Annotated in this window: 17 protein-coding genes and 1 tRNA gene; 11 read left to right on the forward strand and 7 right to left on the reverse strand. The window is 70.2% G+C overall.

Going from position 1 to position 48,113, the window contains the following annotated elements:
- Window positions 1-441: 441 nt before the first annotated feature.
- Both ACFYTS_RS35115 and ACFYTS_RS35120 read right to left on the reverse strand, forming a co-directional pair.
- The gene (locus ACFYTS_RS35115) at window positions 442-1,110 is read right to left on the reverse strand and encodes a YdcF family protein (protein WP_387309556.1); all 669 of its coding nucleotides are present in this window, start codon (window positions 1,108-1,110) and stop codon (window positions 442-444) included.
- Between the two features lie 11 nt (window positions 1,111-1,121).
- Window positions 1,122-1,886 carry a GntR family transcriptional regulator gene (locus ACFYTS_RS35120; RefSeq protein ID WP_387309567.1) on the reverse strand — a complete coding sequence of 255 codons (765 nt, stop codon included), beginning with the start codon at window positions 1,884-1,886 and terminating at the stop codon, window positions 1,122-1,124.
- A gap of 1,006 nt (window positions 1,887-2,892) precedes the next feature.
- Between ACFYTS_RS35120 and ACFYTS_RS35125 the strand changes: the two genes are divergently transcribed.
- From ACFYTS_RS35125 to ACFYTS_RS35135, 3 genes are all read left to right on the forward strand, one after another.
- Window positions 2,893-4,497, forward strand: a complete 1,605-nt coding sequence (locus ACFYTS_RS35125; protein ID WP_387309568.1) for a replication initiator — start codon at window positions 2,893-2,895, stop codon at window positions 4,495-4,497.
- Complete coding sequence (locus ACFYTS_RS35130) at window positions 4,494-4,697, forward strand: helix-turn-helix transcriptional regulator (protein WP_379259805.1); 204 nt, start codon at window positions 4,494-4,496, stop codon at window positions 4,695-4,697. Before ACFYTS_RS35125 ends, ACFYTS_RS35130 begins: the two co-directional genes overlap by 4 nt.
- Before the next feature lie 83 nt (window positions 4,698-4,780).
- Window positions 4,781-5,908, forward strand: a complete 1,128-nt coding sequence (locus ACFYTS_RS35135) for a tyrosine-type recombinase/integrase (RefSeq protein ID WP_387309557.1) — start codon at window positions 4,781-4,783, stop codon at window positions 5,906-5,908.
- A gap of 16 nt (window positions 5,909-5,924) precedes the next feature.
- On the opposite strand, the gene ACFYTS_RS35140 is transcribed toward ACFYTS_RS35135, so the two are convergent.
- Both ACFYTS_RS35140 and ACFYTS_RS35145 read right to left on the reverse strand, forming a co-directional pair.
- A tRNA-Arg gene (locus tag ACFYTS_RS35140) sits at window positions 5,925-5,997 on the reverse strand.
- Window positions 5,998-6,067: 70 nt separating this feature from the next.
- The gene (locus ACFYTS_RS35145) at window positions 6,068-7,537 is read right to left on the reverse strand and encodes a flavin-containing monooxygenase (RefSeq protein ID WP_387309558.1); all 1,470 of its coding nucleotides are present in this window, start codon (window positions 7,535-7,537) and stop codon (window positions 6,068-6,070) included.
- Between the two features lie 517 nt (window positions 7,538-8,054).
- Between ACFYTS_RS35145 and ACFYTS_RS35150 the strand changes: the two genes are divergently transcribed.
- Window positions 8,055-9,692, forward strand: a complete 1,638-nt coding sequence (locus tag ACFYTS_RS35150) for a long-chain fatty acid--CoA ligase (protein ID WP_357285011.1) — start codon at window positions 8,055-8,057, stop codon at window positions 9,690-9,692.
- 293 nt (window positions 9,693-9,985) lie between these two features.
- Here ACFYTS_RS35150 and ACFYTS_RS35155 read toward each other — a convergent pair whose 3' ends face one another.
- Window positions 9,986-10,867 carry a class I SAM-dependent methyltransferase gene (locus ACFYTS_RS35155; RefSeq protein WP_357285015.1) on the reverse strand — a complete coding sequence of 294 codons (882 nt, stop codon included), beginning with the start codon at window positions 10,865-10,867 and terminating at the stop codon, window positions 9,986-9,988.
- A gap of 125 nt (window positions 10,868-10,992) precedes the next feature.
- Between ACFYTS_RS35155 and ACFYTS_RS35160 the strand changes: the two genes are divergently transcribed.
- Window positions 10,993-12,612 (forward strand): acyl-CoA synthetase, encoded by a 1,620-nt coding sequence (locus ACFYTS_RS35160; RefSeq protein WP_387309559.1) that lies wholly within the window; start codon window positions 10,993-10,995, stop codon window positions 12,610-12,612.
- A gap of 87 nt (window positions 12,613-12,699) precedes the next feature.
- Window positions 12,700-14,484, forward strand: a complete 1,785-nt coding sequence (locus ACFYTS_RS35165; protein WP_387309560.1) for a protein kinase — start codon at window positions 12,700-12,702, stop codon at window positions 14,482-14,484.
- 51 nt (window positions 14,485-14,535) lie between these two features.
- On the opposite strand, the gene ACFYTS_RS35170 is transcribed toward ACFYTS_RS35165, so the two are convergent.
- Window positions 14,536-14,928: an SCO5389 family protein gene (locus tag ACFYTS_RS35170; RefSeq protein WP_357089215.1), complete on the reverse strand. Its 393-nt coding sequence runs from the start codon at window positions 14,926-14,928 to the stop codon at window positions 14,536-14,538.
- Window positions 14,929-14,985: 57 nt separating this feature from the next.
- Window positions 14,986-16,029, reverse strand: coding sequence for a nitronate monooxygenase (locus tag ACFYTS_RS35175; RefSeq protein ID WP_387309561.1), 1,044 nt, complete (start codon window positions 16,027-16,029; stop codon window positions 14,986-14,988).
- Window positions 16,030-16,227: 198 nt separating this feature from the next.
- On the opposite strand from ACFYTS_RS35175, the gene ACFYTS_RS35180 reads away from it, so the two are divergent.
- The 5 genes from ACFYTS_RS35180 to ACFYTS_RS35200 all read left to right on the forward strand — a co-directional run bounded on the left by ACFYTS_RS35180 (window position 16,228) and on the right by ACFYTS_RS35200 (window position 47,798).
- Window positions 16,228-17,067, forward strand: coding sequence for a M23 family metallopeptidase (locus ACFYTS_RS35180; protein ID WP_357285028.1), 840 nt, complete (start codon window positions 16,228-16,230; stop codon window positions 17,065-17,067).
- 62 nt (window positions 17,068-17,129) lie between these two features.
- Window positions 17,130-18,110: a helix-turn-helix transcriptional regulator gene (locus ACFYTS_RS35185; protein ID WP_357285031.1), complete on the forward strand. Its 981-nt coding sequence runs from the start codon at window positions 17,130-17,132 to the stop codon at window positions 18,108-18,110.
- A 210-nt stretch (window positions 18,111-18,320) separates the two neighbouring features.
- Window positions 18,321-25,799: an amino acid adenylation domain-containing protein gene (locus ACFYTS_RS35190; protein ID WP_387309562.1), complete on the forward strand. Its 7,479-nt coding sequence runs from the start codon at window positions 18,321-18,323 to the stop codon at window positions 25,797-25,799.
- A 308-nt stretch (window positions 25,800-26,107) separates the two neighbouring features.
- Window positions 26,108-33,553: an amino acid adenylation domain-containing protein gene (locus ACFYTS_RS35195; RefSeq protein WP_387309563.1), complete on the forward strand. Its 7,446-nt coding sequence runs from the start codon at window positions 26,108-26,110 to the stop codon at window positions 33,551-33,553.
- Window positions 33,554-33,806: 253 nt separating this feature from the next.
- Window positions 33,807-47,798 (forward strand): amino acid adenylation domain-containing protein, encoded by a 13,992-nt coding sequence (locus ACFYTS_RS35200; RefSeq protein WP_387309564.1) that lies wholly within the window; start codon window positions 33,807-33,809, stop codon window positions 47,796-47,798.
- Window positions 47,799-48,113: the final 315 nt, after the last annotated feature.

The following is a 48,113-nucleotide window of genomic DNA, read 5'->3' on the forward strand; positions in this document are numbered from 1 at the left end:
GTCGACCGAAGGGTCCGCGTTCGTGCTGGCCAGCGGCTCGGCTCACTCGTCGACCGAAGGGTCCGCGTTCGTGCTGGCCAGCGGCTCGGCTCACTCGTCGACCGAAGGGTCCGCGTTCGTGCTGGCCAGCGGCTCGGCTCACTCATCGATGCCGTGTGCGCTCTGGTGAGAGTTGCGCCCCGGCGGCCAAGTGCCGCCGACGCGCCGCCGGACCGGTGACCGACGAGGTACGAGGAGGGCGCCGCCGTGCGGCGTGGCGCGGCGGCGGCGCGCAGCGCCGCCGGGGCGCTCTTGATCCTATATAGGCAAATTCGGCAAGGACTCCGCTGGAACGCGAGTGGCCGTGTAGGCCCGTAGGCACGAAAAAGGCTGGGACTCAGCCGATTCGATGGTCGAGCGAACCGGGAGAGCCTCAGCCCCGGAGTCCGGAGCGGAGCGTACTTACTCCGGTAGTAGCCGTCGATCGAATCCGGCATCTACCAAGCGCGCGAAGGCTTCCCGCACGGCGTCTGGGATGGATTGTTCGATTGCCCAGCCGTTTGCCGGGTAGATCCAGAGGCGCTGAGTGTCTCCAACCAGCATGTTGACGACGCGTTCGAGATCGCCGATTTGCTCGATGTACTCATCGAGGGGTAGTGGGCGCGATGCGCATCTCACCTCGACGTCCGGCCAACGCTTCCGGCAGATGGCATAACTCCGCCGCTGCTGATAGGGCCGGGATATCAGCATGACAGACCGCACAGGACCTAGGTCCGACTGTTCCTCGACGAGAGTCCGAGTGAAGTCGATGTTTTCGCTCGTGTTTGTAGCTCTGGGTTCGACCAGGATTGCCCTCTCCGGGACGTCGAGCTCAAGTGCTCGCTCGCGGAAGTGCACAGCCTCTCCGCGCGGGAACAAGTCGATCGTGCCCGGTGCATTGGCCCCGGTGAAGACGATCCTCGGGAATAGACCCTGGTGATACAGCTCAGCTGTGTATGCCGGCACGTCCCGGTCATGGCTGCCCAGTCCGATGCCGATGTCGGCTGGTCCGAGCTCATGGTGCATCTGGCTGTAGTCCCAGAGGGTTTCGACGTCGGGGCGGAGCTCCGGAGGGAGAGTCGTTGCTAGCACCGGAGACCTCCTTAGTCGGGAAGCTTGAATTCGTAGGTCCACGCGAACCTCGATGCCGCGTGGACACCGCGTGCAAACTCGATCAGTACATCATCTGCGGTGTAGGTACGCCGCTTCAGGATCATGACAGGTTCTCCAGCCGGAAGCTCGAGGGTTTCGACTTCGTCCGGTGTCGGCATCCGCCCAAAGATCGTCTCGGACATGTGATCAGGCTCGTAGCCCTGCAAGGTCAGAACTGCGAATCCGCCGCCGGGACCTGCAGGGCCGGGAGTCGGATCTACCAGGGGCGTTCCCTCAACGTGTTCGCGGATGTAGTAGCTGGTGAGCGTGTGCGTCGGCTGACCGGCATCACGTACCGTGCGAGCTCGTTCGTAGACAAGCGTCCCTGGTTCGAGTCCAAAGGCTTCCGCGACTTCTGTATCGGCTTCCACGAGTCCCACGGTCTGTGTCTGGTCGGTCCGATTCCACGGGCGGCCGGATGCCTCGCGATCAGCGATGAAAGCGACTGTGTCGCCGTACTTCCACTTCCGCTTGGAGTAGCGCTCGGCTCCGAGTCGGCGCATAGGCGGACGCTCACGGACGACCGTCCCTCGTCGCCTGATGGGCGTCACGAGCCCTTCGGCCTCAAGTAGGTTGACCGCCTGACGAATGGTCTTGATGTTCACGGCGTAGCGCTCGGCCAGTTCGTTCTGCTTGGGCAGAGTTGCACCGGGGAGGTATTCGCCCTGGTTGATTGCGTCGCGCAGGCTGGTCGCAACTTCTCGGTATCCGCTCATCTCGCTCAAATGCTCTCTCGTTGCCGTTACGCGGAGGTTCCCGATTAAGGGTAGCTGTAATCTATCAAATGACCTAGACAGGCTAATAGAACCATCTCTATTGCATCGTTGACCTGGCGATGCTTCAATAGAGCTACTCCTATTGAAGCCGATTGGTTGGGTTGTCCGGAGGTCATCATGCAGGTTCGTCAGGTCCCTCAGAATCCAGTTCTCACTACGGTCCGTCCGTCTCGGCTGAATCTCGCTGGCTGGTGCATCAACTGCGTCCGCCGCTGGTGTGAGGAGCCGAGATGCATTGTGTGGCACGCCTCTTCGATCTGGGGTCCGTGTGAGCGGTGCGACGGGACCGGGTACTTCGGCGCCCTGACCCAGTGCCACTGCCACAGCGGCTTGGTCGAATACGCCTCGCAGGCCGGAGCCGATGAGGCGTGGATGCGGGCGGCCACCGTGGTGGTTTCGCCGGTAGAAGCGGCGGGTCTGTGATGACCTCCGCGAGAGTGATCCCGTTCCCCGTTCCGAATCGAGCCCTGGAGCTCCGCCCGCCCAGGCTGACCTTCGCAGGCTGCTGCCTGTGGTGCGGCGCCCAGGACTGCGCGAAGCCGGATTGCATCGGCCTGCACGATATTTCGGAGTGGGTTGTGTGCGGCGACTGCAAGGGGACCGGGGAGAGCACTCCAGCGGAACCGATGGGCTGCACGTGCGCGTTCGGGCTGGCACTGGTGGCCCCCGAGATTGAGCGTCGGCGGGAGATCGTTCCGGGCTCAGGGATGCATGCGATCGACCGGGGGCATTGGCCGCAGTACAACCACAAGGTCTATGGCAGCGAGCAGCAGTGCGGGCCGTACACGGTAGTCGGTGGCAGTTCCTCGATGGAGGCACAGGCGTGACGGCGGCCGTCGATACGGATGCGGCCGTCTCGGAATCGGGGGCGGCCGTGGGGAAGCCGGAGCGGGAGACGGCGGCTGATCGTCGTGCTCAGCTGAACTTGGTGGAGTTGGCTCCGGCGGTGGCGGAACGGTTCGGGGTGTGCCGTCGTCCGCTGATCATGCAGTCGACCGATCTGGATACCGGTCACACGAAATATGTTGGCGCACCGTGCAAATCGACGATGGAGTGCGTCTGCCCCGCGTGTGCCGCCCGCGCTCGCGCCCTGCGGATTCATCAATGCCGCGAGGGCTGGCACATCGAGGAGGAACCAGTGGACGAGAAGCACGAACCCACCGAACGGCAGGTAGAGCTGTTCCTTGCCAGGGCCGCGATGGTGAGCGAGTACGACAAGGCCCAGGACACCGGCGACACCGAAGCCATGGACGAAATCCGTGAGCTCGTGGCCGACCTGGACTCGGAGCTCCGCGACACCGGTATCCGCGGTCGCCTCCCCGCGTTGGGTATGGAGTCCAAACCGGCCCGCAAGCGCTCGACCTCGCGGCGCCAGGAAGCCCCGGACTTGCCGCGCAAGAAGGTGGAGCGCACCACGGTCGGGCGCGTGTACGCGGGCAAGTACCGGCCCTCGATGTTCATCACGTTGACCCTGCCGTCCTACGGGAAGGTCTACAACGGTGATCACCCGGACGCGGGTGCTCCGCTCGATCCCGACTCCTACGACTACCGCCAGGCCGCCCGGGACATCATCCACTTCCCGCGGCTGTTCGATCGGTTCATCCAGAACTACCGGCGCGCGACCGGTCGCGATATCCAGTACTTCGCGACGGTCGAACCTCAGAAGCGGGGAGCTCCGCACGCTCACATGGCTGTTCGCGGTTCCGATGCCCGGGAGCTGATCAGGCAGGTGGACGCGGCGACCTATCACCAGGTGTGGTGGCCGCACTTCGACCACGAGGTCTACACATCAGGTCGCCTGCCGTATTGGAGCCACCCTGCTGGCGGATTCGTGGACGCGGAACAGGCCGACCCTGAGACCGGGGAACCGGTGCCGGTGCCGACCTGGGATGAGGTCATGGACGTGATGGACGAGTTGGACGATCTCGAACCGGCGCATGTGATCCGCTTCGGTACGCAGATCGACATCAAGGGCATCCTCGGCGGGACGGAGGAGGCGGGCCGCCATATCGGCTATCTGACCAAGTACCTCACGAAGTCGATCAGCGAGGTCATCGACACCGACTCGCAAAGGGTGGCCGATCATTACGACCGTCTGCACGAGGAGCTTCAGCGCACCCCGTGCTCCCCGTCGTGCGGGGTCTGGTTCCGCTACGGCGTGATCCCCAAGGGCGCCACCGCGAAGACGATCCCTGGTGTCTGCAAGGGCAAGGCGCACCGCCGCGAGACTCTCGGTTTGCGGGGTCGGCGGGTGCTGGTGTCGCGCAAGTGGACCGGGAAGAACCTGACCGACCACAAGGCCGACCGGGTGGAGTTCGTTCGGCAGCGGCTGGCCGAGGCGGGCATTCCGATGCAGGAGATCGACCGCACGAAGATCGTCCCGGCGGCCCCGGGTGATCCGGATGCGCCTCCCCGTGAGCATCTGATCATGGCCATGGTCACGGAGAAGCTCCGGCGACAGGGGGAGTACGACCGGGCACGGATGGTCGATCCACCTGGGGCGCAAGAGTATTCGTCAATTGAAGATCGGGATGAGGGGGAGTCGAGATGATCGAGGATGACGTTTTCCTGCGGGCGAAGGACTGCGAGGCGTTGACCGGGATTCCGGAGGCGACCTGGCGGTGGTGGGCGCATGTCGGCCGTGGTCCGGCCAGTTTCAAGCTCGGTGCGCGGCGGCGGGTGTGGCGTAAGTCGGTGGTGCTGGCCTGGATCGCGGAACAGGAAGCGGCGACGCTGCGTGAGATCGCGTGACCGGGGTTCGTCGCGGCCGTCGCTCGGGCGTGGAAGACCTGTGGACTAAGGAGGAACGGCAGCCGGACGGCACAGTGCTGCGTGTGAACTCCAAGCTGTTCGGCAAGGGAAAGCGGTGGCGGGCAAGGTATGTCGATGGCATCGGCAAGGAGCATTCGAGACGCTTCGTGCGCAAGGTCGATGCCCAGGGATGGCTGGATGGGCAGACGGCGGCGGTGGTTACCGGTGTCCATGCGGCCCCGTCTGCGGGTAGGGAAGCCGTCGGGGCGGTGGCTACGGCGTGGTTGGCTGGGAATCCCTCGTGGGAGGAGTCGACGCGGGCGCGGTACAAGTCGATCGTGGAGCGGCACATCCGCCCGCGGTGGGGGAGCGTGCGCCTCTCGGATTTGGCGCATGACGAGATTCAGGGCTGGGTCAATCGGCAGATAGCCGATGGTGCGGCGGGCGGTACCGTCCGGAAGAACCTCGGCGTGCTCTCCCAGATCTGCGACCACGCGGTGATCACGCGGCGAATCGCCGTAAATCCTTGCAGCACAGTGAATCGTCCCAAACAGCGGCTCGCCAAACGTCGGTATCTCTCCGGCCTGGAGGTGGAGCGGCTGGCCGAACAGGCGGGTGATAACTGGCTGGCCGTGATGGTGCTCGCCTACTGCGGCCTGCGGTTCGCGGAGCTCGCGGGGATGCAGGTGTCGGCGGTGTCTCTCACCCGCCGGCGCCTGCTGGTGGAGCAAACGATCACCGAGGTGGATGGGGTGCTGGTCACCAAGGCCCCGAAGGATCACCAGCGTCGGAGCGTTCCGTTTCCGGGGTTCCTCGTGGAGCCGCTGGGGAAGCATCTGGCTGGCCGTCGTCCCGACGCTGAGGTCTTCACTTCTCGGCAAGGCGCGGTGCTGCGTGTGCGGAACATGCGGCGTGACTGGTGGAATGCGGCTGCGACGGCGGCGGGGATCGAGGGCCTGACTCCGCACGAGCTCCGCCACACCGCGGCGTCGTTGGCGGTGTCGCAGGGGGCTTCGGTGCTGGCGCTACAGCGGATGCTGGGTCACGACAAGCCCAGTACGACGCTGGACTTCTACGCCGATCTGTTCGATGACGATCTCGATGATGTGGCCGCGAAACTCGATTCGGCGCGTACGGGTTTTGCCACTGCGTACTCTCTGCGTACCGATCCGGGGGCAGAGAGCACGGACTCTGGCAGGAAAACGGCCTGACCTGCGATGGAAACTGTGCCCTCGGCAGGATTCGAACCTGCGACACCCGCTTTAGGAGAGCGGTGCTCTATCCCCTGAGCTACGAGGGCTGACCGCCCGGCCGTGGCCGGGTCGTCGGCAGTCTACCTGGTTGGGGGCTCGGGGGTCGCATCCGCTGGGTCAGCGGCGGGAGGCTTCGGATTCGAGGTAGTCGGCGGGGGTGAATCTGGTTGTTTTCCAGCGGAACAGGAGGGTGGCGCCGGGCCAGTTGTTGGTGATGCGGCCCGAGGCGTTGCGGTACCAGCTGGAACAGAAGTTCCAGGGGGTGTCCTTCAGGCGGCGCTGCAGCCAGTCGTCCCAGGACTGTTCCGCCTCGGGGGTGGCGGCCAGGTAGCGGCCGGGGCGGCGGGACAGGTAGGAGATGGCCTGGCGGATGTAGCGGGACTGGGACTCCAGCATGTAGATGATGGAGCCGGAACCGACGTTGGTGTTGGGGCCGTACATGAGGAACAGGTTCGGGAAACCGGGGACCGACATGCCCAGGAAGGCGCGGGCGCCCTCGGGGGACCACTCGTCGGCCAGTTTGCGGCCCTGCAGGCCGTAGATGTGCATGGGGGCCAGGAACTCGGTGCCCTTGAAACCGGTGCCGTAGACGATCACGTCGACCGGGTGCTCGACACCGTCGGCGGTGCGAATTCCGTTGGGGGTCACCGCTTCGATGGCGGTGGTCTCCACCGTCACATTGGGCTGCGACAGGGCGGGGAAGTACTCATTGGAGAACAGGCCGCGCTTGCAGCCCGCCGCGTAGTCGGGGGTCAGCTTGGCGCGCAGCGCCTCATCGGGAACCTGCTTGGCGCGGTGCCGGTCGGCGATGGCGATCACCGGGGTCTTGATCGCCGGAATATCGGTGAGCGCCAACGCCATCACCTCGAAGAACGTCCAGATGGCGAACCGCTCGGCCAGCCGCGCGCCCGGCACGTACTCGAACAGGGCGTGATGCAGCGGCGTGTACTCGACGTCGAACTTGGGCAGCACCCACGCGGCCGAACGCTGGAACAAAGTGAGGTGGTCGACCTTCGGCTGGATCGCCGGAATGTATTGAATGGCACTGGCTCCCGTGCCGATGCAGGCCACCCGCTTACCGGTCAGATCCACCGAGTGATCCCATTCGGCCGAATGGAACGCCGCGCCCGTGAAGGAGTCGATGCCGGGCAGATTCGGCATCGCGGGTCGCGACAGCTGTCCGACCGCCGGAATCAGCACATCCGCCAGGTGGGTGACGCCGTCGGCGGTGCGGACCCGCCACATCGCGCTCGACTCGTCGAACTCGGCGTCCACCACCTCGGCCCCGAACTCGATCTTGGCCGGCAGGCCGTGCTTCTCCGCGACCGTGCGCATGTACGCGTGGATATCGGCCTGCTGCGAGAACCGCCGCGGCCAATCCGATTTCGGCTCGAACGACCACGAGTACAGCGGCGACGGCACATCGCAGGCCGCGCCCGGATAGGTGTTCTCCCGCCAGACCCCGCCGAGGTCGGCGGCCTTCTCCAGAATGGTGAAGTTGGTCAGGCCGTGGCGCTGCAATTCCAGCGCCATACCCAGTCCGGCGAATCCGGCACCGATGATCAGAATGGACGGCTCCCGCTGCATACCAGCAACGGTAGAGCGCATTACCGCTGGTCATGCAGACATCGCCGGTCAGTGAATCGGTATTTTCGGCCATGGCGGGTTGTGGGCCAGGGTTCGGATGCCGATAGTTGCCCGAATGTCGTTCTCACCGCGCACTGTCCGGGTCAGTGAGCGCGGTCTGACCTGCGACGCTGTCCCCGACTGGACAGCCCGGTGTCACACTCCCTATATTCACGGAAGTCTTTGCTCCAATTTGCTTGTCCTGGTTAGTGATTGGCTATTCTGCGCCGCCGCAGGGGGCGTCGTCAGCGCGCCGAGTCGCTGATCAGGACCGCGGGGCCGGCTGGTCGTCGTGTTGGGCGGCGGCGGGTCGGCGACGGGCTGCGGACGACGAGGGTGGGGTTCGTCGTCCGCAGCCCGAGACCTCGTCCCCCGCCCCGGGACGACTTCCTCGCAGCTCATGTCCGAATTCGGCTAGGCTCGCCGCAAGTGACTCAGTTCACGTCACTCGTAGGCACATGCAAGGAGCGGTTGGGAAATGTTGAGCACCATGCAGGACGAGCAGCTGTCGCTGGCGACACTGCTGCGCTACGCGTCCACCTTCCAGGGCGACAGTCATGTCTCCACCTGGACCGGCGACGGATTGCGCACCCAGACCTATCGTGAGGTCGGCCAGGACGCGGCCCGGCTCGCCAATGCCCTGCGTGATCTGGGCATCGGCGTCGGAGACCGGGTCGGCACCTTCATGTGGAACAACAACGAGCACATGGTCGCCTACATCGCGGTCCCCGCGATGGGCGCCGTCCTGCACGCCCTGAACATCCGACTGTTCCCCGAACAGCTGGTGTTCGTGGCCAACCACGCCGAAGACCAGGTCGTGATCGTCGACGGCTCGCTGCTGCCGATGTTCGCCCAATATCTGCCCAACCTGAAGACCGTCCGCCACGTGATCGTCGCCAATGGCGACGCGGCCGCGCTCCAGGCTCCCGAGGGCGTCACCGTGCACTCCTACCGCGAGCTGCTCGACGCCCAGTCCGACAGCTACGACTTCCCGGTCATCGACGAGCGTTCCGCGGCCGGCATGTGCTACACCTCCGGCACCACCGGCGACCCCAAGGGCGTCGTCTACTCGCACCGGTCCAACTGGCTGCACGCCATGCAGGTGATCTCGCCCAACGGCATGGGCTTCGACGCCTCCGACACCGTGCTCGCCATCGTGCCGCTGTTCCACGCCAACGCCTGGGGCATCCCGTACGCCGCCATGATGTCGGGCGCCAATGTGCTCATGCCCGACCGCTTCCTGCAGCCCGCCCCGCTGCTGGAGATGATGGCCGAGGTCAAGCCCACCTTCGCCGCCGCCGTGCCCACCATCTGGGGTGGCGTGCTGGCCGGGCTGCAGGCGCAGCCGCAGGACATCTCGCACCTGCGCACCTGTGTGGTCGGCGGCGCGGCCGTGCCGCCGTCGATGATGCAGGCCTTCCAGGAGCGGCACGGCGTCAAGCTGCTGCACGCCTGGGGCATGACCGAGACCTCCCCGCTGGGTTCGGTCGCGCACCCGCCCGCCGGCGCCGAGGGCGACGAGGCCTGGAGTTACCGCTACACCCAGGGTCGCTTCCCGGCCGGCGTGCAGGCCCGCCTGGTCGCCGACGACGGCTCGGTGCTGCCCAACGACGGAGAAGCGCTGGGCGAGTTGGAGGTTCGCGGCCCGTGGATCACCGGCTCCTACTACTCGCCGTCCGGCGGCGAGGTGGACCCGGACAAGTTCCACGACGGCTGGCTGCGCACCGGCGATGTCGGCAAGATCAGCCCCAACGGCTACCTCACCCTGGTCGACCGCTCCAAGGACGTCATCAAGTCCGGCGGTGAGTGGATCTCCTCGGTGGACCTGGAGAACGCGGTCATGGGCCACCCGGCCGTGGCCGAGGCCGCCGTCATCGGCATCCCGGATGAGAAGTGGGACGAGCGTCCGCTGGTCGCCATCGTGCTGACCGACGGCTCCGCGGCCGAACCCGAAGAGCTGCGTGATTTCATCGCGCCGAAGTTCGCCAAATGGCAGCTGCCCGAGCACTGGGCCTTCATCGTGGAGGTGCCCAAGACCAGTGTCGGCAAGTTCGACAAGAAGCGGCTGCGCGCCCAGCACGCCGAGGGCTCGCTGACCGTCGTCACACTGTCCTGACCGCTCGGTGCCTTGCTCCCGCGTCGCGCTGGAGCAAGGCGCCCGTGCAGCGTTAAAGAGGCGGCCGACATACGGCACGAGCCGCATCCCGTCGGGATGCGGCTCGAAAAGATGCGGCTAGAAAAAGGTGCCTGACCGGCTCGAATTCCCCCATATACAGATCAGTCCCCGGTAGTCTCCATCGAATTCGGAGTATCAGTCGTCGCTGATTACTCTCCATCCGACTGGCTTGCCGGGGGCCTGGCCGGATTCCTCGAACATGCCACCCATGTCTTTCGACGTCTCGTCAGACACTATGGCTCGCCCTGGTGTTCCGGTGTGAATTCAATTGTCTCGCCGTAGGGATCGCCGGTCAATAGCTTGTGGCTATTTGTCTTGACCGCGCTCAATCCGTAGAGCACCGGGACGATCGGATCCGCGGGCGGGAGGCGCCACCAACCGGTCTCGGTCGGCACCATCTGCGGCCAGCGCGGCCACGGCAGCGTGTCGGTCTCGGTCAGTCCGGTGATGCGCAGCCCCGCGTCGAGCAGCGCGGTGACCACCTCACCGAGACCGTGCCGCCATTCGTAGGCGGTGGTGTCGGAGGTGAGGTCCGGGCCGTCGGTATAGGTGTGCGCGCTGTCGCGGCGTTGCGCCCCGCGCCCGGCCAGATAGTCGTCGTGCAGGACGAGCTGACTCGGGTCGATCTCCGGCGGCGGCGTGGGTCCCAGCGCGTGCAGCAGCGGATGGAATTCCACCAGATAGAACAGCCCGCCGGGCCGCAACAGGTCGGCGACCACCCGCGCCCAGCGGGTCAGGTCCGGCAGGTAGCAGAGCGCGCCTTTGCCGGTGTAGACGATGTCGAAACTCTTCGCGCCCAGGGCCTCTCGCGCGTCGTATACGTCAGCGCACACGTATTCGACGGCGTCTCCGGCCAATTCGCGGGCGTGCCGCACCGACTCGGGCGAGAAGTCCAGGCCCACCGCGCGAGCGCCCCGGCGCGCGAATTCGATTGTCTCCGTCCCCAGATGGCATTGCAGATGGGCGATATCCAGGCCGTCCACATCCCCCAGGACATCCCATTCGAAGGGCGCGAACCAGTAGCTCGCATCGTGATCACGGTAGAAACGGCTGGCGGCGTGGATGCCGGCGCGGGCATCCCAGTTCCGCCGATTCGCCGACAACGGATCTGTCACGGTCGCCATGATAGGCAGTTCCGGTCGCGGTCCCGGGTCCGTACGGTTAGTTTGAGGGCAGATGCCCGCAATCCGCAGGGGTGGACGAGGAGGTCCGGGGTGGAATCGAAACAGGGCGGTCAGGCATGACATTCGGGCTGATCAAGTCGGTGGGGGAGCGGGCCTACCTGGAGGCCGAATCCGCGCGCCTGGCCATGGAAGCCGGGTTGGCGCGACTGGAATCCCCGGCCGTATTGCTGGCCGCCGCCACCGCCATGCTGCGCTACGGCACCCTGGCCGCCGGGCTGCGGCTGTCCGCGGCGCGCTACGGCAGCCGCACCGCCGTCATCGACGAACTGGGCGAACTTACCTTCGCCGAACTCGAGGACCGCTCCAACCGGCTCGCCAACGCCTGGCGCGAACGCGGGCTGAAACCCCGTGAGGGCGTGGCCGTGCTGGCCCGCAATCACCGCGGCCTGCTCGACGCCATCTTCGCCGCCGCCAAGTGCGGGGCCCGGATCATCCTGCTCAACACCGATTTCGCGGCCCCGCAGATCCGCGACGTCGCCACCCGCGAGGGCACCGACCTGCTCGTCTACGACGACGAGTACGCCGAACTGCTCGGCGAGGTGCATCCCAAGCGCGGCAGCTACCGGGCCTGGACCGAGGAGCCGCGCGAGGACAGCCTCGAACACCTCATCGCCACCGGCTCGCCCGACGCGCCGCCCGCGCCCGGGGCCGAACCCAAGATCATCCTGCTCACCAGCGGCACCACCGGCACCCCCAAGGGCGCGCCCCGCGCGGAACCGAAATCGCTGCTGTCCCTGGGCGGTCTGCTGTCCAAGGTCCCGTTCCGGGTGAACGAGGTGACCGAATGCTGCGCCCCCATGTTCCACACCCTCGGCTTCGCCATGGCCATGCTGAGCCTCGGCTTCGGCTCCACGCTGGTGATCCGTCGCCGCTTCGACCCGCAGACCGCCATCGACTCCATGGCCCGGCACCGGGCCACCACGCTGATCGTGGTGCCGGTCATGTTGTCGCGCATGATGGATCTGGGCGGGCAGGCACTGACCGGGCGCGACCTGTCCGCGCTGCGCATCGTGTTCGTGGCCGGATCCCAGCTCGGCGCGCAACTGTGCCGGGAGGTGACGGCGGCGTTCGGGCCCGTCGTCTACAACCTGTACGGGTCCACCGAGGTCGCCTACGCCACCATCGCCACGCCCGCCGATCTCGCGGATGAGCCAGGGTGCGTGGGCAAACCGGTGCTGGGGGCGCGGGTGGAGATCCTCGACGAGCGGGGCCGCACGGTGCCGACCGGTGCGACCGGGCGGATCTTCGTCGGCAACACCATCCAGTTCGAGGGGTACACGGGCGGCGGCCACAAGGAAGTCATCCGTGGGCTGATGTCCTCCGGCGATGTCGGCCACTTCGACAGCGCCGGACGGCTCTTCATCGATGGCCGTGACGACGACATGATCGTCTCCGGTGGCGAGAACGTCTTCCCGGCCGAGGTCGAGGAACTGCTCTACACCCATCCGGCGGTGCGGGAGGCTGCCGTCATCGGGGTCGCCGACGCGCAATTCGGCGCGCGGCTCAAGGCTTTCGTCGTCGTCCACGACGGCCAGTCGTGCACCGAACCCGAGGTCAAGGAGTTCGTGAAGGACAACCTGGCCCGGTACAAGGTGCCGCGCGAGGTGGTGTTCCTCGCCGAACTGCCCCGCAACCCCACCGGCAAGGTGCTCAAGCGCAAACTCCAGGAGGTCTGAGCCGCAGGCGCATCCGGCACCTGCCCTTCCGGCGGACCGCGCCGTATGCTGAGCATCGCAGTACGCGGTCGAGCCAGGGGAGGACAGGTGCCGGGGGCAGGTAATCTCGGCCACTATCGGCTCGTCGAGCTGCTCGGTCGCGGCGGCATGGGGCAGGTGTGGCTGGCCGAGGACACCCGGCTGGAACGGGAAGTGGCCCTCAAACTGCTCCCCGCGGAACTCGCCGCCGACGAGGACTACCAGCGGCGCTTCGAACGCGAGGCCCGGCTGGCCGCCCGACTCCGCGGGCCGCACGTGGTGCCCATCCACGCCTTCGGCGAACTCGACGGACGGCTCTACATCGATATGGAGCTGATCGACGGCTCCGATCTGGGCAAGACCCTGCGCGCGGAGGGCGCGATGACGCCCGGGCGGGCTGTCGAACTCGTCTCACAGGTCGCCGAGGCCCTCGACATCGCGCACAAGGCCGGGCTGGTGCACCGGGATGTGAAGCCCTCCAACGTGCTCACGCTGCCCAATGGCTTCGCCTACCTCATCGACTTCGGCATCGCCCGCGGCGTCGGCCAGGCCACCATCACCGGCACCGGTGTGGCCGTGGGGACCTGGGCCTACATGGCGCCCGAACGCTACTCCGGCACCGAGGACCTGCGCTCCGACGTCTACTCCCTGGCCTGCCTGCTGTACGAAACCCTCACCGCCGCGAAACCTTTCGCCCATGCCGACCCGGTCCAGCAGATGGCCGCCCACCTCACCACCGACCCGCCCCGCGCCGCCGACCGCAACCCCCGGGTCACCGCCGCCCTCGACGCCGTCATCGCGCGCGGCATGGCCAAGGATCCCGACCACCGCTTCTCCTCCGCGGGCGCGCTGGCCGCCGCCGCCCGCACCGCCCTGGAATCGACCCCGGTCCCGCGTCAGGCCCCGCACCGCCGGGCCGAACCCACCGCGAAATGGGATGGCGCGGACCGCTTCCCGAGCCACACTCCCACGCCCGCATCCCAGTACGCGCCCTACACCCCGCCTCCGGGATCGGTGAACCTCGGGTCGAGCCCAGTCCAGGGTTCGGGCTCGGCCTCAGACCCCGGCTCCGGCCCAGCCTCAGGCTCTGGCTCTGGCTCGGTATCAGGCCCTGGCCCCGGTTCGGCACCGGGCCTCGGGCCGGGCGGCCCGGCGTCCTATGGGCGCTCGGCAGCAGGTCCGGCACCGGCGCCGCAAACCAGAAACCCTTCGGGCGCAACACCTCCGCCGAGCCGGATGAACGCCGGTGCGACACCACCGCCGAGCCGGTTCAGCGCGGGTGCGACTCCACCGCCCAGCCGAATCGCCGCGGGTGGGGCACTTCCGCCGACCGGCCTGGGCGCGAATGGAGGCGTGTCGCCTGGAATGGGCTCGGTCACAACGCCACCTCCCGGTGCCATGGGTTCGGGCGGTACGCCGCTTCCCGGCGTGATGGGTGGGATGGCGACGCCACCGCCGGGAGTGATGGCTGGGGGCGCTGCGCCGCTGCCGGGCGGGATCGCGGCGGGCGTGGCGAGGCTGCCGGGCGGCATGGGTTCGGCTGGGCGGGTCGAGCAGCCGATGACCGGGGCCATGGGCTTCGCGTCGCCCTATGCCGCCGGTCATGGCGGGGCGGTGGCGAAGCCGGTGCGGCGGGAGGGGATTCGGCCGTGGCAGCCGGTGTGGTGGGCGGTGCTGGGGGTGGTAGTGCTGTTCTTCGGGATCATGAGCGTCGGCGTGCTGGCGGTGACGTTCTCCGAAGGGTTCGACGGCTGGCTGGAGACCTTGATCGCGTACCTGATCTTCGTCGCGCCGTTCGCGGGATCGATCTGGGTGACGGTGCTGGAGGTGCGCCGGTTCCGGGCGCGGCGGTAGCGCGGAAACGGCGCGACCGGGTCGCGGTCGCGCCGAATCCGGATGGGGCGCTCAGCAGTTGCGCAGTTCCGGGCTCTGGTTGAGCAGCTGGGCCCGGGTGGAGATGAAGGTGGAGTAGGTGTCGCCGCCGACCGAGGCGAGCGGGAAGGCCGCGACCCGGTGGCAGTTCTGGAAGGCGAGCTTGATTCCGAAATGGCGCTCCAGGCCGCCGCGAATGGCATCGGAGGCCATGGCCCGCAACAGCTGACCGCGGGCCGTCTCGTCCGGCGGCGCGATGGTGTTGTCGGCGTATTCCGCCGTGCCGGAACGCAGATCGTCGGCTACCCGGCTGACGACCTCGTAGGCGTAGGGCAGCGAGTTACGGACGCATTCGACGAACTCTGCGTCGCTGACTTCACCGCGTTCGGCGCGCTCGAGTAGTGCGGTGGGTACGTCGAGTGACATAACGCTCTCCTCATGGGATGGCGGAAGGTGTCAGCCGATTGTAGATGGAATCCGTTGTCAATAAGTCTGGATTCGTGACGAAAGTGCCCGCTCCAGAGCCTTTTTCGCGTCCGCGGTCAGGGTTCGGACCAGCTCGCCCGCCGGTAGCTCCGGCGTCAGCGCATGCGCCTGACCTGCCCAGAGATTCACCGCGTCGGCATTGCCCTCGGCCCGTGCCGCCGCCCGCAAAGGCCCGGTGGCGTAATGGATCTCGGGATAGGCGACCGGAGCGTCCTGATGCTCCACCAGGAATCGATTCCGCAGTCCGCGCGCCCGTCGTCCGGTGAAGGCGCGGGTCAGCATGGTCGGGGTGTCGGCGACGATCGCCGCGCGCACCACCGGCGCGGTTCCCGCCTCGGGGCAGCGCAGGAACGCGGTGCCCAGCTGCGCGGCGGCCGCTCCGGCCGACAGCGCGGCGGCCACGCCCGCGCCGGTCGCGATCCCGCCCGCCGCCACGATCGGGGCGTCCACGGCATCACGCAGCAATTGCAGCAGGGTCAGCAGACCCAGGGGGTCGGTGAGATCGTCGGCCGGATCATCGACGAACACGCCGCGGTGCCCGCCCGCTTCCGCGCCCTGCGCGATCAGCACGTCCGCGCCCGCGGCCACGGCCTGGCGCGCTTCGGCGACGGTCGTGACCGTCACCCACACCTCGGTCCCGGCCGCGTGCAGCCGCGCGATCTCCGCGGCGGACGGGCAGCCGAACGTGGTCGACACCACCGGGACCGGGTCGGCGGTGAGCAGGTCGAGTTTGGCGTCCCAGTCGTCGCTGTCGTAGCGGGGCTCGCCGACGGGGAACTCGGCGGCCAGGCCGCCGACATATGTCTCGAACCGATCGGCCGGGCTCGGTTCGGAGGGATAGAAGAGATTCACCCCGAACGCGCCGGCGGTGAGCGCTCGCGTCGCGGCGATCCGCGCGGCGAGTTCACTCGCGGGCAGATATCCGGCGGCGACGAAGCCCAGCCCGCCCGCGTCGGTCACGGCGGCGGCCAGCTCCGGGGTGGACGGCCCCCCGGCCATGGGTGCCAGGACGATCGGCGTACGCAACTCGTCGAGAACCATCTCACCATTGTGCCTTTTCGGTTACGGTTTGTGATCAAGGGTTCGAGCGCTCGAGCTGGCGTTATCGCACAGAAGGTTGCGAAATGGTCACAAGCGAGTACTGTTTCCATCACAGCGATGCCGAATCGTTACCGGACCCTCCGAACGCTAGGACTTGCAGTGCCGCATCACCGAACGACCGCGAACTCCGTATCAGTCATGGATTTGCTTGGTGATTCCGGTGCTGTCCGCACTGGCGTCACCTCGCGCAGGCGGCACCGGGCCGAGCCCGCCGCCACCGACAAGATCAAGACCGCCGCCAGTTTCGCGGTCGCGGCCGGTGCGCTCATCGGCACCGGATCGCAGCTGGTCCCCGCTCTCGCGCACGCCGCCCCGCTGCTTCCCACGCACGACGAGAAGGCAGCCACGGTCGCCGAGGACGTCGCCCCCGTCGCGGCGACCACCGACCTGAAGCAGGCCAAGGACGTGGCGGCCCCCATCGCCGAGCCCGCCCCCGAGGCCCCGGTCGCGGCCCCCGCGCCGAACCCGGCCCCCTTCGGCCTGCAGAACCTGCCGCCGGAGATCTCCGCCCCGCTGGCGCAGGCCGAACAGACTCTGAAGTCCCTCCAGCAGCAGCTCAACCCGGGCCCGGGCGTGGTGAAGCCGGTCAATGGCCAGCTCTCCTCCGGCTTCGGCATGCGCTGGGGCGCAATGCATTACGGCATCGACTTCGCCGACCCGATCGGTACCCCCATCCACTCGGTGATGGGCGGCACGGTCATCGATGCCGGCCCGGCCTCGGGCTTCGGCCTCTGGGTGCGCGTCAAGCAGGACGACGGCACCACCGCGGTCTACGGACACGTCAACGACATGTACGTGAACGTGGGTCAGCGCGTGAACACCGGCGATGTCATCGCCTCCGTGGGCAACCGCGGCAACTCCACCGGTCCCCATCTGCACCTCGAGATCTGGGACGCCGCCGACAACAAGATGGATCCGCTGCCATGGCTAGCCAGCAAGGGCGTTCTCATGCAGCAGCAGTGGGGACCGGACCAGTAGATCGTTCACCGGCCTCCGCGATGACCGGGCGTTTTCCGGACCGGCGTCTGCCGGTGGGTGCGGTGACGACACTGGACGAACTCTTCGACCCTGCCTCCGTGCACGGCCGTTCCTACGCGGTGCTGGTTCAGCACCCGCGTTCGACCGCGCTCGAGGTGGCCGAGCGGCTGACCGTGCCGCCCCGCGTGGCCGAGTCCGCGCTGGAGGCGCTGTGCCAGCTCGAGGCCGTGGTCCGGCTCACCGACGGCAACGGCGTGGTGCGCTTCGACGCGCACGCCCCGGAAGCCTTGTCGGAGGCCGAGACTCGCCGCCGTAATCAGGACATGCTGCGCATGCAGTCGGCCGCCGCGCGCCTGGGGGAGACCTTCCGCTCGGTGCGTCGCACCACCGACGCCGACGGTGCGGTGGTGGCCGTCTACGAGCGCCGCCAGCTGCTGGCCGACTTCGAGGACCTGCAGCACACCGCGCACGCCACCGTGAAGGTGGTGGAACGCGGCCCGTTCCTCTCCGATGTGGAGACCGAGGAGCGGATGTTCGAGCTCAAGACCTCGCGCATCGCGGCCGGCATCGACTACCGGACCCTGTACCAGGAGACCATCTACCAGGATCCGGAGCGGCTGCGCCACGTGCTGGCCACCAACGCCGTTGGCGCGCAGGCGCGCACGCTCGCCGACCCGCCGATGAAGCTGATCGTCGCCGACGATCGGCGCGCCGTGCTGGTGCTGCACACCGACGAGCGCCGCGGCGACCCCATGGGCGTCCGCGTCGGCCCGTCGCCCACCTTGGACCTGCTGGTCAAGACCTTCGACGCGCTGTGGCTGACCGCCACGCCGATCTCGGTGAACCCGTCCGAGGCGCTCGACGATCGGGACAAGGCCATCCTCACCCTGATGAGCATGGGCGCGACCGACGACACCATCGCGCGCCGGCTGGGCCTGTCGCGTCGAACGGTGGTGCGCCGCACCGCGAGTCTGCTCGAGCGGCTGGGCGCCAGCACCCGTTTCCAGGCCGGAGTGCAGGCGACACGCCGCGGCTGGCTCTAGGGGTCTGTGGCGCAAGTCACCTCATAGCAACACTTCTCGCTGGTCAGCGATATTCATCATGCATGGCAGCTCGAGGCAGTTCGCGAGCATCGATATGATTGTTTCCGTCCGCTGACCTTTTGACGTCCCGGGAACAGACGTCAGTTTTCGTGGGTCCGCCGAGTGTCTTCGGCTGCGGAAAAGACCAACCCGAGAGGTGAATGCACGCGTATGGATACTGCCCGCCGTACAGCTCGCGGTACTCGTCGGCGTCGGTCCGGCAGCCCACTCTTCGGGCAGTTGCTCACCGCGGCGGTCGAATCCGCCGGTGACGCCATCGCCATCCGCTTCAACCCGACCGGGGATCCGGCCGCTCAGCGCGAGATCAGTTACCGCGAGCTGGACGCGCGCTCCTCGCAGCTGGCCCGGGAACTGATCGCCCGCGGGGTCGGCCCGGGCGACATGGTCGCCATCGGCATCACCCGCTCGATCGAATCCGTGCTGGCGGTCTGGGCCATCGCCAAGACCGGCGCGGCCTATGTGCCGGTCGACCCCGCGTATCCGGCCGACCGCATCGAACACCTGCTCACCGACTCCGGCGCGGTGCTGGGCCTGACCACCCGGGAGTACCGCGCGGGCCTGGGCGACGCCGCCACCTGGATCGAACTCGACGATCCGGCGCAGACGCAGCGCATCGCCGCGCACCCGGACCACCCGATCTCCTACGCCGACCGGGTGGGCACACTCACCGAGCAGCACCCCGCGTACGTCATCTACACCTCCGGTTCCACCGGCAAGCCCAAGGGCGTGGTGGTCACCCACACCGGCCTGGCCGGACTGGTGGCCGCCGAGCGTGAGCACTACGCGGTCTCCGCGGATTCGCGGGTGCTGCACGTCTGTTCTCCCAGCTTCGACGTCTCGGTGCTGGAACTGCTGCTGACCTTCACCGCGGGTGCGACCCTCGTCATCGCGCCCGCCGGTGTCTTCGGCGGTGTGGAACTGGCCGACCTGCTGGACCGCGAGAGCGTCACCCACGTCTTCATCACGCCCGGCGCGCTGGAATCGGTGGATCCGGCCGGGCTCAGCGAGCTGACCACCGTCGTGGTGGCCGGTGACAAGTTCGGCCCGGAACTGGTGTCGCGCTGGGCGACTGATCAGCGCTCCTTCTTCAACGGCTACGGCCCCACCGAGGCGACCATTCTCGCCACCTCCAGCGCCCCGCTGCTGCCGGGCGAGCCCATCACCATCGGCGCCGCCATCGCGGGTGTCGGTGCGTACGTGCTGGATTCGCGGCTGCGGCCGGTGCCGGACGGCGTGGTCGGCGAGCTGTACCTGTCGGGACCCGCACTGGCGCAGGGATATAAGGGCCGTCCCGGCCTGACCGCCGAGCGTTTCGTGGTGAGCCCGTTCGGCGAGGCCGCCGGATCCCCGGGTTCGCGGCTGTACCGCACCGGTGACCTGGTGCGCCGCAATCCGGCCGAATCCGAGCAGCCGGGCGTCATCGAATATCTGGGCCGCTCCGACTTCCAGGTCAAGATCCGCGGTCTGCGTATCGAATTGGGCGAGATCGACAATGCCCTGAGCGCACACCCGGACGTGGATTTCGCCGCGACCCTGGGCCGGGCGCTGCCGTCGGGCGCGACCGCGCTGGTCTCGTACGTGCTGCCCCGCCCGGGCGTGACCGTGGACACCGCGGCGCTGGCCGCGCACGTCGGCGAGTCGCTGCCCGCGTACATGGTGCCCACGGCCATCGTGGTGCTGGCCGAGATTCCGCTGACCCCGGTCGGCAAGCTGGACCGGAATGCGCTGCCGGAGCCGGTGTTCGCGGCCCGCGAGTTCCGCGCCCCGGCGACCCGCGCCGAGGAAGTCATCGCGGAAGTGTTCGCCGCCTTGCTGATTCCCGACAATCCGGACGCCCGGGTCGGTGCGGACGACGACTTCTTCGAACTCGGCGGCAACTCGCTGCTCGCCGCCCAGGCCGCCGCCCGCATCGGCACCGCCCTCGGCGTGCGGGTGCCGGTGCACGTGCTGTTCGACGGCTCCACCGTGGCCGAACTCGCGCGCCGCCTCGAGGGTGAGACGGCTTCGGCCGCCACCGGGCCCGCGCTCGGCTCGCTGCCCCGCCCGAACCGGGTGCCGCTGTCCTTCGCACAGCAGCGCATGTGGTTCCTCAACCGCTTCGACCCGAACAGCGCGGTCGACAACATGCCCCTCGCGGTGCGGCTCACCGGCGCCCTCGACGTGGACGCCATGCGCGCCGCCGCCGCGGACCTGGTCGCCCGCCACGAGGTGCTGCGCACCATCTACCCCGAGGTCGACGGCGAGGGCTTCCAGCAGGTGCTGCCCGCCACCGACCCGCGGGCCCTGCCCGAACTGCCGGTCACCGAGATCGACGCCGCGGAGATCGCCGACCGGGTCGCCGAGGTGGTCGGCGCGGGCTTCGACGTCACCGCCGCGCCGCCGCTGCGCCTGCGCCTGCTGCGCCTCGCGCCCGACGAGCACGTGCTGGTCGCCGCGATCTATCACATCGCCGCCGACGGCGTCTCGATCGGCGTGCTGGCCCGGGACCTGGTCACCGCGTACGCGCAGCGCATGAACGGGGCCGCTCCGCAGTGGGCCCCGCTCCCGGTGCAGTACGCCGATTACGCGGTGTGGCAGCGGGAATCGCTGGGCAGCGAGGACGACCCGGACTCGCCGCTGGCCCGCCAGATCGCCTACTGGCGCGAGAACCTCGCCGACCTGCCCGACGAGCTGGTGCTGCCCTGGGATCGGCCGCGCCCCGTGGTCGCCTCCTACCGCGGCGGCAACCACAACTTCCGGCTCGACGACGAGATCTACGCCGCCGCACGCCGATTCGCCGAAACCCACAACACCACGCTGTTCATGGTGGTGCACACCGCGCTCGCGGTGCTGCTGGCCCGGCTCTCCGGCACCCGCGACATCGCCATCGGCACCCCGGTGGCCGGGCGCGGCGAGGCCGAACTCGACGACCTGATCGGCATGTTCGTCAACACGCTGGTGCTGCGCAGCGACATCGACCCCGCCGCCTCCTTCACCGACCTGGTGGCGGCGGTGCGCGAGAACGACGTGCGCGCCTTCGGCCACGCCGACGTGCCGTTCGAGCGCCTGGTGGAACTGCTGGACCCGGCCCGCTCGCAGGCCCGCAACCCGCTGTTCCAGGTCATGCTGACCTTCCAGAACATGGCCCCCACCCGGCTGGAACTGCCCGGCCTCACGGTGGCGGGCGCGGACCTGGAGATCCCGTTCGCCAAGTTCGACCTGCAGCTCACGCTGCAGGAATCGCACGACGAGCGGGGTGACGCCACCGGCATGGCCGCCGAGTTCTCCTACGCCATGGACCTTTTCGACGCCGCCACGGTCGCCGAACTGGCCGACCGCTTCCAGCGGGTGCTGGCCGCGCTGACCGCCGACCCGGCCGCCCCGGTCGGCGATCTGGCGCTGTTCTCCGCCGGGGAACGGCAGCGGGTGCTGACCGACTGGAACGCCACCGGCTTCGACGTGGCGGCCACATTGCCCGAAGGCGCTGCGGCGACCCTGATTTCGCGGTTCGAAGCCCAGGTGGCGGCGACCCCGGACGCCGTCGCACTGGTCTTCGCGGACGAGACGCTGACCTACCGTGAGCTCGCGGAGCGCTCCAACCGTCTGGCGCGACTGCTGATCGCCGAAGGTGTCGGGCCGGAATCGCTGGTGGCCCTGGCCCTGCGGCGGTCGACCGAGCTGGTCGTGGCCATGTACGCGGTGCTGCAGGCCGGTGCGGCCTACGTGCCGCTGGACCCGGACCAGCCCGCCGACCGCATCGGCCACATCCTCGACACCGCGCGGCCGCGTCTGCTGCTCATCGCCGAGGCGGACGAATTCGAGGCCGGGGCAAGGGATGTCGCTACCCTGTCGGTCCAACGGGCCGAGGCGTCCGCGCGGGCCCTCAGCGGCGCGCCGATCACCCAGGCCGAGCGCGTACGACCGCTGCGCCCCGAGCAAACCGCCTACGTCATCTTCACGTCCGGCTCGACCGGCCGCCCCAAGGGCGTCGCCGTCGAGCACCGCGCCATCGTCAACCGCCTGGTGTGGATGCAGCACGAATACGCGCTGACCGCCGAAGACGCTGTGTTGCAGAAGACCCCGGCCACGTTCGACGTGTCGGTGTGGGAGTTCTTCTGGCCCTTGCAGACCGGTGCGCGCCTGGTAATCGCCAAGCCCGACGGCCACCGCGACCCGGTCTACCTGGCCCAGATCATCGCCGAACAGCGCATCACCACCGCGCATTTCGTGCCGTCCATGCTGTCGATGTTCGTCTCCGCCCTCGGCGAGACCGGCGCACTGGTTCGCGGCGCAAGCGCGGGGTGGCGGAGCGCTCGTTCTGGACCGAGTGGAGCGGGGGAGCGCAGCGGAGGAGCGGAGGAAGGGAAGAGCGAGACCTTCAGCGCCGCGAACCCGCCCCGGAGCGAAGCGGAGGGGCAGATTGGGCACCGCCTGCGTCAGGTGTTCGCCTCCGGTGAAGCGCTGCCCGCGCCGACCGCGCGGCAGTTACGCGAGCTGACCGGCGCGCGTCTGCATAACCTGTACGGCCCGACCGAAGCGGCCGTCGACGTCACCTATCACGAGGCCGTCGACGCCGACACGGTGTCGGTGCCGATCGGGCGGCCGGTCTTCAATACCCGTGTCTACGTGCTGGATTCCCGCCTCAACCCGGTCCCGGCCGGGGTCGCGGGCGAACTGTATCTGGCGGGTGTGCAGCTGGCGCGCGGCTATGTCGAGCGCCCGGACCTGACCGCGGACCGCTTCGTCGCCGACCCGTTCGGTACGGGCGAACGCCTCTACCGCACCGGCGATCTCGTGAAATGGACCGCCGAGGGCGAGCTGGAGTACCTGGGCCGCACCGACTTCCAGGTGAAGCTGCGCGGTCTGCGCATCGAACTGGGCGAGATCGAGGCCGCGCTGCTGGCGCAGCCGGGCGTCGCGCAGTCGGTGGTCCTGGTGCGCGCCGACGCGCACACCGGCGACCAGCTGGTCGGCTACGCCGTCGCCGCCGACACCACCCCCGAGGAGCTGAAAGCCGGTCTGGCCCGGTCGCTTCCGGCGTACATGGTGCCCAACGCCGTCGTGGTGCTCGAGGAGTTCCCGCTCAACGCCTCCGGCAAGCTGGACCGCAAGGCGCTTCCGGCCCCGGTGTTCGAGGCCAAGAGCTTCCGGGCCCCGTCGACCCCGATCGAGGAGATCGTGGCCGGGGTGTTCGGCGAGCTGCTCGGCACCGACCGGGTCGGCGCCGACGACGACTTCTTCGAACTGGGCGGCAACTCGCTCATCGCCACCCGGGCGGTGGCGCGGATCAACGCCGCTCTCGACACCACCGTGGCCGTGCGCGAGATCTTCGAGACCGCAACGGTTTCCGGGCTCGCCGCGCGCATCGTGCCCGGCGCGGGCGCCGGGGCGCGGCCGGCGCTGGTGGCGGGGGAGCGGCCCGCCCGCGTCCCGCTGTCGCTGGCGCAGCAGCGCATGTGGGTGCTCAACCAGCTCGACCCGGATTCCCCGGTCTACAACATCCCGATGGTCATCCGGCTCACCGGCGCACTCGATGTGCCCGCCCTGCGCCACGCCGTCGAGGACGTGCTCACCCGCCATGAGGTGCTGCGCACCCGCTACCCGGAGACCACGCCGGGCGGGCCGGCCTTCCAGGAGATCCTCTCGGTCGCCGACGTGCTGCCGCACGGTCTCGAGGTGGAGCGGTCCACTGACATCGGCGGCCGGATCGGCGCGCTGGTCGGCACCGGATTCGATGTGGCGCAGCGGGTTCCGGTGCGGATCCGGCTGATCACCGGCGACGACCCGGACGACTACCTGCTGGTCCTGGTGGCCCACCACATCGCCGCCGACGGCGCCTCCATGGCGCCGCTGGCCCGCGACCTGATGACCGCGTACCTGGCGCACGCCGCGGGCGAGGCCCCGGCCTGGCAGCCGCTCGCGGTGCAGTACGCGGACTACGCGGTGTGGCAGCGGGCCGCGCTCGGCCTCGAGGACGACGCCGATTCGGCGGCCGCCGCGCAGATCGCGTTCTGGCGCGATCAGCTGGCCGGACTGCCCGATCGCCCGATGCTGCCGCTGGACCGGCCGCGCCCGGCGGTGGCGTCCATGCGTGGCGCGCTGCTCGACTTCACGCTGTCGCCGCAGGTGCACACGGGCCTGAATCGCCTGGCGCGCCAGCACAACGCGTCGCTGTTCATGGTGGTGCACGCGGCGGTGGCGGCCTGGCTGTCGCGGCTGTCGGGCAGCACCGACGTCGTGCTCGGTACCGCCGTCGCGGGCCGCGGCGAACGCGCGCTCGACGATCTGGTCGGCATGTTCGTCAACACGCTGACGCTGCGGACCCACGTGGATCCGGCCGCCTCGTTCGACGAGCTGGTCGAGCGGGCCCGCGAGACCGACCTGTCGGCGTTCGCGCACGCGGACATCCCGTTCGAACGGGTCTCCGAGCTCACCGCCCGCACCACCGCGAATCCGCTGCTCCAGGTGGTGCTTTCGCTGCAGAACACCGAGACCCCGGTGCTCGAACTGCCGGGCCTGACCGTGGCCGCCGTCGACACCGACCTGGCCACCGCCAAATTCGATCTGCAGATCAGCGTCGAACCGCGCCCCGGCGTGGACGGCGCCACCGGTGAACTGGCCGTCATCCTCAACTACGACACCGAGCTGTTCGAGGAATTCTCGATGGCGTCGTTCGGCCGGGCGCTGGAACGGATGCTCACCGCCGTCGCCGCCGACCCGCAGCTGCCGGTCGGCGACATCGAACTGCTCGACGCCGCGGAATCGGTTGCGGTGCAGGCGATGTCGCAGTCCGCGCCGGAACCGGCCGGGCTCGCCGTGCGCGGTGCGGCGCTGTCCCAGCTGCTCACCACCGCCGCCGAGGACGACCCGGATGGCCCCGCGCTGGTGTGGGGCGAGGAGGCGCTCACCTACTCCGAACTCGACGCCCGCTCCTCGCGGCTGGCCCGGGTGCTCATCGCCCGCGGCAGCGGACCCGGCACCGGAGTGGTGCTGCGCCTGGACCGCGGCGTGGACCAGGTGGTCGCCATCTGGGCGGTGCTCAAGGCGGGCACCATGATGGTGCCGTTCGCCGCCGCCGAGACGCCCGGCCAGGACGTGAAGGTCGGCATCACCGCCGGCCGCGCGCCCGAGGGCGTGCGCGGCATCGACTGGGTGGTGCTCGACGATCCGGAGACCGCGGCCGAGGTCGCCGCCGAATCGGCGCGACCGGTCACCTACGCCAACCGGATTCGGGCGCTGCGCGGTGACGACCGGGCCCGCACATCGGCGGACGGGACGCTCACCTACGACGGTCTGGCGGCCGCCGTGGACCGCGCCCGCGGTCTGGACCTCACCTTCGAATCGCGCACCTTCCATCACGGCGCCGCGGATTCCGCGCTGGCCATGATCGAAGCGGTCGCGGCCGGAGCGGTCGGGGCGTCGGTGGTGCTGGTGCCCGCCGAGCCCGGTACGGAACTGTCGGACGCACTCGCCGACGAGTGGGTCACCCACGTCTTCGCCGAGGCCGATCGCCTCGGCGAGCTGGATCCGGCTCCGCTCGAGGATCTTCGGGCCGTCGTACTCGACGCCCCCACCGCGGCCGCCGAGCCGTGGGCACAGACCGCCACCGTGGCGGTACTGCCGGACCATGGGACGGTGCCGCCGGAGTAGCGGAGACGCCGCTGCCGCGTTTGCGTCGCGGTAGCCCTCGTGCAGAGCGGTCCCCCGGGACCGCGTCGGCGCCGGCGGAATTCACCTCCCGCCGCCCCCGTTGGTAGCCATCGCGAATGGCTATGGCGCAGATCACATCATGCAACGCCGTGTCGCTGCCATCGATAGTCCTTCCAGTTCGAGCGGTCGGACCTGCCGCGCGCGGCTATGCTGTGCCGGTTCGTCCGGCTGCGCAGGCTCTGTCGGCTCGAACTGGTCGAAGATCTTCGACGCGTGTGGATTGCTGTATCTGTGAGGTGAACAACTGTATGGAAACTGCCCGCAGATCAGCCCGTGGTAGTCGGCGACGCCGTTCCGGCAGCCCGTTCTTCGGCCAATTGCTCACCGCCGCGGTCGAATCCTCCGCCACCGCCGTCGCCGTCAGTTTCAACCCCACCGGAGATCCCGCAGACCTGGTCGAGCTCACCTACCGCGAACTCGACGAGCGGTCCTCGCAGGTCGCTCGCGAACTGATCGCGCTGGGTGTGGGTCCCGGCGACGTGGTGGCCATGGCCATCGCGCGCTCGGTGGAATCGGTGCTCGCGGTGTGGGCCATCGTGAAGACCGGCGCGGCCTACCTGCCGGTGGACCCGACCTATCCGGCCGACCGGATCGAGCACATGCTCACCGACTCCGGCGCGAAATTCGGTGTCACCGTGGCCGCCCACCGCCGCGGTCTCGGAACCGCCGCCTACTGGGTCGAACTCGACGATCCGGCCCGCGCCGAACGCGTCGCCGCCCGGCCCTCGCACCCCATCTCCTACGCCGACCGCACCCGCCCGCTGACCGAACAGCACCTGGCCTACGTCATCTACACCTCCGGATCCACCGGCAAGCCCAAAGGCGTGGCCATCGACCACGCGGGCCTGGCCGTGCTGGCCGGCCGCCGGGAGCACCGTGGCATCACCGAGGATTCGCGGCTCACCCAGCTCATCACCCCCAGCTTCGACTTCTCCATCGTCGAACTGCTGTGGGCGTTCAGCGCGGGCGCGACCCTGGTGGTGGTGCCGCCGCACGTGTTCGGCGGCCCGGAACTGACCGAACTGCTACGCCGCGAACGCATCACCCACCTCTGCATCACCCCGGCCGTGCTGGAATCGCTGGACCCGGCGGTGCCGCAGGACCTGCAGGCCGTCATGTGCGGTGGCGAGCGGGTGCCGTCCGCGCTGGTGGACCGCTGGGTCACCCCCGATCGCGAGTTCTTCATCGAGTACGGCCCGAGCGAGGTCACCGCCATCGCCACCGCCACCGACGCGCTGCAGCCCGGCGGCGGCACCCACATCGGGTCGCTGCTCCCCGGCATCGGCGCGTACGTGCTGGACGCGGGCCTGCGGCCGGTGCCGCCCGGCGTGATCGGCGAGCTGTATCTGGCGGGTCAGGCGCTCGCCATGGGCTACCTGAACCGGCCCGGGCTGACCTCGGAACGCTTCGTCGCGAGCCCCTACGGCGAACCCGGGCAACGGCTCTACCGCACCGGCGACCTGGTCCGCCGCCGCGAGGACGGGACCTTCGAACACCACGGCCGCACCGACTTCCAGGTCAAGATCCGCGGCCTGCGCATCGAACTCGGGGAGATCGACAGCGCGGTGACCGCGCACCCGGACGTCGACTTCGCCGTCACCCTCGGCGCCACCCTGCCGACCGGCGCCGCCGCCCTCGTCACCTACGTGCTCCCCACCCCCGGCGCGACCGTGGACGTCGCGGCCCTGACGGCCTTCGCGGGAGAATCGCTGCCCGCCTACATGGTTCCCGCGGCCATCGTCGCCCTCGACGAGATTCCGCTGACCCCGGTCGGCAAGGTCGACCGCGCCCGCCTGCCCGCACCGGTCTTCGCCGCCCGCGCCTTCCGGGCCCCGGCCACACCCGCGGAACAGGCCATCGCCGAGATCTTCTCGGGCCTGCTCACCCCGCCCGGCGCGGACCCGGTGCGGGTCGGCGCCGACGACGACTTCTTCGAACTCGGCGGCAATTCGCTGCTGGCCGCGCAGGCCGTGGCCCGCATCGGGAACGCGCTCGACGCGCGGGTGCCGGTCCGGGTGCTCTTCGACGCCTCCACGGTGTCCGCGCTCGCCCGGCTGGTCGAGGACCAACTCACCATCGGGAACGCCGCGCCCGCACTGGTCGCCGGGCCGCGCCCTGACCGGGTGCCGCTGTCCTACGCGCAGCAGCGCATGTGGTTCCTCAACCGGTTCGATCCCGCCAGTGCGGTCGATAATGTCCCGCTCGCGGTCCGGCTGTCCGGCGCGCTCGACCTGGACGCCATGCGCGCCGCCGCGCGGGACCTGGTGGAACGGCACGAAGTGCTGCGCACCGTCTACCCGGAGGTCGACGGCGAGGGCTACCAGCAGGTGCTGGCCCTCACCGATTCCCGTGCGATCCCGGCACTTCCGATCGACGACATCGACCTCGCCGACCTGACCGCGCGGGTCATGGAACTCGGCGGCACCGGCTTCGACGTCACCGCCGAACCGCCCCTGCGACTGCGCGTACTGCGGCTGGGACCGGACGAGCACGTCCTGGTCTGCGTGGTCCATCACATCGCCGCCGACGGGTTCTCCATGGGACCGCTGGTGCGGGATCTGGTGACCGCCTACGTCTCCCGCAGCTCCGGTGACGCGCCGCGGTGGCAGCCGCTGCCGGTCCAGTACGCCGACTACACGCTCTGGCAGCGGGCCGCGCTCGGCAGCGAGGACGACGAGAACTCGGCCATCGCACGGCAGCTCGCGTTCTGGCGCGACACCCTCGCCGAACTGCCCGACGAACTGGTGCTGCCCGCGGACCGCCCGCGCCCGCCGGTCGCGTCCTATCGCGGCGGCACCTTCCGCTTCGAGCTGGCCGACGACGTGTACGCGGGCGTGCGGCGACTGGCCCGCGCCCACAACGGCACCACCTTCATGGTCGTGCACGCGGCGCTCGCGGTGCTGCTGGCCCGGCTGTCCGGCACCCGCGACATCGCCGTGGGCACCCCGGTCGCGGGCCGTGGCGACGCCGAACTCGACGACCTCATCGGCATGTTCGTCAACACCCTGGTGCTGCGCACCGACGTCGACCCGGCGCTCGGCTTCACCGAACTGCTGGGCCGGGTCCGCGAATCCGACCTGCGCGCCTTCGGCAACGCCGACGTGCCCTTCGAACGACTGGTGGATCTGCTCGAACCGGCCCGCTCGCAGGCCCGCAACCCGCTGTTCCAGGTCATGCTGTCGTTCCAGAACCTGGCGCCCGCCGACCTGCGCCTGCCCGGCCTGACCGTCTCCGGCGCGGACCTCGAGGTGCCGTTCGCCAAATTCGACCTGCAACTGACCGTGCAGGAACGAGTCGACGAACACGGTGACGGCACCGGCATGGCGGCCGAATTCTCCTACGCGCTGGACCTGTTCGACGAGGCTGCCGTCGCCTCCTTCGCGCGCCGGTTCGCCCGCGTGCTCGAGCTGGTGGGCGGCGACCCCACCGCTCCGGTCGGCGACCTGGCCCTGCTGTCGGAGGAGGAACAGCGCCGGGTCCTCACCGACTGGAACGCCACCGACTGCGATGTGGTCGCGGCAGTCGGCCTGCCGCGCGGCAGTGCGCCGACCCTGGTCTCGATGTTCGAGGCGCAGGTGGCGAGTACCCCCGATGCCGTGGCGCTCGTGTTCGAGCGCGAACGCCTCACCTACCGCGAGCTCGCCCAGCGCGCCCGCCGTCTCGCCCGCGAACTGGTGGACGAGTACGGCGTCGGACCGGAAACCCTGGTCGCCCTGGCCATCCGGCGCTCCACCGAACTGGTGGTGGCCATGTACGCCATCGCCGAGGCGGGCGCGGCCTACGTGCCGCTGGATCCCGAACAGCCGCACGATCGCATCGCCCACATTCTCGACACCGCCCGTCCGCGCCTGGTGCTCACTACCCGCGCCGACGAATTCGACGGCGGGGACGCCATGTCCACCGTGCTGGTCGAGGACGCCGAGGAACGGGCGCGGCACCGCTCGGCCGAACCGATCGGCGAGTTCGACCGGGTGCGGCCCCTGCGGCCCGCACATCCCGCCTACGTCATCTTCACCTCGGGGTCGACCGGTCGCCCCAAGGGCGTCGCGGTGAGCCACGCGGCGATCGTCAACCGCCTGGTCTGGATGCAGGCGCAGTACCGGCTGACCTACGCCGACGTGGTGCTGCAGAAGACCCCGGCCACCTTCGACGTGTCGGTGTGGGAGTTCCTCTGGCCGTTGCAGACCGGCGCGCGCCTGGTCGTCGCCCGGCCGGACGGGCACCGGGACCCCATGTACCTGGCCGAGGTGATCGCCGAACAAGGCGTCACCACGGCGCATTTCGTGCCGTCCATGCTGACGGTGTTCCTATCGTCGCTGGGCGAGAATGACCAGGTGGTTCGCGGCGCAAGCGCGGGGTGGCGGAGCGCTGGTTCTGGACTGAGCGGAGCGGGGGAGCGCAGCGGAGGAGCGGAGGGAGGGAAGAACGAGACCTCCAGCGCCGCGAACCCGCCCGGAGCGAAGCGGAGGGCAATCAGACTCCGTCAGGTGTTCGCCTCCGGCGAGGCGCTGCCCGCGCCCACCGCGCAGCGACTACGGGAACTCACCGGTGCGCGACTACACAACCTGTACGGTCCGACAGAGGCGGCGGTCGACGTCACCTATCACGAGGTGACCGACGCCGACACGGTGTCGGTGCCGATCGGGCGGCCGGTCTTCAATACCCGCCTCTACGTGCTGGATTCGCGGTTGCGGCCGGTCGCGCCCGGCGTCGCGGGCGAGCTGTACCTGGCCGGCGACCAGCTGGCCATCGGGTATGTGGCCCGCCCGGACCTGACCGCCGACCGCTTCGTCGCCGACCCCTTCGGCCACGGTGAGCGCATGTACCGCACCGGCGACCTGGTGAAGTGGACCGCCGACGGGGAGATCGAATACCTGGGCCGCACCGACTTCCAGGTGAAACTGCGCGGCCTGCGCATCGAACTGGGGGAGATCGAGGCCGCGCTGCTGGCTCAGTCGGGTGTCGCGCAGTCGGTCGTGGTGGTGCGGTCCGATGCCGTCACCGGCGACCAGCTGATCGGCTACGTGGTTCGCGAACCCGGCGTCGACGTCGATCCGACCGAGGTGAAAACGGCTGTCGCGCAGCAGCTTCCGGCCTACATGGTGCCGTCTGCGGTCGCCGTGATGGAAGCCTTCCCGCTCAACGCCTCCGGCAAGCTGGACCGCCGGGCGCTGCCCGCCCCGCTGATCCAGCCCCGCCGATTCCGCGCGCCCTCGACCCCGATCGAGGAGATCGTGGCGGGCGTCTTCGCCGACCTGCTGGGCGTCGACGGAGTCGGCGCGGACGACGACTTCTTCGAACTCGGCGGCAACTCCCTCATCGCCACCCGCGCGGTCTCCCGCGTCAACGAGGCCCTCGAGGGCACCGTCACCGTGCGCGAACTCTTCGAGACCCCAACGGTTTCCGGCCTGGCGGCCCGCATCGTTCCGGGCGCGGCGGCGGGCACCCGGCCCGCGCTGGTGGCGGGGGAACGGCCCGCCCGCATCCCGCTGTCACTGGCCCAGCAGCGCATGTGGGTGCTCAACCAGCTCGACCCGGAGTCGGCGGCCTACAACATCCCCATGGTCATCCGGCTCACCGGCGCACTCGATGTCGAGGCGCTGACCCTGGCAGCGGAGGACGTGCTGACCCGGCACGAGATCCTGCGCACCCGCTACCCGGAATCCGAGCCCGGCGGCGCGCCGTACCAGGAGGTGCTCTCGCTCACCGAGGCGCTACCCGGCGGCCTCGAACTGCAACGCACCGGCGATATCGGCGCGTGCGTGCAACAGCTGGTCGGCACCGGATTCGATGTGGCGCAGCAGGTTCCGGTGCGGCTGCGGCTGCTCGCCGGTGACGCGCCCGACGACTACCTGCTGATCCTGGTCGCCCACCACATCGCGGCCGACGGCGCGTCCTTCGCCCCGCTGGCCCGCGACCTGATGACCGCCTACCTGTCCCGCGCCGAGGGCGAAACCCCCGGCTGGGCCCCGCTGCCGGTGCAGTACGCCGATTTCGCGCTCTGGCAGCGCGCCATGATCGGCGTCGACACCGACGAGAACTCCGTCGCGGCAGCGCAATTGGCGTACTGGCGCGAACAGCTCGCGGACCTGCCGGTGCGGCCGCCGCTGGCGCTGGACCGGCCCCGCCCGGCCGCGCCGTCCATGCGGGGCGCGCTGGTCGACTACGTGGTGCCCGCCGAGATCCACGCCGAACTGAATCGCATCGCGCGCCGCCACAACGCGTCGCTGTTCATGGTCGTGCACGCGGCCCTCGCCGTGCTGCTGGCCCGGCAGTCGGGCGGCTCGGACATCGTGATCGGCACCGCGGTCGCGGGCCGCGGCGAACGGGTGCTCGACGGCTTGGTCGGCATGTTCGTCAACACCCTCACCCTGCGCACCGCCGTGGACCCCGCCGCCTCCTTCGACGACCTGGTCGCCGCGGCTCGCGAAACCGATCTGTCGGCCTTCGCGCACGCGGACCTGCCCTACGAGCGGGTGGTGGAGGCGGTCGCCTCCGGCGCGGGTCCGCTGCTGCAAGTGGTGCTGGCCCTGCAGAACAACGAGGTCGCCGAACTCGAACTGCCGGGGCTGACCGTCTCCGGCGTGGACGCCGACCTGACCGCCGCCAAGTTCGATCTGCAGATCGGCGTCGAGGCGCACCCGCCCGCCGCCGACGGCACCCCCGGCGATCTGGCCGTCGTCTTCTCCTACGCCACCGACCTTTTCGACGAGTCGACCATCGAGGCGCTGGGTGCGCGACTGCTGCGGGTGCTGGCCGCCGTAGCCGCCGACTCGCACATGCCCGTCGGCGATATCGATCTGCTGGACTCGGCCGAACGCTCCCGCGTCCAGGCCGCGCCCGCCCCCATACCGGTGGTCGCCACCACCGCCCACGGCGCCGCGCTGCCGCAGTCGCTGTCGGTCACGGTCGAGGACGATCCGGACGGCCCGGCCCTGGTCCACGGCGACGAAACCGTCACCTACCAGGACCTCGACGCCCGCTCCTCCCGGCTGGCCCGCGTCCTCATCGGGCGCGGTTGCGGCCCCGGCACGGGCGTGGGCCTGCGCCTGGACCGCGGCGTCGACCTGGCCGTGGCCACCTGGGCGGTGCTCAAGGCCGGTGCCGCCGCGATACCGCTGGCCTCCCTCGACCGGCTGCCCCCGGCCGGACTGGATATGAAGGTCGGTCTCACCACCGGGACGCCCATGGCGGTCGCCGGCCTCGACTGGCTGGCCCTCGACGATCCGGGCGTGGCCGCCGAGATCGCCGCCGAATCCGCGCGGCCGGTCACCTACGCGCACCGCACCCGCGCCCTGCGCGGCGACGACACGGCCTTCGCCGCCCCCGGGCGGGCCTCCCTGGGCTACGACGCGGTGGCCGCCCTGGTGGACCGGATTCGCGGCGAATCGGAGCTGACCTTCGAATCCCGCACCTTCCGGACGGGCGCGGTGGACCATCCCTTCGCGCTGCTGGAGGTGATCGCCGCCGGCGGCGTCGGGGCGTCCATGGTGCTGGCCGAGCCGGGCGTCGACCTGACCGGGACGCTCGCCGACGAATGGGTCACCCACCTGTTCGCCGAACGCGACGGCGTCGGCCGGGTGGACCCCGCCGAGCTGGAGGATCTACGGGCCCTGGTGGTGGACGCACTCCCGGTGCCCGCGCAGTGGTCCGGTCACACCGTGATCGCCCTTCCCGGGGCGGGTGGGGTGTGATGACCACGGGTTGACCTCCCGGAGTGGCTCTCCCGCCCGCCGGGCTGAATACTCTGGGGAAGCCCCGCGTGAACCCGCCGTCTCCGAGGGCGGCGAACCACCCTGCCACCGGCAGGGCGGAGTAACGCGGCCTACGTGGATCCGATGAAGTTTGTCGGTGCACGCGGCGGTAGAGCAACACGGACAGGATGAGGACAAGCTGCATGATTCGGGTGGTCGGGGACCGGAAGAACGAGCTCGTGGCGGTGCAGGCATGACCCGCACGGCTCGCGTACGCCCGACCCGGACCCGCCGCGGACCGCACGTCCCGACCCTGCCGCAACTCATGGCAACCGCCGTGGAGGCCAACCCGGGCGGCACCGCCGTCGTCCTGGCCGACGCCGACGCCGCCCTGGCGCGCCTCGGCTACGGCGAACTCGACGAACGCTCCAACCGGCTGGCCCGGCTGCTCATCGCGCGCGGCATCGGCCCGGAGGATCTGGTCGCGGTCGGCATCCGCCGCTCGGTGGAGTCCGTGGTCGCGGTCTGGGCGGTCGCCAAGACCGGCGCCGGCTTCGTGCCCGTCGACCCCAGCTACCCGGCCGACCGCGTGCTGCACATGGTCACCGACTCCGGCGCGGTCCTCGGCCTGACCGTCGCCGACACCCGCACCACGCTGCCCGCCGCCGTGCCGTGGCTCGACATCGATACCGACGAGTTCCTGGCCGCCGCGAACACCTACTCGGCCGAACCGGTCACCAATGCCGACCGGGTGCGCCCGCTGCGCGCCGAGCACGCCGCCTACGCCATCTACACCTCGGGTTCCACCGGGCTGCCCAAGGGCGTCGTGGTCACCCACACCGGCCTGGCCGCGCTCACCGCGGAGATGCGGGAACGCTTCGGCATCGGCGCGGAGTCGCGGGTGCTGCACGTGGCCACCCCGTCGTTCGACGCCTCCATCATGGAACTGCTGATGGCCGTGGGCGCCGCGGCGACCCTGGTAGTCACCGTGCCCGACGTGTACGGCGGCCCGGAGCTGGGCGCGCTGATCGCCCGCGAGGGCGTCACACACGGCCTCATCACGCCGTCGGTGCTGGCCTCCCTCGATCCCGAGCAGCTGACGGGTATGGAGTCCATCGTCGGCGGCGGCGAGGCGGTGTCGCCGGAGCTGGTGCGCCGCTGGTCGACGAGCCCGTCGGGCAACCGCCGGTTCTTCAATGCCTACGGCCCGACCGAGGCCACCATCGCCACCAATATCTCCGATCCGCTGGCGGCCGACCGCACGGTCACCATCGGTGCGGCGGTCCGCGGCGCGATGGCGCACGTGCTGGACGAGCGGCTGCGGCCGGTCCCGGCGGGAGCGCCCGGCGAGCTGTACATCGCGGGAGCGTTGCTGGCCCGCGGCTATCACGCCCGCCCCGAACTGACCTCGTCGCGCTTCGTGGCGAATCCGTTCGAGGCCAACGGCTCCCGGCTCTACCGCACCGGCGACAGGGTGCGCGCCAATGCCGCCGGGGAACTGGAGTACCTGGGCCGCAACGACTTCCAGGTCAAGATCCGTGGCCTGCGCATCGAACTCGGCGAGATCGACGCCGTGCTGGCGGGCGACGAGTCGGTCGACTTCGCGGTGACCATCGGCCACGAGGTGAACGGGCGCGCCACCGCGCTGGTCTCGTACGTGCATGCCGCCCCGGGCTATTCGATCGACACCCTGCAGCTGTCCGAGCTGGCGGAACGGGCGCTGCCCGCGCACATGGTGCCCGCCGCCATCATGGAGCTCGACGAGATCCCGCTGACCCCCGCGGGCAAACTGGACCGCCGCGCGCTGCCCGAACCGCAGCTCGAGATCGGCGAGTACCGCGCGCCGGAGACCCCCGCGCAGCAGGCCGTGGCCGAGGTCATCGCCGAGGTGCTGCACCTGGACCGGGTCGGCCTCGACGACGACTTCTTCAGCCTCGGCGTGGATTCCATCACCGCCATCCAGATCGTGTCCCGGGCGCGCGCCCGCGGCCTGGGCTTCAAGCCGCGCGAGATGTTCGCCGCCCGCACCGTGGCCGCGCTGGCCGAGGTCGCGGTGCCGGTCGAGAACGCCACCGCCACCGAGGAACTCGCGACCGGCCCGCTGGTCGAGCTGGACGCGGCCGACGAGGCGCGGCTGCGCGAGCGGTACCCGAACCTGTCCGAGGTGTGGCCGCTGACGCCGCTGCAGTCCGGCATGCTGTTCCACGCCCGCCTGGCCGAATCCTCGGTCGACGCCTACATGGTGCAGTTCGCCCTCGACGTGGCCGGTGAGATCGATGTGGAGCGCGTGCACGCCGCCGCCCGCGCCATGCTGGAACGGCACGTCAACCTGCGGGCCGTCTTCGCCGAGGACAGCGCGGGCAATCCGCTGCAGGTCATCCTCGACGACGTCGAACTGCCCTGGCAGTACCTGGATCTCAGCGACCGCGAACCCGCCGAGGCGCTGGCCGAGACCGACCGGCTCATGGCCTTCGACGTGGCCCGCCACTTCGACATGGGCGCGGGCCCGCTGCTGCGCATCACGCTGTTCCGGACCGCCGCGGACCGCTACCGGGTGTGCGTCACCAGCCATCACATTCTCATCGACGGCTGGTCCATGCCGCTGCTGGTGCAGGACATGCTGCTGCTCTACGCGGCCGACGGCGACGCCTCCCGGATCCCCGCGGTGCGCCCCTACCGCGACTACCTGGCCTGGCTGGCCGTCCGCGACCACGGCGCGGCGCGCGAGGCCTGGCGCGAGACCCTCGCCGGATTCGATGACCCGACCCCGCTGGCGGCGGTCGACCCCTCCCGCGAGATCACCTCCGGCATCGGCGAAATCACCTTCACGCTGTCCGAGACCGACACCGCGACCCTGACCAAGGTGGCCCACGACGCGGGCGTCACGCTCAACACCGTCGTGCAGGCCGCGTGGGGTCTGCTCATCGGCCGCAGCACCGACCGCGACGACGTGGTCTTCGGCGCCACCGTCTCCGGCCGTCCGCCGCAGCTGGCGGGCATCGAGACCATGATCGGCCTGTTCCTCAACGCTATTCCGGTGCGGGTGCGGCTGAACGCGGGCGACACCCTCGCGCAGGTGCTGCGGTCGCTGCAGGACGAGCAGGCCGCCCTGCTCGACCACCACTACGTCGGGCTGGGCGAGATCCAGGAGATCGCGGGCGTCGACGGGCTTTTCGACTCCATCGTGGTGTTCGCCTCGTTCCCGGTGGACGAGGAGTCGCTCGACGACGCCGCCGCGCCCATCGACGGCGCGGGCATCCTCGGCGCGTCCGCGACCAACGGCACCCACTACCCGCTCACCGTCATGGTGCAGCCGCGGGGCAAGGGCCTCGGCTTCGGCGTGAAGTACCTGCGCGACCTCTTCGACGAGGACGCCGCGCAGGCCATCGCCGACCGGCTCGCGGCGCTGCTCGGCCGCATCGCCGCCGATCCGCGGGCCCGCGTGGCCGAGATCGACGCGCTGCTCGACGGCGAACGCCGCGCGCTGGCCGAGGTCAACGCCACCGAAGTGCCCGAGCTGCAGGACGATTCGACGCTGCTCACCCTGTTCGACGCCCAGGTGGCCCGGACCCCCGACGCCCCCGCCGTCGTCTTCGACCGCATCAGCCTCACCTACGCCGAGCTCGACGCCCGCTCCCGTCGCCTGGCCCAGGAACTCACCCTGCGCGGCGTCGGCGCGGAATCCCGGGTGGCCGTGGCCATGCGGCGCAGCATCGACCTGGTCGTGGCCGTCTACGCGGTGCTGCGGTCCGGTGGCGCGTACGTGCCGGTCGACCCCGATCATCCGGCCGAGCGCAACGAGTACGTGCTGGCCGGATCCGCGCCGGTGTGCGTGCTCACCCGCGCCGCCGACGACTTCGAAACCGCTTCCGGCGTCCCGCTGTTCTTCGTGGACGCGCTCGCCGGCGCGGACCAGTTCGTCGAGGTGGCCCCCGCTCCGGTACGCCCGGACAATGCCGCCTACGTCATCTACACCTCCGGCTCCACCGGCCGCCCCAAGGGCGTGGTGATCACGCACCGGCAGATGGCCAACCAGTTCCGCTGGTCGCAGCGCACCTACCCGCACCGTCCCGGCGACGTGGTGCTGCACAAGACGCCGATCACCTTCGACATCTCCACCTGGGAGCTGTTCTGGCCCTTGCAGACCGGCGCGACCGTGGTGGTCGCCGAGCCGGACGGGCACCGCGACCCGGCCTACATTGCGCGCGTGATCGACGAATACGCGATCACCTCGGTGCATTTCGTGCCGTCCATGCTCGACGCGTACCTCGACGGCGCGGCCCGGCGGCACCCCTCGCTGCGCTGGGTGTTCGCCGCCGGTGAGGCGCTGTCCGCCGAGAGCGCCGCGAAATTCGCGGCGGCGCTGCCGGACACGAAGCTGGTGAACTGGTACGGCCCCGCCGAGGCCACCGTGGTCACCGCCCACCCGGCCGAGCACACGCACGGCGTCGCGGTGCCGATCGGTGGCCCCGTCGCCAACACCCGAGTCCTGGTGCTGGACCGGCAGCTGCGCCCCGTGCCGTTCGGCGCGGCCGGCGAACTGTATGTCGCCGGTGTGCAATTGGCGCGCGGCTACCTCGGCGCGCCCGCGCTGACCGCTGAACGCTTCGTCGCCCATGAGAACGGGCAGCGGCTCTACCGCACCGGTGACGTGGTCCGCTGGGTGCCGTCCGGCGCCGGCCACGCCCTGGAATACCTGGGCCGCAGCGACTTCCAGATCAAGCTGCGCGGCCAGCGCATCGAACTCGGCGAGATCGAGACCGTGCTGCTCGGCCACCCCGCCGTGCACCGCGCCGCCGTCTCCCTGGTGCGCGGCGAGACCGGCGACCGCCTGGTCGCCTATGTCGTCCTCGAGGACGATACGCAGGTCACCGACACCGACCTGCTCGCCCACACCCGCGAATCCGTGCCCTCCTACATGGTGCCCTCGGCCGTGGTGCGCCTGGAGGCCATGCCGCTCAACGCCTCCGGCAAGCTCGACCGCAAGGCGCTGCCGGTGCCGCAGTTCCAGGCCCGCGAATACCGCGAGCCCGCCACGGCCGCCGAGCAGACGGTGGCCGAGATCTTCGCGACCGTGCTGCGCGCCGACCGCGTCGGCGCCGACGACGACTTCTTCGAACTCGGCGGCAACTCGCTCAACGCCACCCAGGTGGTGGCCCGCCTGGGCGCGGCCATCGGCGCCCGGGTCCCGGTCCGCGCCCTGTTCGAGCACCCGACCGTCGCCGAACTCGCGAATTCCCTGGACGCGCTGGCCGATTCGGCCGTCGCCGGGGCCGCCCCGCTGCGGCCCATGCCGCGCCCGGAGCTGATCCCGCTGTCCTACGCCCAGCAGCGCATGTGGTTCCTCAACCGCTTCGACGCCGCCGCGGCCACCTACAACCTGCCCGCGGCCCTGCGCGTCACCGGTCCACTGGACGTGATCGCGTTGCGCGCCGCGGTCCGGGACCTGATCGAGCGGCACGAAGTGCTGCGGACGGTGTATCCCGAGCACGTGGGCGTCGGCTACCAGCATGTGCTGGACGTGGCCGCGGCCGACGCGGTACCGGCGCTGCCGGTGCAGGCCGTCACCGAGGCGGATCTCCCTGCGGCCGTCTCCGAAGCCGCCCTGGCGCCGTTCGACGTGACCGCCGAACCGCCGCTGCGTGTACGGTTGCTGCGCCTCGCCGAGGATGATCACGTGCTGGTCTGCGTGGTCCACCACATCGCGGGCGACGGCTTCTCGATGGGCCCGCTGACCCGCGACCTGATGACCGCGTACTTCCATCGCCTGCGCGGCGATGCGCCCGGGTGGGCACCGCTGGCCGTGCAGTACGCGGACTACACACTGTGGCAGCGCGAAGCGCTCGGCGAGGAGTCCGATCCGGCATCACCGCTGGCTCGGCAGATCGGCTACTGGCGTGCCGAATTGGCCGGGCTGGCAGACCAATTGGATCTGCCGGCGGACCGCCCGCGGCCCGCCGTCGCCTCCGGTCGCGGCGCGGACGTCGCCTTCGAGATCGACCAGCATGTGCACGCGGCGCTGAACCGCGTCGCACAGGCCAACAACGCGACCCTGTTCATGGTCGTGCACGCCGCCTACGCGGCCCTGCTGGCCCGGTTGTCGGGCACCCGCGACATCGCTGTCGGCACGGCCGTGGCCGGCCGCGGCGAGGCCGAACTCGACGATCTCATCGGCATGTTCGTCAACACCCTGGTGCTGCGCACCGACGTGGATCCGGCGGGCTCGTTCACCGAGCTGCTGGCGCGGACCCGTGCCACCGACCTCGCCGCCTTCGAACATGCCGACGCGCCGTTCGAGCGGCTGGTCGAGGTGCTCGAACCGTCCCGCTCCCAGGCCCGCCATCCGCTGTTCCAGGCCATGCTGACCTTCCAGAACACCGGCCCCGCCGCACTGGAACTGCCCGACGTCGCGGTCTCGGCCGTCGACCTCGAAGTCCCGATCGCCAAGTTCGACCTCCAGCTCACGCTGACCGAGAAGGCCGGCGTGGCGGGTGGCCTGACCGCCCTGTTCACCTACGCCACCGACCTTTTCGACGCGGCGACGGTGCGTGGATTCGCGGACCGCTTCCGGCGACTGCTGGTCGCCATCGCCTCCCGTCCGGACGTCGTGGTCGGCGACATCGACCTGCTCGCGGTCGGCGAACGGGAGCTGCTGCTCGAAGCCTGGCAGCTCCCCGGCGGCTCGATCCCGGCAGCGACACTGGCCCAGCTCGTCGCCGAACAGGCCCGCCGCGCGCCCGACGCCATCGCGGTCCGCGCGGGGTCGTCGCAACTGACCTACGGTGAGCTGCAGCGCCGGGCGAACCAGCTCGCGCGGGCGCTCATCGCACGCGGCGCCGGGCCGGAAAGCCTGGTGGCGGTGGCGGTTCCGCGGACCGAGGAACTGCCCGTCGCCCTGCTCGCGGTGCTCACCGCGGGTGCGGCCTATCTGCCGATCGACACCACCTACCCGCGGCAGCGGCTCGAATTCGTGCTCTCGGACGGCGCCCCGGTCTGTGTGCTGACCACGGCCGCCGAACGGGATCGACTGCCCGGCACCGATCTTCCGGTCGTCCTGCTGGACGAGGCCGCCGGGTTCTCCGACACCATGGTGGCCGACGTGGAGCGTGTCGCGCCGCTGTCGCCCGATCAGCTGGCCTACGTCATCTACACCTCGGGCTCCACCGGCGTCCCGAAGGGCGTCGGCGTCACGCACCGGAATGTGGTGCAGCTGTTCGCGAACGCCGGACCGCTGTTCGGATTCGACCGTTCCGACGTTTGGACCCTGTTCCACTCCTTCGCCTTCGACTTCTCGGTCTGGGAGCTGTGGTGCGCACTGGCCACCGGCGGGCGCGTGGTCGTGGTCGACTACCTGACCTCGCGGTCACCCGAACAGTTCCGGGAGCTGCTGATACAGGAGGGCGTCACCGTCCTCAACCAGACGCCGTCGGCCTTCTACCAGCTCATCGAGGCGGACCGGGCCGCGACCGACGACCGCGAATTCGAGCTGCGCGAGGTCATTTTCGGCGGCGAGGCCCTCGACCTGCGCCGGCTGCGGCGCTGGTACGACCGGCATCCGGACAACGCTCCGCGTCTGGTCAACATGTACGGAATCACCGAAACCACGGTGCACGTCTCGTTCCTGGCCCTCGACGAGTCCGCGGCCGGAAATCCGGCCAGCATCATCGGCCGTGCGCTGCCCGGCCTGCGAAGCTACGTGCTCGACGGCCGTCTGCATCCGGCCGCGTTCGGGGTGAGCGGCGAGCTGTACATCGCGGGCGACCAGCTCACCCGCGGCTACCTGGGCCGCCCGGGCCTCACCGCGGCCCGATTCGTGGCGAATCCGTTCGGCCCGCCCGGTTCCCGCATGTACCGCTCCGGTGACGTCGGCCGCTGGGCCGGCGCCGATCCGGCGCTCGAGTACGCGGGCCGCAGCGACCAGCAGGTTCAGCTGCGCGGTTTCCGCATCGAGCTGGGCGAGATCGAGGCCGCGTTGCTGCGGTGCCCCGGCGTGAGCCAGGCCGCCGTGACCGTCCACCGCGACGAACATGTCGGCGATCGGCTGGTCGGCTACGTGGTGGCGGAACGAGGCGCGGTGCTCGATCCGGACACCGTGCGAAACGCCGTCTCCGAATTCCTCACCAGCTACATGGTTCCCGACGTGGTCGGGGTGCTGGACGCACTGCCGCTCACCGGCAACGGCAAGCTCGACCGCCGTGCGCTGCCCGCACCGCAGGCGGCCGCATCCGCCGACTTCCGTGCGCCCGCGACCGGCGAGGAAGAGGCCGTGGCACAGGTCTTCGCCGAGGTCCTCGGTGTCGACCGTGTCGGCGCCGACGACGACTTCTTCCGTCTGGGCGGCAACTCGCTGGTCGCGACCCAGGTCGTGGCCCGCATCAACACCGCGCTCGAGTCGGGGCTGGGCGTGCGCGACCTTTTCGAGGCGACCACCGTCGCCGAACTGGCGCGCCGCGTCTCGACCGCCGGCGGCCGCCGCCGCCCGCCACTGGTGGCGGGGCCGCGTCCCGAGCTCGTGCCGTTGTCGCTGGCCCAGCAGCGGATGTGGTTCCTCAACCAGTTCGACACCGCCGCAACGGCCTACAACATCCCGATGGCCCTGCGACTGGACGGCGCACTGAACGTCGGGGCTCTCCGGCACGCCGTCTCGGACCTGGTTGCCCGCCACGAGACACTGCGGACGGTGTACCCGCAGACCGGCGGTGCGGCCCACCAGGTGGTGCTGCCCGCCGAGCAGGCCGTGCCGGAACTGCGCGCGGAACCCGCGACGGTCGCCGACCTGCCCGAGCTGATCGGCACACTGCTGGCCACCGGCTTCGACGTCACCCGCGAGATCCCGCTGCGCGTCCGCCTTTTCGAGGTGGAACCCGCCGTGCACGTGATCGTGCTGGTCGCCCACCACATCAGCGCCGACGGCTGGTCCATGGGCCCGCTGGCCCGCGACCTGATGACCGCCTACATCGCGCGCTCGGCCGGCGCCGCGCCCGCGTGGACCCCGCTCACCGTCCAGTACGCCGACTACAGCCTGTGGCAGCGCACCGTCCTGGGCTCGGAAACCGATGAGCAGAGCCTGATCTCGGAGCAGGCCGCCTACTGGCGCACCGCGCTGGCCGGGCTGCCCGACGAGCTCAACCTGCCCGCCGACCACCCGCGCCCGCCGGTGTCCAGCTTCCGCGGCGGCCTGGTGCCCTTCCACATCGACGCCGAACTCCAGCAGGGTCTGGCGCGCATCGCCCGCGAGCAGAACGCCACCCTGTTCATGGTCGTGCACTCCGCGCTGGCCCTGTTCCTGGCGCGACTGTCCGGCACCGACGACATCGCCATCGGCACACCCGTCGCGGGCCGCGGCGAGGCCGCCCTCGACGACGTCATCGGCATGTTCGTCAACACCCTGGTGCTGCGCTCGCACGTGGACGGCGGACTCCGCTTCCACGAATTGCTCGCCGCCACCAAGGAAGCCGACCTGCAGGCCTTCGCGCACGCGGACCTGCCGTTCGAGCGGCTCGTCGAGGTGCTCAACCCCGAGCGGTCCACCGCCCGCAACCCGCTGTTCCAGGTCATGCTGGCCTTCCAGAACACCCCCGACAGCGACTTCGAGCTGCCCGGACTGCGGATCAGCGCCCTGGACTCCGGCATCCAGACCTCCCAGTTCGACCTGTCGCTGACCGTCCGCGAAGGCGACGCGGACAGCGGCCTGCACGCCGTGTTCACCTACGCGCGCGACCTTTTCGAACAGCGCACCGTGGAAGTCTTCGCGGAGCGCTTCGTCCGGCTGCTCGAGGCCATCGTGGACCGGCCCGTCACCGCCATCGGCGACCTGCCGCTGCTCGACGCCGACGAGTACGAACTGCTCACCCACGTGCACGGCGACGAGGTGATGGCCACCGCGCTGCTGCCCGAGCTGCTCACCCGCGGCGTCGCCCTCGGCCGCGACCGTGTCGCCATCCGCTACCGCGGGCACTCCATCAGCTACGGCGAACTCGACGACTACTCCTCGCAGCTGGCCCGGGTGCTCATCCGGCACGGCGTCGGCCCGGAAAAGCTGGTCGCCGTGGCCTTCCCGCGCTCGTTCGAGATGGTCGCCGCGGTGCTCGCCATTGCCAAGGCCGGTGGCGCGCACGTGCCCGTCGACCCCGCCTACCCGGCGGACCGGGTGCGGCACATGGTCTCCGACTCCGGCGCCGTCATCGGCATCACCAGCAAGGCCTTCCAGCCCACGCTGCCCGGTGAGGTCGAATGGCTGTGCCTCGACGACGCCGCCACCGACCGCCGGTGCGCGGCCGAGTCCCCGGAACCGGTGACCGACGCCGATCGCGTCGCCCCGATCCGCATGGCCAACCCCGCCTACGTCATCTACACCTCCGGCTCCACCGGAATGCCCAAGGGCGTCACCGTCACCCACGCCGGCCTCGGCGGCCTCAGCGACTACGCGACCGGCCTCTACGACCTCGACCCCGAGCACCGGATGCTGCACATCTGCTCGCCCAGTTTCGATCCCTCGGTGCTGGAATGGATCTGCGCGTTCGCCACCGGTGCGGCCCTCGTGATCGTGCCCCGCGAGATCCTCGGCGGACCCGAACTCGCCGAACTCATGCGCCGCGAGAACGTCACTCACGCGATCATCACCCCCGCGGTGCTCGGCACCGTCGACCCGGCCGGGCAGTCGCAGATGGAAGTGGTGTCGGTCGGCGGCGACGTCACCCCGCCGGAACTGGTGGCCAAGTGGAAGACCGGAAATCGCGTCTACCACAACGCGTACGGGCCCACCGAGACCACCATCATCTCCACCTACGCGCAGCTGGAACCGGGCCGCCACATCACCATCGGCTCCCCGGTGCACGGCATGTCGGCGCTGGTGCTGGACTCCCGCCTGAACCCGGTGCCGCCGGGCGTCGCGGGCGAGCTGTACCTGTCCGGCGGCGCGCTCGCGCGCGGCTACCGCAACCGGGCCGCGCTCTCGGCGGAACGGTTCGTCGCGAACCCGTGGGGTGAACCCGGCTCGCGCATGTACCGCACCGGCGACGTGGTCCGCTGGTTCGCCGAACCCGAACTCCGGGACGGCAATCTGGCCGGGACCCAGGTCAGCTGGGAGCTCGACTACGTCGGGCGCTCCGACTTCCAGGTCAAGGTGCGCGGCTTCCGCATCGAACTCGGCGAGATCGACGCCGTGCTGGCCACCCACCCGGCGGTCGAGTACGCCGTCACCGTGGGCCGCAAGAACCACGCGGGCGTCACCGTCCTGGTGTCGTACGTGCTGGCCACGCCCGGCCACTCGCCCGACCCGGACCTGCTCACCGAGCACGCCGCGCGGACCCTGCCGCCGCACATGGTGCCCGCCGCCATCCTGGTCCTCGACGAACTGCCGCTCACCCCGGTCGGCAAGCTGGACCGCAAGGCCCTGCCGGAACCCGAACTGCGCCAAGGCGAATACCGCGCCCCGAGCAACCCGCTCGAGGAGACGGTGGCCGGGGCCTTCGCCGAGGCCATCGGCCTCGACCGGGTCGGCGTCGACGACGACTTCTTCGCCATCGGCGGCAACTCGCTGCTGGCCACCGGCATCGTCGCCAAACTGCGCGAGCGCACCGGCGCCGAGGTCCTGGTGTCCTGGTTCTTCACCGAGCCCACGGTGGCCGGGCTCAGCGCCCGCATCGCCGCGGCCCTCGAGGGCGAGCACGACTTCGACGCCGCGGCCGACTCGGCCCTCGGGGTGCTGCTGCCCATCCGGGCCACCGGCACCCGCGCGCCGCTGTTCTGCGCGCCGCCCATGGTCGGCATGGCCTGGCCGTACGCCGGACTGTCCCGGTTCCTGCCCGAGGACCAGCCGATCTACGGTCTGCAGTCCCCGGCCCTCACCGCGGACGACTATCGGCCCGAATCGCTGACCGAGGTCGCGCGGACCTACATCGAGGCCATGCGTGAGGTCCAGCCCGAGGGCCCGTACCGGCTGCTCGGCTACTCCCTCGGCGGCGTGCTCGCGCACGCCATCGCCACCGAACTGCGGGCCGCCGGCGACCGGGTCGGCCTGCTGGCCGTGCTCGACGCCTACCCGGGCGCCGAATTCGACAGCTTCCGTGAGGATCTGCGCGCGCAGTTCGCGGAATTCGGCGTCGGCGAGGACGCGCTGCCCGCGGGCGACCTGCAGGACCTCAGCGACGAGGCGCTGCACGCCCTGCACGCCGCCATCCCCGCCGAACTGGCCGTGCTCACCGTGGACCGGCTGCGGCGCATGTACCGCGGCGCGGTCCGCACCGTGGAACTCGGTGCGCGCTACCGGCATTCGGTGCTCGACACCCGGATGGACCTGTTCTCCGCCGAATTCGGCCGCGAGGACGGCGAACCGCACAGCGTCGAGGACTGGCGGCCCTACGTCACCGGCCGCATCGCCGAACACGTTGTCCCGGTGCGGCATCAGCTCATGTGCACCCCGGAGGCGTTCGCGGTCATCGGCCCGCGCCTGGCCGAGCTCATCGAACGCGCCGACCGCGGCGACACGGCGGAAACCGCCGAACCGGCGGACAACTCGGCGACGGTGGACAAGGCTGAACCGGTGCAGAGCGCCGAACCGGCGAACAACGCCGACTCGATGAACAACGCCGACGACTGGGCCATCACCCAGGTGCTGCCGATCATCCGGCCCGAGGACCTCGCGCCGCCGGTCAAACTGCACGATCCCGCCGAACCCGCGCGCTCGGTGGGCTCCGGACCCGATGTCGCCGTCGAACCCGACGTCGCGTTCCGGCCGGAGCCGGAGACCGCCGCGCCGCGGTACGACATGCCGGCGGTCTCGGAATCCGGGCCCACCGCGTCCCGCGACGCCGGGGCGGCAAATCAGCTCGGGACCGAACCGGATTCGGCCGTCGACACCCCCGCCATTCCGGTCGCGCCGAGCACCGGCCGCCCCGCGGTCCCGGTGCCCGCCGCGTCCGGCCCCGCGCTGAGCGCGGTCGGCGAGGTGTCGCCGCTGCCCGCCGGAGCCATCGGCCTGCTCGAGGTGGAGCCGTCCGGCATCTGGGTCCGGGCCATCACCCTCGACATCGCCGCCGGCATCTCCGGCACCCGCGTGCGCCGTTCGGTCGCCGGTCTCCTGGACCGGCACCCCGGCCTGTGGGCTCGCCTGCGCCGTGACGGCGACACCGTGGCGTTGGACATTCCCGCCGTGCAGCCGCGTGGCGCGGCGGTGGTGTGGCAGATCGACCCGAACGTCGAGGCCGTCGGTGACCCCATCGAGGCCGTGATCCACGCCGCCGCAGCCGAACTCGACCCGGAGCGCGGCTACAACATGCGCTTCGTCCTGCTCGAGAACGGGGCCGCGGACGGCGACGCCGGGGACCATCCCGCCGCCGTGCTGGTGGTGGTCGCCAACGGCCTGGTGGTGGACGACGCCTCGTGGCGCACCGTCATCGAGGACCTCACGGCCTCCTGGTCCGGCGGCCACGCCACCCCGCACAGCGCCGACGCGCACCCGCGCGGCGTCGCCCGGGCCCTGGCCGACCGTGCCGTGGACGACGCCACCGTCGACGAATTGGACTGGTGGCGTCAGGCGCTCGCGGGCGTGACCGAGGGCATCTCCCCGGACCTGGTGCTCGGCGAGGCCGACTCCGGCAGCCGCGGGCGGGTCTCGGTGGCCATCACCGGGGAGGGCGCGGCCGCCGTCGACGCCGTCGCCCGCCGCTACCACGCCAGCATCGACGAGGTGCTGCTCGCCGCGCTGGCCGCGACCCTGCTCGACCCGGACTCCGAAGCGCTGCGCGACACACTGGGTTCGGTGGTGCGCCTGATCGCCGACGGCCGCGTCCCCGGCGACCGGGACGGGCTGCGCACGGTCGGCGCGTTCAGCACCAGCTACCCGTTCCCGCTCCGGCTCGAGGGTCTGGACCTGGCCGAGGTGCGCTCCGGCGGGCCCGGCGCGGGCTCGGTCATCGAGCAGATCCGGGATTTCGCGCGCGAAGTGCCCTCGCACGGTGTCGGATTCGGGCTGCTGCGGTACCTGAACCCGGACACGGTCGCCGAGATCGCGGTGCTTCCGTTGGGCCGCATCGGCTTCCGCTACCGGGATCTGCGTCCCGCCGAGGTCTACCCGGAGCCGGTGGCGGCCGACCTGTACCTGGACGTCACCGTCGACACCAGTCAGGACGGGCTCGTCGCCCGCTTCGACTTCGTCGGCGCGGTATTGACCCTGGACCAGGTCAAGCAGCTGGTCGAGGGCTGGGTGCAGGCGCTGGCCGGTCTCGCCGACCATGGCCGCTGAGCGGTGACGGCACAGCGGCCGCGCTGTCGACAGCACAGCCGCTGAGCTGGACACGAACGGCAATCGATGGGCGACGCGCGGCAGGCCGATGGGCCGCGCCGCGCGACCCGCCCGTAACATTGCGGCTGTTGCGGCGATGGGATAAGCCGTATGGTCTGTCGGGGGTCGAGACAACCGGAATACCGGACCGCGTGGTCTCCGACCAGCAAACGACACGAGATGAAGGTGCGAAACATTGATTCGTCGACATGTCCGGAACGGCCGGCGCGGGGCGCGAGCCGCGGCCTTCCTCGCCGCCACCGCGGTTCTCACCGG

This window comes from Nocardia sp. NPDC004151 (assembly GCF_042874235.1).
Classification (GTDB): Bacteria; Actinomycetota; Actinomycetes; order Mycobacteriales; family Mycobacteriaceae; genus Nocardia.

Bases quoted from the DNA above. Each gene is read 5' to 3' on its own strand.
- ACFYTS_RS35170 (WP_357089215.1), bottom strand. From the start codon at position 14,928: ATGTCACTCGACGTACCCACCGCACTACTCGAGCGCGCCGAACGCGGT.
- ACFYTS_RS35160 (WP_387309559.1), top strand. From the start codon at position 10,993: ATGACATTCGGGCTGATCAAGTCGGTGGGGGAGCGGGCCTACCTGGAG.
- ACFYTS_RS35130 (WP_379259805.1), top strand. From the start codon at position 4,494: ATGATCGAGGATGACGTTTTCCTGCGGGCGAAGGACTGCGAGGCGTTG.
- ACFYTS_RS35200 (WP_387309564.1), top strand. From the start codon at position 33,807: ATGACCCGCACGGCTCGCGTACGCCCGACCCGGACCCGCCGCGGACCG.
- ACFYTS_RS35190 (WP_387309562.1), top strand. From the start codon at position 18,321: ATGGATACTGCCCGCCGTACAGCTCGCGGTACTCGTCGGCGTCGGTCC.
- ACFYTS_RS35175 (WP_387309561.1), bottom strand. From the start codon at position 16,029: ATGGTTCTCGACGAGTTGCGTACGCCGATCGTCCTGGCACCCATGGCC.
- ACFYTS_RS35195 (WP_387309563.1), top strand. From the start codon at position 26,108: ATGGAAACTGCCCGCAGATCAGCCCGTGGTAGTCGGCGACGCCGTTCC.
- ACFYTS_RS35150 (WP_357285011.1), top strand. From the start codon at position 8,055: ATGTTGAGCACCATGCAGGACGAGCAGCTGTCGCTGGCGACACTGCTG.
- ACFYTS_RS35180 (WP_357285028.1), top strand. From the start codon at position 16,228: ATGGATTTGCTTGGTGATTCCGGTGCTGTCCGCACTGGCGTCACCTCG.
- ACFYTS_RS35145 (WP_387309558.1), bottom strand. From the start codon at position 7,537: ATGCAGCGGGAGCCGTCCATTCTGATCATCGGTGCCGGATTCGCCGGA.
- ACFYTS_RS35120 (WP_387309567.1), bottom strand. From the start codon at position 1,886: ATGAGCGGATACCGAGAAGTTGCGACCAGCCTGCGCGACGCAATCAAC.